The 57,671-nt window shown below is 59.1% G+C and carries 48 protein-coding genes and 1 tRNA gene (2 of these 49 cut by a window edge); 23 read left to right on the forward strand and 26 right to left on the reverse strand.

Annotation, left to right across the window (positions count from 1 at the left end; all coding sequences use genetic code 11):
* Positions 1–380 carry the 3' portion of a choline dehydrogenase gene (gene betA / locus AR540_RS09585; protein ID WP_059228349.1) on the forward strand. Its footprint begins 1,363 nt before the window's first position, so only the last 380 of its 1,743 coding nucleotides appear in the window; the start codon falls outside the window, past its left edge; the stop codon is at positions 378–380.
* Between the two features lie 147 nt (positions 381–527).
* Here betA and AR540_RS09590 read toward each other — a convergent pair whose 3' ends face one another.
* The gene (locus AR540_RS09590; protein WP_059228350.1) at positions 528–872 is read right to left on the reverse strand and encodes a hypothetical protein; all 345 of its coding nucleotides are present in this window, start codon (positions 870–872) and stop codon (positions 528–530) included.
* Between the two features lie 115 nt (positions 873–987).
* Between AR540_RS09590 and AR540_RS09595 the strand changes: the two genes are divergently transcribed.
* Positions 988–1,063, forward strand: a tRNA-Thr gene (locus AR540_RS09595).
* Between the two features lie 149 nt (positions 1,064–1,212).
* Complete coding sequence (locus AR540_RS09600) at positions 1,213–3,204, forward strand: DUF4214 domain-containing protein (RefSeq protein ID WP_065242526.1); 1,992 nt, start codon at positions 1,213–1,215, stop codon at positions 3,202–3,204.
* 70 nt (positions 3,205–3,274) lie between these two features.
* Here the strand turns inward: AR540_RS09600 and AR540_RS09605 are convergent, their stop codons facing one another.
* The 4 genes from AR540_RS09605 to AR540_RS24775 form a co-directional block, all read right to left on the reverse strand.
* Positions 3,275–4,657 carry a TolC family outer membrane protein gene (locus tag AR540_RS09605; protein ID WP_082706966.1) on the reverse strand — a complete coding sequence of 461 codons (1,383 nt, stop codon included), beginning with the start codon at positions 4,655–4,657 and terminating at the stop codon, positions 3,275–3,277.
* Positions 4,658–4,660: 3 nt separating this feature from the next.
* Positions 4,661–5,980 (reverse strand): HlyD family type I secretion periplasmic adaptor subunit, encoded by a 1,320-nt coding sequence (locus tag AR540_RS09610; RefSeq protein ID WP_059228353.1) that lies wholly within the window; start codon positions 5,978–5,980, stop codon positions 4,661–4,663.
* Positions 5,977–7,737: a type I secretion system permease/ATPase gene (locus AR540_RS09615; protein ID WP_059228355.1), complete on the reverse strand. Its 1,761-nt coding sequence runs from the start codon at positions 7,735–7,737 to the stop codon at positions 5,977–5,979. The genes AR540_RS09610 and AR540_RS09615 overlap by 4 nt, the downstream gene beginning before the upstream one ends.
* A 427-nt stretch (positions 7,738–8,164) precedes the next feature.
* The gene (locus AR540_RS24775; RefSeq protein WP_082707001.1) at positions 8,165–9,271 is read right to left on the reverse strand and encodes a glycosyltransferase; all 1,107 of its coding nucleotides are present in this window, start codon (positions 9,269–9,271) and stop codon (positions 8,165–8,167) included.
* Between the two features lie 497 nt (positions 9,272–9,768).
* On the opposite strand from AR540_RS24775, the gene AR540_RS09620 reads away from it, so the two are divergent.
* The 6 genes from AR540_RS09620 to AR540_RS09645 all read left to right on the forward strand — a co-directional run bounded on the left by AR540_RS09620 (position 9,769) and on the right by AR540_RS09645 (position 16,682).
* Positions 9,769–10,938 (forward strand): nucleotide sugar dehydrogenase, encoded by a 1,170-nt coding sequence (locus tag AR540_RS09620; protein WP_059228357.1) that lies wholly within the window; start codon positions 9,769–9,771, stop codon positions 10,936–10,938.
* A gap of 60 nt (positions 10,939–10,998) precedes the next feature.
* On the forward strand, positions 10,999–11,817 hold the full coding sequence (locus AR540_RS09625) for an ABC transporter permease (protein ID WP_059228359.1): 819 nt from the start codon (positions 10,999–11,001) through the stop codon (positions 11,815–11,817).
* A gap of 14 nt (positions 11,818–11,831) precedes the next feature.
* A complete protein-coding gene (locus AR540_RS09630) occupies positions 11,832–12,563 on the forward strand; it encodes an ABC transporter ATP-binding protein (protein ID WP_059229714.1) in 732 nt (243 codons plus the stop codon).
* A 243-nt stretch (positions 12,564–12,806) separates the two neighbouring features.
* Positions 12,807–14,372, forward strand: coding sequence for a polysaccharide deacetylase family protein (locus AR540_RS09635; protein WP_059228366.1), 1,566 nt, complete (start codon positions 12,807–12,809; stop codon positions 14,370–14,372).
* Positions 14,369–15,490 carry a non-hydrolyzing UDP-N-acetylglucosamine 2-epimerase gene (wecB, locus tag AR540_RS09640; RefSeq protein WP_059228368.1) on the forward strand — a complete coding sequence of 374 codons (1,122 nt, stop codon included), beginning with the start codon at positions 14,369–14,371 and terminating at the stop codon, positions 15,488–15,490. The genes AR540_RS09635 and wecB overlap by 4 nt, the downstream gene beginning before the upstream one ends.
* A gap of 4 nt (positions 15,491–15,494) precedes the next feature.
* Positions 15,495–16,682 carry a glycosyltransferase gene (locus tag AR540_RS09645; RefSeq protein WP_059228369.1) on the forward strand — a complete coding sequence of 396 codons (1,188 nt, stop codon included), beginning with the start codon at positions 15,495–15,497 and terminating at the stop codon, positions 16,680–16,682.
* A gap of 108 nt (positions 16,683–16,790) precedes the next feature.
* Here AR540_RS09645 and AR540_RS09650 read toward each other — a convergent pair whose 3' ends face one another.
* The 8 genes from AR540_RS09650 to AR540_RS24785 form a co-directional block, all read right to left on the reverse strand.
* The gene (locus AR540_RS09650) at positions 16,791–17,684 is read right to left on the reverse strand and encodes a GDP-mannose 4,6-dehydratase (protein WP_059228370.1); all 894 of its coding nucleotides are present in this window, start codon (positions 17,682–17,684) and stop codon (positions 16,791–16,793) included.
* A gap of 1 nt (position 17,685) precedes the next feature.
* The gene (gene gmd, locus AR540_RS09655; RefSeq protein WP_059228371.1) at positions 17,686–18,723 is read right to left on the reverse strand and encodes a GDP-mannose 4,6-dehydratase; all 1,038 of its coding nucleotides are present in this window, start codon (positions 18,721–18,723) and stop codon (positions 17,686–17,688) included.
* A gap of 22 nt (positions 18,724–18,745) precedes the next feature.
* Entirely contained in the window at positions 18,746–19,984 is a 1,239-nt protein-coding gene (locus AR540_RS09660) for a class I SAM-dependent methyltransferase (protein WP_059228372.1), read from the reverse strand.
* A gap of 16 nt (positions 19,985–20,000) precedes the next feature.
* A complete protein-coding gene (locus AR540_RS25345) occupies positions 20,001–20,657 on the reverse strand; it encodes a hypothetical protein (RefSeq protein WP_153014213.1) in 657 nt (218 codons plus the stop codon).
* Positions 20,658–21,815, reverse strand: coding sequence for a right-handed parallel beta-helix repeat-containing protein (locus AR540_RS24780; RefSeq protein WP_082706967.1), 1,158 nt, complete (start codon positions 21,813–21,815; stop codon positions 20,658–20,660).
* An 82-nt stretch (positions 21,816–21,897) separates the two neighbouring features.
* Positions 21,898–23,700, reverse strand: coding sequence for a phenylacetate--CoA ligase family protein (locus tag AR540_RS09670; RefSeq protein WP_153014214.1), 1,803 nt, complete (start codon positions 23,698–23,700; stop codon positions 21,898–21,900).
* Positions 23,697–27,149: a glycosyltransferase gene (locus tag AR540_RS09675; protein ID WP_059228375.1), complete on the reverse strand. Its 3,453-nt coding sequence runs from the start codon at positions 27,147–27,149 to the stop codon at positions 23,697–23,699. The genes AR540_RS09670 and AR540_RS09675 overlap by 4 nt, the downstream gene beginning before the upstream one ends.
* A gap of 16 nt (positions 27,150–27,165) precedes the next feature.
* Positions 27,166–28,230, reverse strand: coding sequence for a glycosyltransferase (locus tag AR540_RS24785; RefSeq protein WP_330219592.1), 1,065 nt, complete (start codon positions 28,228–28,230; stop codon positions 27,166–27,168).
* A gap of 571 nt (positions 28,231–28,801) precedes the next feature.
* Here AR540_RS24785 and AR540_RS24790 point away from each other — a divergent pair.
* On the forward strand, positions 28,802–30,508 hold the full coding sequence (locus tag AR540_RS24790) for a DUF4214 domain-containing protein (RefSeq protein ID WP_236712038.1): 1,707 nt from the start codon (positions 28,802–28,804) through the stop codon (positions 30,506–30,508).
* A gap of 3 nt (positions 30,509–30,511) precedes the next feature.
* Here AR540_RS24790 and AR540_RS09695 read toward each other — a convergent pair whose 3' ends face one another.
* From AR540_RS09695 to AR540_RS09710, 4 genes are all read right to left on the reverse strand, one after another.
* Positions 30,512–30,973 (reverse strand): Lrp/AsnC family transcriptional regulator, encoded by a 462-nt coding sequence (locus tag AR540_RS09695; RefSeq protein ID WP_201786109.1) that lies wholly within the window; start codon positions 30,971–30,973, stop codon positions 30,512–30,514.
* A gap of 57 nt (positions 30,974–31,030) precedes the next feature.
* Entirely contained in the window at positions 31,031–32,362 is a 1,332-nt protein-coding gene (hglS, locus tag AR540_RS09700; protein ID WP_059228381.1) for a 2-oxoadipate dioxygenase/decarboxylase HglS, read from the reverse strand.
* 118 nt (positions 32,363–32,480) lie between these two features.
* Complete coding sequence (locus AR540_RS09705; RefSeq protein ID WP_059228383.1) at positions 32,481–32,729, reverse strand: hypothetical protein; 249 nt, start codon at positions 32,727–32,729, stop codon at positions 32,481–32,483.
* Between the two features lie 70 nt (positions 32,730–32,799).
* Positions 32,800–33,000, reverse strand: coding sequence for a hypothetical protein (locus AR540_RS09710; RefSeq protein WP_059228385.1), 201 nt, complete (start codon positions 32,998–33,000; stop codon positions 32,800–32,802).
* A gap of 196 nt (positions 33,001–33,196) precedes the next feature.
* Between AR540_RS09710 and AR540_RS09715 the strand changes: the two genes are divergently transcribed.
* The 10 genes from AR540_RS09715 to AR540_RS09760 all read left to right on the forward strand — a co-directional run bounded on the left by AR540_RS09715 (position 33,197) and on the right by AR540_RS09760 (position 41,865).
* On the forward strand, positions 33,197–35,011 hold the full coding sequence (locus AR540_RS09715) for a sensor histidine kinase (RefSeq protein ID WP_059228386.1): 1,815 nt from the start codon (positions 33,197–33,199) through the stop codon (positions 35,009–35,011).
* 30 nt (positions 35,012–35,041) lie between these two features.
* Positions 35,042–36,475, forward strand: a complete 1,434-nt coding sequence (locus AR540_RS09720) for a sigma-54-dependent transcriptional regulator (protein WP_059228389.1) — start codon at positions 35,042–35,044, stop codon at positions 36,473–36,475.
* 80 nt (positions 36,476–36,555) lie between these two features.
* Positions 36,556–37,566, forward strand: a complete 1,011-nt coding sequence (locus AR540_RS09725) for an SIS domain-containing protein (protein ID WP_236712066.1) — start codon at positions 36,556–36,558, stop codon at positions 37,564–37,566.
* A gap of 214 nt (positions 37,567–37,780) precedes the next feature.
* Positions 37,781–38,401, forward strand: coding sequence for a helix-turn-helix transcriptional regulator (locus tag AR540_RS09730; protein ID WP_236712039.1), 621 nt, complete (start codon positions 37,781–37,783; stop codon positions 38,399–38,401).
* Positions 38,398–38,781, forward strand: coding sequence for a curli production assembly/transport protein CsgE (gene csgE / locus AR540_RS09735; protein WP_059228394.1), 384 nt, complete (start codon positions 38,398–38,400; stop codon positions 38,779–38,781). The genes AR540_RS09730 and csgE overlap by 4 nt, the downstream gene beginning before the upstream one ends.
* Positions 38,778–39,182, forward strand: a complete 405-nt coding sequence (locus AR540_RS09740) for a curli assembly protein CsgF (RefSeq protein ID WP_059228396.1) — start codon at positions 38,778–38,780, stop codon at positions 39,180–39,182. The genes csgE and AR540_RS09740 overlap by 4 nt, the downstream gene beginning before the upstream one ends.
* Before the next feature lie 15 nt (positions 39,183–39,197).
* Entirely contained in the window at positions 39,198–40,037 is an 840-nt protein-coding gene (locus AR540_RS09745; protein WP_059228399.1) for a CsgG/HfaB family protein, read from the forward strand.
* A 69-nt stretch (positions 40,038–40,106) separates the two neighbouring features.
* Positions 40,107–40,592, forward strand: coding sequence for a curli fiber surface-exposed nucleator CsgB (locus AR540_RS09750; protein ID WP_442963778.1), 486 nt, complete (start codon positions 40,107–40,109; stop codon positions 40,590–40,592).
* A gap of 23 nt (positions 40,593–40,615) precedes the next feature.
* The gene (locus AR540_RS09755; RefSeq protein ID WP_236712040.1) at positions 40,616–41,536 is read left to right on the forward strand and encodes a hypothetical protein; all 921 of its coding nucleotides are present in this window, start codon (positions 40,616–40,618) and stop codon (positions 41,534–41,536) included.
* On the forward strand, positions 41,533–41,865 hold the full coding sequence (locus tag AR540_RS09760; protein ID WP_059228403.1) for a hypothetical protein: 333 nt from the start codon (positions 41,533–41,535) through the stop codon (positions 41,863–41,865). The genes AR540_RS09755 and AR540_RS09760 overlap by 4 nt, the downstream gene beginning before the upstream one ends.
* A 204-nt stretch (positions 41,866–42,069) precedes the next feature.
* Here the strand turns inward: AR540_RS09760 and AR540_RS09765 are convergent, their stop codons facing one another.
* Both AR540_RS09765 and AR540_RS09770 read right to left on the reverse strand, forming a co-directional pair.
* On the reverse strand, positions 42,070–43,023 hold the full coding sequence (locus AR540_RS09765) for a homoserine kinase (RefSeq protein ID WP_059228405.1): 954 nt from the start codon (positions 43,021–43,023) through the stop codon (positions 42,070–42,072).
* Positions 43,024–43,085: 62 nt separating this feature from the next.
* Positions 43,086–43,376, reverse strand: coding sequence for a DUF2782 domain-containing protein (locus tag AR540_RS09770; protein WP_017641593.1), 291 nt, complete (start codon positions 43,374–43,376; stop codon positions 43,086–43,088).
* A gap of 254 nt (positions 43,377–43,630) precedes the next feature.
* Between AR540_RS09770 and polA the strand changes: the two genes are divergently transcribed.
* Entirely contained in the window at positions 43,631–46,378 is a 2,748-nt protein-coding gene (gene polA, locus AR540_RS09775; protein WP_059228407.1) for a DNA polymerase I, read from the forward strand.
* Positions 46,379–46,581: 203 nt separating this feature from the next.
* Here polA and etfB read toward each other — a convergent pair whose 3' ends face one another.
* The 7 genes from etfB to AR540_RS09810 form a co-directional block, all read right to left on the reverse strand.
* Positions 46,582–47,382, reverse strand: coding sequence for an electron transfer flavoprotein subunit beta (etfB, locus tag AR540_RS09780; RefSeq protein ID WP_059228409.1), 801 nt, complete (start codon positions 47,380–47,382; stop codon positions 46,582–46,584).
* The gene (gene etfA / locus AR540_RS09785) at positions 47,372–48,607 is read right to left on the reverse strand and encodes an electron transfer flavoprotein subunit alpha (protein WP_059228411.1); all 1,236 of its coding nucleotides are present in this window, start codon (positions 48,605–48,607) and stop codon (positions 47,372–47,374) included. Before etfA ends, etfB begins: the two co-directional genes overlap by 11 nt.
* A gap of 169 nt (positions 48,608–48,776) precedes the next feature.
* Positions 48,777–50,768 (reverse strand): dimethylglycine demethylation protein DgcB, encoded by a 1,992-nt coding sequence (gene dgcB / locus AR540_RS09790; protein ID WP_059228413.1) that lies wholly within the window; start codon positions 50,766–50,768, stop codon positions 48,777–48,779.
* Between the two features lie 140 nt (positions 50,769–50,908).
* Entirely contained in the window at positions 50,909–52,969 is a 2,061-nt protein-coding gene (gene dgcA, locus AR540_RS09795; RefSeq protein ID WP_059228415.1) for a dimethylglycine demethylation protein DgcA, read from the reverse strand.
* 91 nt (positions 52,970–53,060) lie between these two features.
* On the reverse strand, positions 53,061–53,591 hold the full coding sequence (locus tag AR540_RS09800; protein ID WP_059228418.1) for a DUF5943 domain-containing protein: 531 nt from the start codon (positions 53,589–53,591) through the stop codon (positions 53,061–53,063).
* 175 nt (positions 53,592–53,766) lie between these two features.
* On the reverse strand, positions 53,767–54,744 hold the full coding sequence (locus tag AR540_RS09805) for a dipeptidase (protein WP_059228419.1): 978 nt from the start codon (positions 54,742–54,744) through the stop codon (positions 53,767–53,769).
* A 131-nt stretch (positions 54,745–54,875) separates the two neighbouring features.
* Positions 54,876–55,862, reverse strand: a complete 987-nt coding sequence (locus AR540_RS09810; protein ID WP_059228421.1) for a GlxA family transcriptional regulator — start codon at positions 55,860–55,862, stop codon at positions 54,876–54,878.
* 155 nt (positions 55,863–56,017) lie between these two features.
* Between AR540_RS09810 and choX the strand changes: the two genes are divergently transcribed.
* Both choX and AR540_RS09820 read left to right on the forward strand, forming a co-directional pair.
* Positions 56,018–56,953 carry a choline ABC transporter substrate-binding protein gene (choX, locus tag AR540_RS09815; RefSeq protein WP_059228423.1) on the forward strand — a complete coding sequence of 312 codons (936 nt, stop codon included), beginning with the start codon at positions 56,018–56,020 and terminating at the stop codon, positions 56,951–56,953.
* A gap of 17 nt (positions 56,954–56,970) precedes the next feature.
* Positions 56,971–57,671, forward strand: partial view of a 3-keto-5-aminohexanoate cleavage protein gene (locus AR540_RS09820; RefSeq protein WP_059228425.1) — the 5' portion only. 187 nt of this gene lie beyond the right edge of the window; the window shows 701 of its 888 coding nt (coding positions 1–701); the start codon lies at positions 56,971–56,973; the stop codon falls past the right edge of the window.

Consider the following 57,671-nt stretch of genomic DNA (forward strand, 5'->3'; position numbering starts at 1 on the left):
ACTGCGTGACCGATGCCCAGCTGGATGCCTTCGTGCGCTCCCACGCCGAGACCGCCTATCACCCGTCCTGCTCCAACAAGATGGGTACCGACGACATGGCGGTGGTCGACGGTGCCGGTCGTGTCCACGGCCTGGAAGGCCTGCGCGTGGTGGACGCCTCCATCATGCCGATCATCGCCACGGGCAATCTCAACGCCCCGACCATCATGATCGCCGAGAAGATCGCCGACAAAATCCGCGGCCGCGCCCCGCTGCCGCGCAGCAATGCTGCCTACTACGTCGCCAACGGCGCCCCGGTGCGCGGTACCCCGCTGCGTGACGTCAACGGTCAGCGTGCCGCCGAGCCGGTCCCGCAGCGCCGCGAACAGCCGGCTGCCTGACTTCAGGCGTGAACGCAGGAAGGGCGCTCATGGGCGCCCTTCTTGTAGCTGGTTTTTCGGTTTTCAGACTACCTTAGCTCATTCCTCACGCTCTTCCCCCTCTCCCTCCGGGAGAGGGCCGGGGTAAGGGTAGTCCGAACGCTCACCTCACAGACAATCCTTCACCGCCGTCAAAATAGTCCGCGGCCGCAGCGGATTGTTCGCCATCTGCTCACGCAGCTGGATCCGCGTCCCGCGCGATGCCGACCCGATATCGATGATTGCCGCGGTCGCCCCAGGCACCTTGCTGTCCACCAGCACCCGCTGGCTGTTGCCCTGCGGCTGGACCTCCACGTGGCGCCCATCCTTCTCCAGCCCGACAACCAGACAGCTCCGGTAATCCTCGGCACTCTTGCCCGTGCGCAGCTCCATCGGCGGATTGCGCTCCAGATTCGCCTGGCTGGTGCAACCCGCCAGTGCAGCGGCCAGTACGGCCAGGGTCTTGGCTCTCATCAAAGGCTCCTTGCAGCTTCAGCTTCCATTTTACCGCCCCGCACTTATGCCTGGCTTAACCAGCGCACATCCTTGGTTTACAAGGGCTTTTCCATGGCTATAATGGCCTCCCCTTGCCGGTATAGCTCAGCTGGTAGAGCAACTGACTTGTAATCAGTAGGTCCCGGGTTCGACTCCTGGTGCCGGCACCATCACTCGAAAGCCATCTAGCGTCGGCTTTTCCGCTTCACCTCTAGCGGCAAACGGTCGAAAAGCTGCGATAGGCAGCTCCCGATTTGTGCGCTCTGTCACATCTGCTTATGTATCATTCCTGACACAAAGGGCTCTTTGGTATTTCAGGATGATCGAGATAAACGTTCGTAACGTATCCCCTTACAAGCAGGTTTGCTACATCCAGACCTACTTTCCCGATGGCACCGTGTTGCGCGGCTCCGGCACCGTTGTCGGTGCCAATGACGTCCTAACCGCACTACATGTGGTGTATGACGCCAAATATGGCGGCTGGGCGAAAAAAATCGTCGTCACGCCAGCCGCTGATGTTGATGATCATACGGGAGCCTTCTCTGCTGAACTAGGCACCTATGGGGCTAGCAGGGTCATTGGCTATTCGGGCAACTGGGATACCGACGGTAATGGTTCACCAAGCCCGGAGGAATCGGGTCATGACCTCGCGCTGATAGGTCTGGAGGTGAACCTCGGCAACGTCACGGGTTCGCTAGGTTACTCATCGTCAACCGCCTCGGGCTTCTCGGGTACGATGCTCGGTTATCCCGCGAGTGGTACCGGGCTCATGATGGACGTAGGAAACTCAACCTACTTTTCGCGCTACCCGCTCTACGAGGTGAATGGAGGCCTGGGTTCCGGGGCATCCGGAGGCCCGCTGCTGGATGCAAATGGACAAATCCGCGGCGTGCTGTCTGCCGGTGACGCAAACGATACGTTCTCGTGGTATGCCGCGCTGACGGGCGATAACGCCACCTGGCTGAATCAGCAGTTGACCGCCAACGATGACCTGCTTGCGGATAGCATCTATCGTCCGACGGGCGCCGGCGTTTCCAGCGGTACCACGCTCGGAGACGTATTCTTTGAATACCAGCTGGGCTTCAATAGGAAAGTCACTCAGTTATACGGCTATCAAGACGCAGACTCCTTGATAATGAGTGGAAATTACGGGAGCTATACGCTCACCACTCAAGCCACTGATGGCTCTCTCAAAGTGTTTAACAAAGTGACAGGAAACACCTCCTACCTGCACGATATCAACGCGCTATTCTTTAATGACAAAACCCTTTTTGTCCTGACCGAAGATCAAGCTCAGATAGCGCGGCTGTACACCGTTTTCAATAGGACACCCGACTATCAAGGACTGGCAAACTGGATAAATGCCCATGATCACGGCATGACCTTCAAGCAGATCGCCAATTCCTTCTCGCAGTCCCAAGAGTTTGCGATAAAGTATAACGCGGTAGACAACACCGGCTTTATCAACCAACTTTATAATATTATCCTGGGTAGAACCGCTGATTCCAGCGGGGTCGCGAACTGGAAAAACGCGCTTGATCACGGGATGAGTCGTGGCGAGGCGATGATCGAGTTTACCAACTCGGCAGAAAACAAGATTCGCACCGAGGGTAGCTCGGGCTTCGTCCAAATAGCTAATCACAGTGCTTGGACTGACGCCGACATCTCGATCATCAAGGGCGTAGTGTTTGGTAGCGGTTATGCTGACGGCATCGCCGAGAATCAACTGGTGCTGGATGGCAATCAAAGCACTGTGCTAGGTGGTGGCGGAGTCGATACTCTTTACTTCACTGGAACGTCTCAAAGCTACCAACGCTCTACCGATTCCGCAAGTGACAATAAAGTCTACGTCAATACCGTTAGCGGAAGCGAAAGGCTGGAACTGCATGACATGAACGTCTTGAGCTTCCAAGATAAAAATGTTTTCATCTTGGACGCTGATCAAGCCCAAATTGCCAGGCTATATACCGTATTTGGTAGAAACCCCGATGTGCAAGGGCTACAAAATTGGTTTCAAGCAGAAAAAAATGGGATGGCATTCCACGATATTGCAGATAGCTTTTCGAGATCACAGGAATTTGCCAATCGTTATAATGCTGTCGACAACCTGGGTTTTGCCAAACAGCTGTATAGCACTATTCTTGGAAGAGAAGGAGAAGCGGCAGGCCTGGCCAATTGGAAAGCGCAGCTCGATAATGGCCTGAGCCGAGGAGACGCCATGATTGCCTTTACCGATTCGCAGGAAAACCATAACCGTACCGAAGGTCAAGACGGCTTCATTCAACTAGTCGGTAATAGCGACTGGGTATGATACGCCACTGAAGCAAAAGACCCGCGCCTGCGGGTCTTTTTTGTACCAAGAGCTCAGACTCTCCTCGCTTCTACCCTTTCCCAGTTGCCTTCTGACCAGACTTATCGTCTGGATGCGAGACACTCAACCAGCCATTGATCCTCTGAACATCAATGTCTTCGAAACCGCCACTCCAACGCAGCAACACCAGTTGATTTGTTATGAAATCATACCGTGCCTGTAGGTAGTCTCTTTTGGCGGAATACTCCTGTTGAACGGCATTGAGCACATCTACCGCTGTCGCAACGCCTAGGCTGAGTGCACGCTCACTGGCCTCGCGTGATTTGACCGCAGACTCCAGAGCGTAGCGCGAAGATGCGATTTTCGCCAAATCCGCTCTACTCCTCAGGTATGCCATGCGTGTTTCCTTTATCACTTGGCGTCGAATCGCTTCGTAGTCTTGTTCAGCGCTGTCACGCGAACCATAGGAGCTAGCAACTCGAGCCGCCGTAGAGCCTCCACTGTAAAGTGGTATTTGCAGACTAATGGTAGCGGAATAAGTATTAATCGCCGACGACGCCAACACGTTATCGTAAACAAAGTCACTGCGCTGCGCACCCAGGTTGAAACTCAAGGTTGGCAAATGCCCGGCCTTGGCTTCCGCAATACCTGAATTGGCCGCCTCTACCGCATGTTGTTTCGATTGCAGCGCCGGATTGCGTGAAACAGCCAACCCGACCCACTGCTCTTCGGTTCCCTGAGGCATGGCTAAAGGGGCTTTCTCATCGAGACGCTTTAACGACTGGTATACAGACCGGCCTACCAGTTCAGCAAGAGATTCACGAGCGACAACGGTTTGGTTGCGCGCTTCGATCTCCTGTGTTTTCAAACTGTCAACCTTGGCCGACAACTGAAGAACATCTGTGATAGTCGACATATGTCTGTCGAAAAGAGCCTGCATACGGTCCAGGCTGCGCTGCGTTGCAATACGCTGAGCAATGATAAGATCCAGTCCGTCGTCCGCCGCCAAAGCCGCAAAATATCGCTGTACCAAGTCTGCGGCTGACTGGGTTTTGGCATCGTCATACTGTGCACGGTACTGCTGAGTTAGCTGGCTGTAGCGTTTGAAACCTCTCCATGCAGCAGGATTGTAAAGAGCCTGACTAAGGGAAAGACTATAGTTCTCACCATTGTACCTTTGATTTTGAAAAGCCTCTTCGCGCCTGACGCGGCTGCTGGAGGCTCCGGCGCTTAGCTGTGGTAAAAGCTGCCCGAAAGAAGCACGCTCCTGGCCCTCGCCGGTTCGAACCTGAGCCTCAGCGCCTTGTAGACGCGGATCAGAGTGCACGCTTTCTTGATACAGGTGCCACAGGTCGATGCTATCTGCCTGATTATCAATTTCGGCAGCCTGCACCCAGGCTGGGAACGGGCCGAAGACCAATAGGCACAGGACCGCCCGCTGAACGTTCCTCATCCACTACTCCTCGATCATGGAGCGCGCCATGGCATTGCGAGCGGGCTTGAGCAGATACTGCAACATCGTGCGCGACCCTGTATTGATCAACACTTCTGCCGGCATTCCAGGAACCAGCTCCCGCACGCCTAGATCCTTCATTCCCTGCTCCGTGAGCCTCACTCTCCCCAGATAATATGCCGTGCCGTCGCGATCATTGATGAGGCGATCAGCCGATACGTAGATCAACTCGCCTTCGAGAATCGGAGTAGTCGCGTTGCTGAAGGCAGTGAAACGTATCTCCGCTTTGGTACCGAGAGCGATCCGATCGATATCCTTGGGATCGATATGTACCTCCACTACCAAATTGGCGTCTTCGGGAACAATATCGAGCAAATTCGTTCCGGGTTGTACTACGCCACCCAACGTATGCACAGCTAGCCCCATCACCATGCCGTCTACCGGGGCTCTTACCAAGGTGCGATCAAGCCGATCCTGCAACGCGCTCAGTCGCTCCCTCGCTTCATATACATGAGTACGGACGTCCGCCAGCTTGTTGGCAACTTCGGATTTGAAGCGTTGAGTGTTTTGTAGGATCTGCAGGCGGATGTCGCTGATCTGCACGTTGGCGCGGGCCACGGATGAGCGTTGATCAACAATCTCAGCCTGCAGCCGTGCCAGATTCCGTTCCTGATCACGCAAACGCTCGTTACTGACGAAACCGTCCTTCAATAGAGAGCGAAGATCCGTGATCTCGTTGGAATATGACTTCACAAGGCTCTCCTTGCTGACGATGACTTCGCGGTAACCCTTGATCTGTTGCTCCAGCTCGGCCGCCTTGTTCCGCAACACCTCTATCTCGCCACGCCGCGCAGCACGTCCTGCTAGAAAAATCTGGCGCTCACTCCCCCTCGCCTCTTGGACCCGGCGATCCTGGGCGGAAAAATCACTATCGATGAACGCCACATCATCGGCATCGTCCCGCTCGGCGATCAACCTCGCCTCCTGAGCTTGTGCCGCGATGAGCTGGCTGCGAGCAGCCTCCCGCTCGGCACTGACCTGAGTATTGTCCAACACGAGGAGAACCTCGCCCGCCTTGACACGGTCCCCATCGCGAACCCGAATTTCCCGAACAATGCCGCCCTCCAGATGCTGGACGGTCTTGCGATGGCTATCGACCGAAACTGTTCCAGAGGTGAAGGCGGCACTATTCAAAGGCGCAATCGCGGCCCAACCTCCACCAAGACCAAATACGACAAACAAGATGATGAAGCCCAAGCGGCAGATAGGCCTATCGTCGACCTTGATTCCCGCTGCCTCCGCCTCGCTATCAAGACTGCTCATGCCCTAGTCTCTCCAGCTTCTCCAGATTTGGACGGTAAGCTGCCCGATCCTGCCAAGGAGGGTGAAGGTACGCCATGTTTTGCCTGGAGCTGCGCCAGGACCTGATCTCGTGGGCCGGACATAGATATCTGCCCCTCGCTAAGGACCAACAGGTTATCCACGTAGGCCAGCACGTTCGCCCTGTGAGTCACGACAAACAAGGTTGTCCCGTTACGCTTCAATTGCAAAAGCGCCTGGCCCAGCGCCTGTTCACCAACGTCATCGAGGTTGGAGTTGGGCTCGTCAAGGATCACTAATTTAGGATCGCCATATACGGCCCTGGCCAGCCCGATACGCTGTCGCTGCCCGCCCGACAAGACACCTGCCTGTGCCCCTAAAACGGTGTCATACCCCTGCGGTAGTCGTAATATCATCTCATGCACACCGGCCAACTTTGCTGCAGCGACTACCTTCTGCGAGTCCACTTCGCTGAAACGAGCGATATTCGCCGCGACGGACCCCTCAAAAAGTTCGATATCTTGGGGAAGATATCCAATCGAACAGCCGATCGCCGCACGATCCAATTGAGTGATATCGGCACCGTCCAATCTCACCTTACCGGCTTGGGCCGGCCAGACACCCAGCAAGGCACGCGCCAACGTTGATTTGCCCGAGGCGCTTGGACCAAGCACCCCTACGGAGGCGCCAGGAGGAGCTCTGAAACTGATTCCTCTAATCACTGGTAACTGTCCAGCTGGCGGCGTCACCACCAGTTGCTCGACGAGCAAGTCTCCTTTGGGCTCGGGCAGCGGCATACGAGGAGGGTCGATGGGAATCTGCTGAAGTACGTTGTTGAGTCGGGCGTACTGACCGCGTGCCGTGATAAATCCCTTCCAGTTAGCGATCATTTGATCGATGGGCGCCAAAGCGCGACTGGTTAACAATGAGGCAGCCGTCATGACACCCGGCGTCACTTCGTTGTTGATCACCAGATAAGCCCCAAGACCCAGCATGAACGACTGTAGCAGGAGCCTCCACGTACGCGAGATATTGCTAATCGCTCCGCCTAGCTCACTCGCACGGCCTTGTAGTGCCAGAACGCGATAGCCGAAGGTCTTCCAACCCTTCAATAGATTGGGAAGCATGCCCATCGACTCAACGACCTCGGAATTACGCAGGCTTTTCTCTGCAAAGCTGAGTGCAGAGGCATGCTCACGGTTAGCTTCCGCCAATCGACTTCCGGTCATTTTTTCATTAGCAAAAGCCAGCATCAGAGCGACAGCGGCGCCAAACACGGTCAGCACTCCAAACCACGGATGGAAGAAAAACATGATACCGATATAGATTGGCATCCAAGGTGCATCGAAGAATGCAAATAAGCCATTTCCGGTCAAAAACTGCCGCAGCCCTGAAAGATCGCTCATAGGCTGGGTGGATGAGGCATTACCATTGGAGTACAGGGCACGCTTGAAGCTGGCATTGAAAACTCGTTCACTCAGAAGCAACTCCAAGCGCGTAGAAATCCGAATTAATATACGAGACCTGATCCACTCCAGAGCGCCGTAGGTGACCATCAAAATCACCATGATCAATGTCAGCATGGTTAGCGTCACGACGCTTCTACTGCTAACCACACGATCATAGACTTCCAACATATAAAATGATGGAACCAGCAGTAGCACATTCGTGAACAAACTAAAGAAGCCAACGGCCATGAAACTACGTCGACACTGCTTCAGGGCACGACCTATTTCTGAACCTTCATCGAAAAGAAACATAAGTTTTCAGCCACATCTATAAACACCTCGCCTATAAATGAAATCGAGCAAACAGCGAGACCGGTTCGCACGTGGGTAGCATAAAACAGCGCTTAACGCCTTTACATACCAACGAGCCTCTAAACAAGTCCATTGAGCAGAAATATCCGGGCCCGAGGATCGCGATTGGACCTGCTGACGCCAAGCAGACGAGCGAAGAGGAGGCTCTCGATGATCCCAGCAGTGAAATATCGACCAGGCGGCGACTGCGGACGCCCATGCAGATCGGACGTCAGGGTGAACAGTACTCCTGTGTCACGTGATTGAAATTATATGCAACCTGTAAAGATCTAAAAGCCCTGCGTCACCTGTGTCTCTTCGCAACATAAGGGTGATCTACTCGACAAAACGCCACCTCGAAGCCATGTAAGCGCTCGCTCACAATAATTCAAATGATCCGCCGGTATAAATTTGCATATTTTTCCAGCATCGTACTGCTCTGAAAATTCGCCTCATAATGTCGTAACGCTTGCTCACCCATCTTCTGGGCCCTTATTGGGTCCCGCCATAAGCGGAGTAGTGCTTCCCGTAGCGCAAGCGGATCAGCAGGGCTAATAGCATAACCGGTCACTCCATCGATATTGATATCGCTCATTCCAGAGCCGATCTCGCACGAGATCATTGGCTTACCAAACATAGCTGCCTCTAGAAGAGATACGCCAAAGGCCTCGGATCGCAGGTGAGAAGGGAAAACGAATCCATAACACAATTTCAACAAGACTACTTTTTCAGTATCGGGTAGACGCCCGAGAAAATGCACATTCGAAAGGCCTAGTTGATCCGCTTCACTCTTGAGCTCTGCTGCCAATAGACCATCCCCAAGTACGACCAGCGGAATTCCGGTACCCTGCAAGGCACGCAGCAAATAGGTAAGGCCTTTGTAATATCTCAGAGCGCCTACAAACAGGAAAAAACGGCCACCCAAGCGGGCACGCCAATAGTCTTCCCGTTGCGAATCCACAACAGGATAGGAAGCCCGATCAAGACCGAATGGAATGACAGAGACCTTATCAGAAAACTCCCGGAGCACCGGACTGCTATCAGCATAGGCATTCGACGACGCCACAATTGCATCTACCTTACTGAGAAAGCGATTCATCAGGGGCTCGTAGAGCTTCATTAAGTTCTTTTGCTTAACGATGTCCGAATGATAAGTGACAACTGACGGCCTTTTCACCCGCGCCATAAAATGCGCCAGGTCCATATAGGGCCATGGAAAATGATAGTGCACAATATCTACTGATTCAGATAGCTCACGGAAATCTTTAAAACCCCGAATGGAAAAGGGGGTGGACGCAAATTGAAAAGATTGGCTAGATCGGTGTGCTAGGTGCTTACCTACCTTCTCATTACGCTCGCCGCCCCTGGGGCTCAAATACAAAACCTCTGATTCTATACCGTGATCAAATCCACCCTCACACAGCTGAAAAATGACTTGCTCTATACCTCCGAGATTGTCGGGTATGTATGTTTTGAAGAAATGAAGAACCCTGATCACGCTGAACCCTCGGTTACGACCACAACAGACTTTACACCTGTATAGAAAAAATTGACAGGATCAGGCCTGCATGGCAGTAGGGATGTCCCGTGGCGATCAGCGGTACCCCAAAGGCATTCGGACTAGTGGCATGGCGGTGGTGGATGTCCTTGATTGCCAGTACGTATCTAGCGGAAGCTACATTGATGCGCCCCGATGCATCCCGGACATCCTCTCCCATATACGACAGCTTGAATATGTCTAATTAACCAAAAAATAGCCCTGCATCAAGCTCCCAGGACTAAATCCAACGATAGGTAAAAAGTGTTCGCCCCATGAAGCCTGGCAAGACAAATGTAACTATTGCGCCGCGGGCAACGTGCAAATTCGCGCCCCAGCCAATAAAAGGGCAGACTTGTTGCCTTCAGTATAAAAATGTATAATGCCGGAGATCGCAACTTTGTCCGAAGCCTTTAACTTAATGCAAAAACCTTCATAAAAAGGACACTGATCGGATGAATATAGCCGTGTCTGGCATAGGATATGTTGGATTATCTAACGCCGTGCTGCTGGCTCAGCATAACAAAGTTGTAGCTTTCGACATCAACCCGCAACGGGTTGAATCAATAAACTCACGAAAGACGCCATTTGAAGATTCTTGTCTTCAGGAATTTTTAAGCGAAAAAGCGTTACAACTACGAGCTACCACGAACCCCCACGACGCTTATGCCGACGCAGACTTTGTCATCGTGGCAACCCCTACGGATTATAATTCAGAAACCAACGAGTTCGACACCACGTCCGTTGAATCCTGTATCAGGGACATCTTATCAATCAATAAAAAAGCGACGATCATAATAAAATCAACCGTACCACTGGGCTACACACGCTCTGCCATAGACTACTTCAAGAACGCCAATATTATATTTTCCCCCGAGTTCCTGAGGGAAGGCACGGCTCTGCATGACAACCTGTATCCTTCCAGAATAGTCATAGGTAGCAATTCTGATCGCGCACAGCTCTTCGCCTCGCTATTACAGCAAGGTGCTTTCAAAAAAAATATACCTGTGCTTTTCACAGAAAACACCGAAGCCGAGGCTATAAAGTTATTCTCCAATACTTATCTTGCCTTACGTATTGCTTATTTCAATGAACTGGACACTTACGCCAAAAGCCATAGCTTAAATACCCGGCAGATCATCGAAGGCGTTAGCCTGGACCCGAGAATTGGAAAGCATTACAACAACCCCTCGTTTGGCTATGGTGGATACTGCCTTCCGAAAGACACTCGCCAATTACTGGCCAACTATGGCGATGTACCCCAGCATCTTGTACGGGCTGTCATAGAGTCAAACGCGACGAGAAAGCTGTTTCTAGCCTCTGATATCATTAGCCGAGGACCGAAAGTTGTCGGTGTTTACCGACTGGCAATGAAAGCCAACTCGGATAATTTCCGGGAGACAAGCATTACGGAAATCATCGAGCAGCTCACAAGGAAAGGCATCACGGTAGTAATTTATGAGCCGCTACTCACAGACGAAACCTTCATGAACTTAAAAGTTATCAAATGCTTGGATAAACTCAAGCAAGTCGCTGATCTTATCATCGCAAACAGATTATCAGACGAACTCGATGATGTGAGGGAAAAGGTGTACTCAAGAGACCTATACAAAACTGACCACTAGGTATAATGAACGCGCTGCAATTTAGATTGATCACTACCAATACGAAGCGATCTTAAAATCATGGGCTCAGCTGAAAAAACCTCTAACACCTCATGGGCATCCCATACCGGGGCAACTGATATCTGGGTTGGACTCAGTGCTTATCATGTATGGCAAACACTGGGATGGCATGACATAAGACAACGCTACCGAAGGTCGGTGATAGGGCCTTTTTGGTTTACCCTTAGTACTCTGGTGATGGTTGGAGTTCTGGGAATACTTTATTCCAGCATCCTTAATCAAGACATACATGAATACTTGCCATATCTAGGCACAGGGCTGGTAGCCTGGCAATTCATCAGCACTTGCGCTATTGAGGGCGCCAGCACACTGATCAGTGCTGGATACCTCATAAAACAGATACGCATGCCGCTTACTATCCATATCGCAAGAATGGCATGGCGTAACTTCATTATCATGATGCATAGCCTGCCCGTCGTACTCTTGTTTCTACTGGCTTTTGGTCATCGCCCTGGCTTCGAAATACTTCTCGTGATACCAGGCCTTTTTATCTTGCTGCTGAATAGCGTCTGGATAGGGCTGGTTCTGGCGATCTTATGTGCTCGTTATAGAGATCTTTTGCCCATTGTAGGCAACTTAACTCAGGTCGCATTTTTCTTTACACCGGTCATGTGGGTAGTCGATCTTCTTAAAGACCGTCGTTGGATCGCGGAAATCAATCCGTTCTACCACCTGATTGAAATAGTGAGAGCTCCGCTTATTGGTAAACCAATGGAATTGGCATCGTGGATCTGGGCCATCGCCATGGTTATAGTCGGCTTCTGCATCGCACACTACTTGATGAAACGCACTCGAAACAGACTACCTTACTGGCTTTAATGGTGTTGAAGCTCATGAATGCACATATCCTATCCCGCAGCATGGCGATTGAGTTTCCTATTTATGAAAACTCCCATCGCTCCCTGAAGAAAAAAATGATCAACCTGACGACAGGTGGTCGTATCGGCAAGGACGCTTCCAAACACACGATTGTATGTGCGCTGGACGATTTGAACTTTGAATTCAAACATGGCGAACGAGTTGGCTTAATTGGTCACAACGGCTCGGGCAAAACCACCTTACTAAGAGCTCTTTCTGGCGTTTACTCGCCCGTTAGAGGTCACCTGTCGGTACAGGGTCGCGTTGCATCCTTATTAGATGTTTCGATGGGTTTAGATCCTGATGCTACAGGTTTCGAAAACATCTACCTCAGAGGCATCATGGACGGCCTCAAGCCGTCAGTAATAAAGTCGAAAGTGGAGGAGATTGCCGAGTTCACGGAGCTTGGCGACTACTTGAACCTGCCCGTTCGCACCTACTCGAGTGGAATGATGCTACGCCTGGCATTCGCCATTTCCACGAGCGTGGAAGCAGATATTCTGATAATGGACGAGTGGCTGAGCGTAGGTGATTCATCATTTAGTGCCAAGGCAGAGCAGCGTCTCGAAAAGCTCATCCATGGTGCTGGAATTTTAGTCATAGCCTCCCATAGCCAGGAGCTTATTGAGCGAATCTGTACTCGTGTAATACACCTTGAGCACGGAAAAATCATCAGGGACGAGCTGTTAGCAGATAGGGACGCCTAGAAGAATAAACCCTGCTAGGAAGCAACAGTTCAGACATCTACTGGCACGCCAAATGAGGCGCCATAGTAACTGACCGATAGTAATGCTTGCTGCAAAAGCTGTACTCGATGTCAAGGTTAAATGATCACAACGGGTAGAGACGTACGTACAAGCGAAGGAATACGTCCTGCAGCTTTGAAAAAGCTTATCCGGAGACACGGCATTTGGTACTGACGTTAGCTGCCTTTCACTAGAGATGAACACATGATCAGCATTCTAGCTTCAGATCCCTTCAGATCAGCCGTAGAGCGAGTACAGGCGGCGCTCCGGCGCTCGGTCAGCTATCCAATGGTTGAGAGCATCAGTCTGGCAAAACTGGATGACGTTGATTTTGTAGTGGCCATAAATCCAGATGCCCTACAAAGTCATGCGTTATGTCGCTGGATAAAGACCTCTCATAAAAAGCTGATTTTACTGGGACGTGTCTCCAAAGAGCTTCAAATAGCACTAAATTTATCCGTAGGTGAATGGCCCGCTTCATATGAAAGCCTGGCACATAGTCCACAGGCTGTTAAAGGGCACACCGCGGAAAGTGCTGCTAAAGTTCGCTATCTACCCACAGCCCAAGCGCTAGGCGCCCAGAACTGGAGCCGCCCACTGGAGCGCTACGACTTCGCAGCCGAATGGAACAACCTCGGCTACGGTGCTGTTCGAATGGATGATTCGGAATGGGCAGCGGCTTCGCCACTTCATGCTCCGACAGCAAATGAAATTGCTGTTATAGAAGCGAACAGTGAGACGTGGGCGACTTATAGCGCACTGTTCGACGAGCCTACGTATTCCACACTCTGGATAAATCGTCCCGTTGGAACAATCGATTCCTTTGAATGGCGACTGGTGGAAAATTTTATCAGTCAATGGCGACATGATGAAGGGATCCCTTGCCGCCCAGTCCTTGGGGACATTCCCGATGGACATGACGCAGCAATCACAATGCGTTTGGACTGTGATGAGGACATTTCTTCTGCCAGACCATTGTGGGAAGCATACAATGAAATGCAGGTTCCACTTTCGCTAGCCATTCATACCATGAATTTGCTAACAGACCAGCATGCGAGCTTCTTGAAAGAGTTTACATCTGCCAAACAGGCAATCCTTTCCCACACCGCGACTCACGCCCCTCGCTGGGGAGAAAACTACGAGAATGCGCTGGGTGAAGGTTCAGTTTCACGTGATGCCATACGAAAGGCATGTGGTGAAGATGTCCGCTATGCGGTGTCGCCATTTCACCAATCTCCACCTTACGCCTTAGCTGCACTGTGTGATCTTGGCTATAAGGGTTGCGTAGGGGGGATTATCTGCAATGACCCTGAGTTTATTTTAGCAAGGGGCGGAGAGCTAGCAGGATTGCCTCGCGGCTTCATCGGGCATAGCCAGCAGTGCATGCTGCACGGAGACTGTCTGCTTACCGATGGAGATCCCCTGAGAGTTTACAAAGAGGCAGTCGATCTCGCCGTATGTACACGCAGTTTTTTCGGTTTTCTCGACCACCCCTTCTCTCCGCGATATCAATATGGTTGGCAAGACGAGCACACGCGCATTCAACAGCACCGCAAACTGATCGAATACATTAGAAAAGCGGCAGTAAATCCAATATTTCTAGATGAGAATACTGCATTAGATTTTCAAGCCAGAAAATCGGCGCTGAGTATTATTAAAACCCAAAGAGGCTTCGAGCTGTCCGGAGACGACCAACTCGGCGCGCTACGTTTCACGATTGAGTATCGGGGTACGCTTTCTCGATTTGAGTCTGGAGCAATTCTAGTTTGAATATTTTCATCGTAGTCGGCACGCGCCCCGAAGTTATAAAAATGGCTCCAGTAATTGCAGCGTTGGTCTCTGTGGCCAAGGTTACCGTCTGCACCACAGGCCAGCATAGGGAAATGCTGGCGCAAGCTTTGAGCATATTCTCGCTAAAACCAGATGTCGTCTTGGATACCATGACACCGGGACAATCGTTGAACATCCTGGCCTCGCGGCAACTGGAGCTTTTGGATGCGGTGCTTGCCTCACACAAACCCGATTGGGTATTGGTTCAAGGGGACACGACCACTGCGCTTTGTGCCAGTATTGCGGCATTTCACAGAAGCATAAAAATCGGGCACGTCGAAGCAGGATTGAGAACGGGGGACCTCAAAAGTCCTTTTCCAGAAGAGGCGAACAGAAATCTTATCGCGAGAATCGCAAATTTACATTTCGCGCCAACCGAATCAGCAGCTGCAGCCCTGCGGACTGAAGGAATACCTTCCGAAAAGATTAAAGTTACAGGCAATACTGTAGTCGATGCCATTGAGCTGATGAAACCACGGCTGATGCATGACAGTAATGTTGAGGCCGGCAAGAAGCTATTTGATGAACACTTGCCGTTGGTGATTATCACCTGTCACAGGCGAGAGAACTTTGGAAGCGTCCTAGAAAATATTTGCGAGATGCTAGCGAGGCTTTGCAAGCGCTATCCAAATCATCAATGGCTGTTTCCAGTTCATTTGAATCCAAATGTACGCGAGCCGGTCATGCGTATATTGGGAAATATTCCGAATCTAAAGCTGATCGAGCCTGTCGACTACGTGACTAGTCTTTTCCTTATCAGTAAAGCGTCCCTGGTGCTCAGCGACTCGGGCGGGATTCAAGAAGAGGCGCCTAGCTTTGGTACACCCGTTGTAGTGATGCGCGAGCATACGGAGCGCCGGGAAGGCATTGGGGCTGGTTTTGCCACCCTAGCAGGCCAAGAGCCAAAAACGATAGAAGCTGCGGTTCATCAGTGGCTGAGCGATCCAGCGGCTCGGAAACGTCTACAGGCGCTCCCAAACCCTTATGGGGATGGGCATGCTGCTAAAAGGATAGCAGAGTCGCTAATTCACAACCTCACACCTTCCTTCGACGACTGAGGTCATGGTGCAATCTGACTATAGCTGCATTTTATTTTCGACAGCGGATTGGGATGAGCCGTATTGGACAAATAAACAACATACTGCCAAGGCCTTGGCCAATTTGGGTGTGCGCGTGTTGTATGTTGAAAGTGTCGGCCTAAGAGCACCAAAAGGTAATAGCAGAAGAGATTGGCAGCGTCTAAAAAGCCGGTTATTGAAAGGAATCAGTTCTCTTCTGAAGGGGGCAGTCCAGCGAGAAGCTAATGTATATGTTCTTTCACCTCTGCTAGTACCTGCTGGCTATCGACATCCCTTTTTAAGGAAGATAAATAAATTTCTTTTGCGTCTTGCTATCAGTCGATCACTATCCGCTCATTCGTTGATGTCCCCTTTAATATGGACGTATCATCCGTTCATGATGGACATCTTTAGTAGAGAGCAATATAAATATTTGCTGTATCACTGTGTAGACGATCTCAGTGCAGTGCCAGGAATTGATCCTGTTTCGTTCAGAAGCGCCGAGCTTGAGCTCCTAAAGAGCGCGAAAGTTATCTTCGCTACGGCACCTGCTCTTGTTGAGCGTTGCCAACCTTATAATGATAGCGTCTATTATCTCCCAAACGTCGTCGACTTCGAGCATTTTAATAGCACCACGAGCAAGAGCGCTCTTCCAGCCGACCTCGTCCACATTCCGTTACCACGCCTTATTTATCATGGCGTGTTGTCTGACTTTAAAATTAATTTCTCTCTGCTACACGAAAGCGCCCAGGCGAGGCCTGACTGGAGCTGGATTTTTATTGGAGAGCAGCGTGAAGGGCAGAGCAGTAAAGAAGTGGAGCGATTAAAAAAACTTCCAAACGTATACTTTTTAGGCTATCGATCCTATGCAGAGATTCCGCGCTACTTAAACCACTCGAGCGTGGGATTGTTACCAACTCTTGTCAACGACTATACCAAATCAATGTTCCCGATGAAATTTTTCGAGTACATTGCGGCAGGCCTGCCCGTCGTATCCACTTCACTGGATGCCCTTTTGCAACACCGTCCTTCAGCACTCGAGTTTGGCGATAGCGCTAAGTCTTTCTGCCAGGCTATTGAGACACAACTAAAAGCAGGAAAAATATCTCCGGAAAACGCATTGGAGATAATAGGGAAGAATACGTGGCGTGACAGGACCCGAAAGATGTTGGAGCACCTTGTCGAAGATTAAGCCCCAGATCCATCTGAATGGCATAGAGCCAGAGCCTTAACCTGTCTAGAGAAACATAGATTTATTTTGATTAGGGGCTTTAAATTCCAGCACGCTTATCTTTGCACTCTAACTTTCGAGCATCCATTGCAAAGTCTTTTCCAATGGCGGCGTATGCCAATCCCCAATGATACCTTTGAGCTTCTCTGAGCTTCCCGACAAAGATCTTACTTCGTTTTTTCGGACAAAGTCGGGATTTATTTTCACAGTTAGTCTATGACCGGTCAGGCCCTCAACCATGTCTAAAACTTCTCGGAGAGAAAAAGTCTTTCCAGAACAAATATTAACGGTCTCACCGATCGGCTTTTCCTCGATCAATCTACGATAGGCATGAACCACCGATCGAACATCAGAAAAATCTCGGTAGACATCTATATTGCCTAATTCGATAACTGATGCTTTTTGCCTGAAATGACCTACTATCTTCGGTAAAAGGAAGGTTTCCTTTTGACCTACACCTGTATAGTTAAATGGTCGTGCGATGATGATAGGTAGTTGATCTAGCCAAAGCCTAGCCATATGCTCCATAGCCAACTTGCTGACCGCATAGTCATTCGCTGGGCATGGAGCGGTAGACTCCTTAAGCACACCGCCTTCTAGATTTCCATAAACGTTGGAACTACTAGCTAACAGGATCGCATCGGGAATCCTTGGAGAAGCAGCCAGCGCCGCTAGCAGATTTCGACTACCAATAAGGTTAATCTTATAAATAGCATCTGCATTGCCATGCCCTACAAAAGCGATCCCAGCCAAATGTATGACAACATTGGGAGAAACCAAGTCAATCCAAGCCGATAACGCACTGGTATCGAGCAGATCGACTTTCCTGTAGGTCGGATCGCCGCGTTTATCTCGCGTTCCTATACCGAACACCTCCCAGCCAGCAGCTTCCATTTCTGAACGCAGGTACTGTCCTGTGAAGCCCTCGATACCGGTAATCAAGGCACGGCGCTGACGATTCATATTAAAACGAGTATCCTGAAGCTACACGACTCAGATCGGCTTCGACCATCATAGAGCAGAGTTGCTCCAGTGTCGTTTTCGGCGCCCAGTTTAGTTCTCGCTTGGCCTTTTCAGGATCGCCAACTAAAAGGTCGACCTCTGCAGGGCGATGGTATTTCGGGTTGATACGGACCAATGTCTTTCCAGACTTCGTATCGATTCCGAACTCCTGATCTCCCTGACCTTCAAAGGCAATTTCTATATCAGCTGCCTTGAATGCCATTTTTATGAAATCTCTGACCGTTTCGGTGCGTCCAGTGGCGAGTACGAAGGTGTCAGGAATGTCGACCTGCAGCATTTTCCACATACCCTCGACATAATCCTGTGCAAAACCCCAATCCCGCTTTGCATCTAGATTGCCGAGTTCTAGGTGCTCTTGCTTGCCTAGCTTGATGCAAGCTACGCCGTTGGTGATTTTCCGAGTGACGAACTCTAAACCCCGTAGTGGCGATTCATGATTGAACAAAATTCCGCTCGTAGCGAAAATATCGTAACTTTCTCTGTAGTTTATCGTCATCCAATGTGCAAATAGCTTTGCCACACCATAAGGACTACGCGGATAGAAGGGTGTCGTCTCGATCTGTGGAACAGCCTGTACCTTCCCGAACATCTCTGAAGTACTTGCTTGATAGAAACGAATCTTAGGGTTAACGATACGAATCGCTTCGAGAATATTGACCACACCCAGTCCAGTGATCTGGGACGTGGTGCTGGGCTGATCGAAGGATACCGCAACAAAGCTTTGTGCGGCCAGATTATAGACTTCATCTGGCTTCGTCCGATCAAGCAGCCGGATAGTCGAGCCCAGGTCCGTAAGATCGTACTCAACCAATTCCAACGACGGATGGTTATCAATTTTGAGTTCGGCGATACGCCAAAAGTTGGTAGATGCCGTGCGGCGATAGGTACCAACGACCTTGTACCCTTTGCTCAAAAGGAGTGAAGCAAGATAAGCACCATCTTGTCCTGTAATACCAGTAACGAGCGCTGTTCTTTTCATAAATTATTCCCCCCTTGGCTAATTAGACAATTTCTATTTCAGGAAATGGGAAGATGAACCTACCGCCAGACGCAAGATACTCTTTCTCACGACGCAGGATGCCATCTTTAAAGTGCCAAGGTAGAACAAGGAAATAATCCGGCTTCATTGCTCGTGCCTCTTCTTCCGATATGATCGGAATATGACTGCCCGGCGTGAAGCGGCCAAACTTTTCAGTATTGATTTCAGCAACATAAGGAATGTCGCTCGCGGTCAGGCCGCAAAATTGCAACACCACGTTGCCTTTGGTGGAAGCACCATAGCCAAAGACCTTTTTACCATCTGCTGTCAGGCTACGAATCAGTCGTGTCAAATCATCGCGGTGGCGGAACACACGCTCTTCAAACTCGCGATAGGGACGGGGGGTATTCAGGCCCATCCGCTCTTCTTGTTCCAGCAACCAGTCGATAACTGGCTGATTCGAGCGGAGCGTCTTGTTGGTTTTTCTCGCGGCGGTGACAGCGAAACTACCACCGTTCACTGCGTTCATTACGACATCCACGAGCCTCAGACCAGCTGCCTCCAGGATCGTTTTAACAACTTGCAGCGAATAATATTCTAGGTGCTCATGGCAGATTGTATCGTAAGAATTTAGACGTAGCATCGATGGCATATAGCTTTGCTCAAAATGCCAGATACCGTCCTCTGCAAGGATCGACTCGATTTGACGCGCAAACTCAATCGGCGCCTCAAGATCATAAAACATTGCGATTGAGGTAACGATCTTTGCAGACTTTTTCTCAACCGAGCGATACGCATCAGCGGAGAAAAAGTCGGGAACCAACGTCACATCGGACGGGTAGTACTCACTGAACTTCTTACCGGTTGGGTCGATACCAATACGGCGTATGCCTTGACTTTTGTAAGCCTTCAACGTCGTGCAGTCATTACTACCGATGTCCAGCACAACATCGCCACTCGATAGTGGGTTCAGACGCTCAAGATAGGCTATCTTGTCAGTCAGATGGTTTACCATCGACTGATTAAGGCCCGATCGATAGCCGTAATTGTCACCGTACATTTCGGACGGCTCATAGGAGTGCGCTAGCTGCAGCAAACCGCTCTTGGGGGACCATACCAGCTCCAGCGGGCCAACCGTGACCGGCTCATTCACAGATCGCGGAAATACGCCGGTGAGAGCTTGGTGCCCTAGGTTCAAGACGGAGACCAGATTTTCATCTTGCCCAACTCGACACTTCGAGATTCTCTTATAGGAACTCATTGCACACTCCGAGATGTTATTTCAAGGTAACTTTAAACGGAATCGCCTTGTCGGCGACGGATTTTACGGCATCCCACTCAGGCGCGACCAGGATAAACGAACGGCCTTTAGATTTCTCTAGCTTTATCTTTTCCAATACTTTTTCTATGAATTCTTTATCGCAGCCGAATAGGCGCTCGTCAATCAGAACTATCTTTTCGCTGGAAAATAGCACTTCAGCAATAGAAAGTCGGGTCTTTTCAACCCACGAAAGGTCATTAGGAGCAATATTCGCCTGTGCGAAAAGGTCAGAAAAAGACATCAGCGCTTCAAAGTCTGGCCGATGGCGATAAGCACGTTCGATTGTAGCGCCAGTTTTTTTCTCAAAGCACCGCTGTGTTGATATCAGTCCATCGCTTTTTATTATGATACCGGATGCGATCTTTGAACGGGCTTCTATGGCATTTAAAAGACCTAACCCCACAAAACTGTCACGCCCGCAGATGGCGTAACACTGGGCTTCCTGCAAAGAGAGATTTCTAAATTCACAGATCAATCCTTCACGCGCAGGAAGAAATCCATCTCGATTACCAAGCATCTTCAGCTTGCTTGCCATCCAATCCCAAAAGGCTGTGGAAGGTCTTGGAAATTTAAGGGTCAAGTCTTTGATACTGAGCAATGGTAAGCTTTTCATTCAAACCTCTAGGTTATTCACAATAAAGGCCTGTTGCGGACGAGACTTTATTGCACCTTGACGATTAGGTTCAAATGCATTTCCAACGATAATGGCCCGTTTTGAATTCTCTAACCCGGTCAAACCATACGACTGAGTATTTTGATATCCCGAAAATGCACCGATCGTGCTATTACGAACAGCCAACATGTCACAGGCGTCTTGGATCGAAATACCGGAAGACACTCCATCCCTGCCATTTCCAGCGATACTGCAGCTGTCAAAACTAATCATAGAAACTCTGCCAATGAACACACCGTCTCCACCATTCCCGTAGAGACGCGTACCAATGAATTTTATATCATCAACAGCGCTGCTTTCACCGCTGGCGTTGGCAAGAATTCCATGACCTTGGTTGCTACATGACCAGTCGCCGGAAGACTGGATGCGCCGTACAGTCCCACTAGACCCTGAATCTATTAGTATTCCATGCCCTACGCAATTATCGATCGCGTTATTGCATAGAAATCCATGTTCCAAAGTCATATTGTCGAGAGCCAACAAGTGCAGACCTGTCTTACAATGAAATATTCCGCACTGATCGATCCAGAAACCCTGTGAATTTGCAATACGAACGCCTACTTCGCAGGGTGCAATTTGCTTTCGGCTTTGTACGAATACGCGCTGCAGGTACTGATCGTTATGGATCCCATTACCGTGGATAAGAATACCGATACCGGTAACCGCTGCCGGATCCAGAATCTCGCAATCGGTGATGTATAGAAAACTCGAATCATAGGCATCGATACCGCAATGCATGTTCGCAATCAAGCAGTTCGATATTCTTACATCGTAGCCACGGCTTAGCCTTATCCCAGCACCGCCATGCAATGTTTTTCGAGTATTGATAGACAGGTTCGATATATCAATACGGGATACCTGGCCATTAGGGCTACCCACTTCAAATGCACACCCTTGTGGTGAATCGACTATTAATCGAGTCACCTCGCGCCCTGCGCCTCTTACACTAATAGGTCCATTTTCGATACGGATAGTATTGCGCAAAAAAATATCGCCTGGCGGCAATACAATTTCTCCGCCACCTTTCGGAAGGAGGCTGATCATACGATTTATGGCAGCGGAACAATCGGTGTAGCCGTCGGCAATAAGATGGATCATGTTAACTCTACGAATTTACGGACTATTGGAGCTTCCGCCTGTTCATTATCAAATCGATGCCATGCGTAGCGTCGTACGCCCCCTAACTAATGGCAATGTCATGGACTTTAAGCCCAAGCTCCCTTGTATCTCCTTCAACTTGATATGCTTCCGAAACTTCAAAAACAATCGTTCTTGGTACAGACTGAGCAGTGCTTGGCAAATTCAAAGAAATGCGCTGAGCACCGGACTTCAGTTTCTCACTATATAAAACCTGCCCTGACTCTCTTACCGACAACACAGGCAGCTTCTTGGTATCTGCAGGACAGTCGCACGTTACAGAAATAGACGTTATTGACTTTTCAGCATTAAGTAGTATCTCTGCCTGCCTACGCATCCAACGGAAGCTTCCAGTCGCATACTTTTCCTCTGAATACCAACCTTCCAGGTAGAGGAAATCCTTGCCATGGTTCTTGCCGGAAAAAATCGAAAGCGGACTCTTAGACGCAATCGCCGCCCCAGGCTCTTCGCCTAGTTCAACCAGGTAGCGGAACTTCTGTTGTTGGCCTACGCGAACAAATTGCGACCTTTCTACAAAGCTCACATCGAAGGCGATTTCCGAAAAGCTCTCGGCCAGCTTGTTTCTTACGACCATTTCAGCACGTGGATCAAGCAGGCAGATACGTAGTTCCAGCTGTTTTCCAGGCTTCCTGAGAAACTGAAAATCGTCGACGACTCCCAATCTGGTAAAGAAGTCTTGGAACCAGTGAGTAGGGTAAGAGCGCTGCGCAATTTCTATTTTGTCATGTACGCGGCCAGTCACTGTTTTGAGATACAGACCGTCAACTCCAGACTCAAGCGCCCCCTCATCTCCGGTAGCGTACCGGATCAAGGGCGAGGAGTAATTGGTGAGGTCCGTGACCACTAAAGATCCTGCACCTTCTGCACTCGCGCCAAGGCACTCCATCCAAACATAAGGATCTACAACCTGCATAAAATGATTCTTGCTGGCCTCATGGGCATCCAAGAGGTCAGGATCGTCGGCAGCTTCGTTCATTACAAACCGTTCGTGGGCCATGATACCGAACTCTGCATTCCCATAGCGGTTCGCCACGCGACAACCAAACGTTTCCTCGATACTTCTACGTTGTTGAACGGTTAAAGTTTCGCCGGTAGAAACGAAGACCGCAAAGTAGCCCCGTTGGGGCCCTAAGGCGTTCATCACATGCCGCGCTAATGCATATAGCGTAGACGGGTGTCCCTGAACGATATACGGTTTGGCTTTACAAATCTTCTTCCAAAGAGCGGCAAAACAGTCTTCCGTCCATGCCTCGCACTCTATACTGATCCGGTTTGTCGCCTGCTGACGCCACCACTCCTGTCGCTTCGCAACCTGGGGTGTTTGCCCCGGGAACGCGGAGGAAATGTGAAGCTGGCGTTGGTCGGCGGAAAATCCTACCCAGTGCTGGCTGAGGCGAGTAACCGCAGCCGAGTAATCTTTTGCGGCGGGCGTGTAATAAATGGGCAATGCACTTCCAGTCGAGCCGTTCGTTCTGCTGACATGAACCGGCAAATAGCGCTGGCAGTCCGGGTGCAATAAGCGAGCCCCTGCCTCGCGGATATCCTCCTTGGTCAGTACTGGAAGCCTCTGAAAATAACGTACATCTTTCAACAGGAGGAGAGGATCGAATTTGACCTGCCGAAAAAGATCCTTGTAGAAAGGGATTTCATACTTGGCGTTCTGCAGGACGTCGATTAGACGCAGTCTATTCAACCGCTTACGCTGCTCCCATTCGTCATTGAACGCGCTTTGCAACCAAGCAAGCCTGCTGTTGACGTTGCGTCCCGATAGCCTCTCGGCTAATGGAAACAACATCCGCGAGCGTAGTAATGGAATCCATTTCATACAGAGTGGTCGGCCAAATTCAGCAGATTGAAACGTTGGAAGAGTCGCCACGGGGGAATCTGATCGACCAATACTCTATGCTGAATAAATGCCAATTCATATACCTGTCGTAACGCGTCCAACTGCGCACGGAACTCAGGAATATGCTTACAGCGCTCGAGAAGTCGCTCCATCGAAAACAGGCGCGCCAACTCTTCATCCTCACCGAAGTAAACATTTCTTGCCCAATTCGCCACATCGGCACAATGATTGCGTCGATAAGGAGCAATAAGGTTTTTATCGACCCCCTGCTTTTCAGCCAGATCGAATAGATCCGGCATTCTTTCAAGATGCCAGATCAGCGCCCATTTTCGCCACGACACGTTCATATTGACAATAACGTAGGGATCGCCAATCCAATAACCGGGCCGATTGATCATATGCTTGAGCACATAGACTGACGTGGGAATGCAGGTCATCAAATCAGAAAACGGCGGACCTGATGTGTCCTGTGTATAAGCCCCTATCGCATGATCGCGTCTAAACACACAGGCATAGATAGCCGTGAAGAGATTCTCGTTGTAGCCAGCGAAACTCCTGATCTCTTCACAAAAGTGACTTCGAGAGGGAGTGGCTATCGGCGTGGCCTTGTGGATGATTTCGTCAATATCATCCAGCTCTTCCGGCTGATTGAAGTGCGTATAGGCATAATTGATATAGATTATTTCCGATCTTGGATGCTCATTTATAACATCCATAATACGTTGCACTACACCTTCCCGTATAAGATCATCGTCTCCCAATATCCATACGTATTCACCTGATGCGAGCTTACTGGTTACAGCCAGATTGCCCAGCATCCCGACATTGACTTCGTTGCGGTGGTATCTGAGATTCGGGACCGATAGGAAGGCCTGCATAACGTCGGGGGTATGATCGGTTGAGGCATTGTCGACCACCAGTATTTCAACATTCTCCGAACACAGCTGAACGCTTTCGACTATCCCGCGCAGCGAATGTCGCAGCCATTCGGCCCTGTTATAGGTCGACACGCAGACTGATAGTTTTGGACGTCCCTCGGACTTGGCAGCAGGTCGTTGCCAAACCGGGAAATATTTTTCCAGGGTATTTGGAAACGTCGGCTGCCCTCTACGCATGAGCCAAGTCAGGTCTCGTGCATAATCGTCCCAGGTACCCAGAGTACGACTGACGGCCTGCTCTGACAAGGCATGGAGAGCAGCGGCATCGCTCGCCAGTCTGGCAATATGGTCACCTAGCTCGTCACCGTTGTGGGCATCAAAGGTAAGGCAACCACCTCCTTCTGCCACTTCGGCTACCGCGCCTGCATTGCTGCAGATGCATGGACGGCCGTGCCAGAGGCTTTCCAGGACGGGTAGTCCAAAGCCCTCCAGTAGTGATGGGAACAGGGTGAAATCGCAATCTCGATATAGTTGCGCCAGTTGCTCGTCCGATGGCAGCTCTTTGACATGGATATCCGCGTCTTCCGCTATCTCGGCGATGATGTCCCGTGCGTACTGTGAGTGATCTTTCGTCGAGCCGGCAAAGGTCAGCTTGAGCTGGATGCTGCTCCCTTGTTCGCGCAGTTTACGTTGCGCGACACGGAAGCCATGGATCGCGGTGAGGTGGTTCTTCCGCGGTTCCATCGTACCGACCATCAGTATCGATACAGAGGAGGTATCGCGTGCCTGACTTTTGATTTCACTGTTGCGGGGGAAGGTACGCATCTCTCCTGGCAAAGGAAGAGCATGAATACGCGACTTTATGGTCGTCAGCCTATCCATCGTGCTGCAGTAGTAGTCCCACAGCTCTTCGCTCATGGTGCGCGAGATCGGGATCAACAGGTCCGACTGCGAAATCATTTTGAAGAAGAAGTGATAGCCTGCTTGAGCTTCCGGCGGATAGATGTCCGTCAGCGTTACAGGAATAAGATCGTAAAAAATGGTTGCAACACGCATACCGCGATTTTTCGCAGCGAGGATTACCTGTTCCGCGTTCGGATTCGGCAGTACCAGCTCCGGAATGATCAACCAGGCATCGGACAGATCTTGCGAGAGCGATATGGCGTGGTTATGGGTAGGGCCATGCCACAGTGACAGATGCTGCTCTTCGTCGTGGGTGATCAGCCGGAAATCCCCTCTTTCCACATCCCACGCAACGTACGACAGCGCGACGCCTATTTTCTCAAGCGACGCACTCATCTGGCGAACGACGCGCTGAACGCCGCTGTTGCCATGGTAGGCGACCGTCGAGTTCACCCATACGAGGGCACGCGCTACACCGGGTGCCTGCTGGAGGCGTCCCAGGACAGCGCTCGCGTAGTCTTTCCACGTGGAAAGCTCCCGTTTCGCTGCCTCGTCACGTAGCGTCAGGCGTAACTCGGTATCGAGAATCAGCCGCTCGAGCCCCGAATACAGTTCATCTGCATTTCGGGTGTCCACTCGCAGGGTTCCACCGCCCTCGGCGATTTCCGCCATAGAGCCAAAACTCGCGCATAGACAGGGAACGCCCAGCCACAGGCTTTCAGCGATTGGCAGGCCAAACCCCTCTTCTATCGACGGAAACACCGAAAAGTCTGCCTGACGATATAGGTCGACGACCTGCTCGTCCGGTAGGTAATTCAGGACTGATACACCCGGAGTCTGGCGTACCAGGACATTCAGCTCTTCGTGCACCATAGGGTGAACGTTACCCACGATGCTAAGTTCGCAGGAAATATCTGGATGATTCGTTTGAAAACGGGCGAAGGCTTCAATGAGCTGCAGCTGATTTTTCCGTGGCTCTACGGTGCCCACGCTCAAGATTCGCACCGTATCCTTGGCTGCAGGAGCACCGAAGCGCTGGCGGGGCAAACCAGGTAGTTCATGCGGCAATAGCACATGCCGAACCAACGGTTGCACAAACTCGGCAGCCTTCGCCGTATTCTTCAAGAAATGTCGGGTATCTTCTGCAGCGCTGAAGCTTATCGGCAGCAGTATGTCAGCCAGCGACAGATGCTGAATATAAGATGAGTGCGTTTCTCGTACGGAGGCATACTCATCGCGCTTAAGCGGAATAAGGTCATAGACAAGCGCAGCAGTCTTGATGTTAAAGCGACGCGCATAGAGCAGCAGTGACTCTGTAGGCGGCGAGGGCTGGAACGTGAGGTGAGTCACCTCAGGGATCAGCAGCCAGGTGTCTTCCAGGGTCGACTTGTCGCGCGGGTCGAGATGAATAGCCTGATCATTACCAGCCGCTTCAGGTATGAGCGCCGGTCCCTCCCACTGGCCAAGATGGACAAGTTGTGCCTCATCCAGGCGAACCAGTGCCAGTGAAGTGGGACACCAGCGAACGAATACCACTTCCGCGACCAGCTCTTGCAGCGCCCTGCTTAGCCCACGCACTACCCGCTGAACGCCCGAATTGGCAGGTGACTGCGACGTGTGTTCGACGTAGACGAAAACCTTCTTCATCTTTTAATTTATCCTTCTATGCGCAACTGCTTGCACTCAGTCCCGCGTAACAGCTCATCAGACTTGATGTCACCTGAGGCCACGAGAAATTTTCGAGAATCCGTTTTTGGAGCAGGTCGTTCGCTGGATTATTAATAGCTAAATTCACGGCATTGACTATGCCTTCCTGATCGTTTGGATGCACATAGTAAGCATGGCCTCCGAAGTATTCGTAGGCACTGCCTTCCGACGTAATCACTACAGGTGCACCAGCGGCAGCGGCTTCCAGTGCAGCGATGCCAGGGGTTTCCAGTGTGCTTGGCATTACGAAGGCCGAGCATTCCTGATAGGCAGACCGAAGGCGCTCGTCAGTTTGGGCCAGGGGCCCCAGGTGGACGAAGTGCCCCCCCCTGCCCGCCTCGACACAACGGGCATGGTATTCCGCATCCCGAACGCGACCGATCGAGACCAGAGGCAGCCCGACAGCAGCGGCTGCCTGAATTGCAGCGACCTGATTCTTCCGCGGCTCGACGTTGGCCACATTGAGCAAGAAGGGGCCTTGGATGCCTGACCACGCCCTGAAAGCCGTGGGATCTACCGGCTCGCTAAACCACGAATCGACACCATTGTGCACGACACACGCCTTGGCGCGTGGCAAGCCGGAGTATTGCTCCAAGTTATCGATTTCTGCCATTGAGTTGCAGATAATACGATCAGCCAACCCATAATAGGTTTGCAGTTCGGTGGTGTTGAGATTGGCTTGGTTTGTCTCGTTTATCCAAAGATTTGGACTGAGCAGAGTCTTGAGTCCCAGACGTCGCACGTAGTCGACGAAAGGAATACCGCCGGAGACCAGGTGGAAATGATGAAATAGTGCTGCGCTATGGAGTCTAGGTTCCCAGATATCGTGCAGGATTACGTCACAACCGTGACTGGGCAAGTACTCTTTGTACTTCAGCAGCTGAACCTCACCTCCGCCGGGAAGGTGCATGGCATAGGGATGGATGTTGTAGACAACACTTACACGTTCAGCTGGGGTCATGTCACTCGTGCCAGTACAGATGCGTAGGGTTTTTCTTGCATCTTCCAGCCAGCCTGGGATGGGGCCAGAAGGGCGATAGGTCTTTTTGCCTCGTACCTGCCAAGGGCAGGTCTCTAAACGTCATCCTTCAACAATACACTGCGCCTGCTTTTCGCGGCATGAGAACGCCGAGCCTGAGCTCCTTCAGGAGCCGCACTTATCATACACAACCCGATCGGCCGCAAGTGAACGCCATAGACATTCCGCGGACCGTATCGTGGCCCGGCAGACTCGCAGGATAGGCGCGTGGCGTCCAGGCTTGCCGAGAGACAAACCGCAAGGATAGGGGAAAGGCGCATTAGGACTCGAGCTGGAAAAAGGCGCCTTTGATAGGACTGCCTTGCAGTCCGCTCATCCCTCGGTGCGCGGCCCAGTCATGCCAAGCACGGGCTTCACGCCCCCGGCTCCTGGCATTGGTCGTTGACGATCGGGCCCCTCACCTTCCTGCTCAAGGACACACGACACGCCACTCATCGTGAGGCACTAAAGAATCCCTCGTCGATACAGATACCTAGACAAATCACGTGGCGTCGCCGCGTTCAGCTCAGCCTGGCCTTGCCGGCTGCTTGTCATCGGTCTTCGTATGGCGATTATGACCCTCTATCTTCGATCCCTGTGTTACAGCCTGGTCCTTGCCCTGTCGCTTGGCCTGCTGGGCGCGAAGGCCCAGGCAGCCCCCGTGCATCTTCTCGGCCTGAACCTGTCCGGCGCAGGCTTCGCTCCCCAGGTGCTGCCAGGCGTCAATGGAACACACTTCATCTTTCCGGTGGAAGCCTACTTCAAGCAGTGGAGTGAGCGTGGCGTCAAGCTGATCCGCTTCCCCATCTTGTGGGAAAGACTCCAGCCGACATTGGGTGGCGCCCTTGATCCCACCTATGCTGCCCTGATCGACCGTACCTTCGGCTACGCCGACCAATACGGCATGCAGGTGATCCTGGATCTGCATAACTATATGCGCTACCGCGGAGTGGTAATCGGTACTGGTAACGTGGCTTACGCTCACTATCAGGATGTCATGACGCGTATTGCGCAACGGTGGAGCTCACGCCCTTCGCTTTATGCCTACGATCTGATGAACGAACCCCACGATGCGGTCAGTCAGTGGCAGGTTGCGGCTCAGTACGGTATCAACGGCGTACGCACTTACGACTCCACCAGGCCGATCATGATCGAGGGCAATGGCTGGGCCGAGGCGACCCGCTGGCCCCAGTGGAACGACTCCTTGCTGTCGCTGAAGGACCCTGCCAACAATCTCGTCTATCAGGCCCATGTGTACTTCGATGGGGTTGGCGGCGGCGGTAACTATGCCAATACCAGCGCCAGCGGCTACGGCGACGACTATGGAATCGAGCGAGTCCGTCCCTTCGTCGAGTGGCTCAAGAAAAACGGCAAGCGGGGCATGATCGGTGAGTTCGGCGTGCCGGACAGTGATCCACGCTGGAATACCATCATGGATCGGATGCTTGCCTATCTTCGGCAAAACTGCATTCCCGCTACGTATTGGGCGGCAGGACCAGGATGGGGGAACTACAACCTGTCGGTGGAACCGGTGAACGGGGTGGACCGCCCGCAGTGGGCGACCTTGAAAGCCAACCTGAACGATACGAGCTGTTCGGCCGTAGGCCCTGCCACCACGGCCACTGAAAGTGCTGCCAGCACATCAAGCGTCGACGCGTCCAAGACCGTGGCCAGCGTCTACCAGGACTATCTTGGCCGCCCAGCCGATCCGGCAGGACTGACCTACTGGACGACCCAGCTTGCCAGCGGGAACATGACCTTGGCGGCCGTGATCAACGCGATCATGGGCAGCGTCGAGTACCAGAATCGTGCGGCTGTTGAGCGTCTCTACCAGAATTATCTGGGACGCAGTGCGGACGCCGCCGGCCTGAACTATTGGGCAAGTCAGCTGAACAGCGGCACGATGACGGTCAACGCCATTGCGGCAGCGCTTATCGGCAGCAGCGAATACCGAGGCAATATTTCCACGACGGTAAATCAGCTCTATATCTCCTACCTGGGGCGCGATGCCGATCAAACCGGCCTTTCGTATTGGACACAGCAGATCGCGGGCAACAGCATGACGATTGCTGAAGTTAAATTGGCAATCTCAGGGAGTGCCGAGTGTCTAGCCTATACCCGGGCGCAGATCAGACAGCTTTACCAGCGCTATCTGGGTCGCGACGCGGATTCTCCAGGACTCAGTAGCTGGGCTACTCAGGTGACCAATGGGGTTATGACGCTGGATGATGTCCTGACGGCAATCAAAAGCAGCGCCGAGTACCGCTCAAGGCAGGCCTGACCTTCAAAGGCCGCGCCCCCCGCCGCGCCGATCGATCTTCCGATTGAGGATGATCGACGTCTGCGTCTGCTTCACTCCCTCGAGGTTGCCGATGCGGTCCAGCAGGTCGTCGAGCTTTTCGTGGGTGGTGCAGCGCAGGAAGGCCAGGTAGTCGAACTGGCCGCTGACGGAGGAGACTTCCTCCACTTCGATCATCTTTTCCAGGGCGCGGATGACGCTGGCGGTGCTGCGGGGCAGGACGCTGATGGCGCAATAGGCGCGGACGGCGGCCTGTTCCAGTGCGGAGCCCAGGCGCAGGCCGTAGCCCTGGATGATGCCCTCGCGCTCCAGGCGCGCCAGGCGCGTGACCACGGTGGTACGGGCGAGGCCCAGCTGGCGGGCCAGGGTGGCGTTGGAGGCGCGGGCGTTCTGTTGCAGCAGGTGGATGAGCTGCCAGTCGGTTGGATCGAGTTTGCTGAACATCATGGCTCCCGGCCAGGGGCGGGCATCGACGGCACGGACCGCCGATGCGGGAGCCTCATTCTAGGCAGAGCGACCGAGGGCAGCCAGGGCGGCGTCCAGGGATTCACGCTGTTGCCGTTGGTAGAGCGTCATCTCGTCAAGCACCGGCGCGCCGAGGGCGGCTTCGAAAGCCGCACGATTGCCGCCGCTCCCGTATTCGCGCTGGCTACCGGCCCCCAGGTTGGACTGGAAGATGCCGGCGGCGCTGACCGGCAGGAAGTCTTCGTAGGTGATGGGATCGGCGATCAACTGGCCGGCGGTGATCAGGGCTTCGGGATCGGTGGTATCGATACCTGGGCGACTGCCCGTGCCGACGCGGTAGCGGAACCAGGCCAGGCCCTGGCGGCGCAGTTCGTCCCAGTCGTCCGGTAGAGCCTCGAACACCTGCGCCAGCACGCTGGCGTAGTCGCTACCGGCAACCTTGCTGCGCTGGCGAACCTCCTGCAGCAGTTCGTCGTAGCGCTGCCGGCCAGCCGGGGTGAGGGCCACGCCGCGCTGTTCGATCTCGCCAAAGCGCGCGGTATGCGAGCCCTGGACTTCGCCCTGGAACAGGATGGGCTCTTCCAGCGCCTTGAAGCTGGTCTGACGCAGCAGGATGGGGCACCGGCGACGCGGCGGGCCTTCGATGGTTTCCTTGGGCGCGATACCGCGGGCGGGCATCCTGGCCTGGACGGCGTCGATGTCGAGGGTGCGCGGGGTCAGGTGGTTGATGTGGGGGCCCTTGAAGCAGACCACGTCGGCAATCAGCCGATGGGCGTCGTGCAGCCGCTGGTAGAGGCCGGCGTCGACATTGGCCTCACGGTGCCAGCGGAAGGTCTCCAGGGCTTCCTGGACGAAGGCATCGGCCTCGGGGTCGGTCAGGCCACCCTGGGTCTCGGCGCGCTCGATCAATTCCAGCGCACCAGGGGTGAAGATACGGCGCCCGGCCAGCACCCGCTCGGCCAGCTGGCGCAGTTCGGCGTTTTCGATCAGTTCCAAACGCAGCAGCGAGGTGAAGACGCGGAAGGGATTGCGCTGCAGGGCGACCGGGTCCACCGGGCGGAAAGCCGTGGAGTGTACCGGCACGCCCGCCACGCTCAGGTCGTAGTAGCCGACCGGCTGCATGCCCATCACCGCGAACAGTCGCCGCAGGGTGGCCAGCTCGGCCGCGGTGCCGACCCGGATGGCACCATGGCGCTCCAGATCCAGGCGCTCCGCGGAGTCCTGGGCGAAACCCGGCTGTCCGGCGTTCACCTCGGCGACCAGTTCCAGCAGGGTGCCGTACTGCGGCACTTCCTGGCGATACATCGCGGACATGGCCTGGGAAAAACGGGTGCGGATGGCGTCCGGGGAAAGCAGCGGCGGGGCGGTCATGGGAGCGGCTCCTGGCTCAGGCTAGACGTCGATTTCGACACGCCGCCGCGCGCTGCTCAAGCGATCTTTGCTCATTGGATCATTCCCCCGGGGAATGGGCGCACCGGTAGCTGCTGCCCTAGTGATCCTTGTGCTGGGCCTTGGGCTTCTTCACGTGATCGGCACCGATATCGCTGCCCGAACCGCCGCTGGAGCCGTTGTCGGCCGCGCCGACGCCGGTGCTGGGCGCCTTTTCCATGCCATGGGTACTGGTGGGATCGGGTCGCGCGGGGGTGGCCGGGGGATTGGTCGGGCTGGTCTGGGCCAGGGCGGCGCCGGACAGACCCAGGCCCAGGATCAAGGTGGGAAGCAGCAGGGACTTGCGCATGGGAGGATTCCTCTGGACGGATTCACTCCCGTTTAGGCACCTCCCGCGCAGGGAGGTGCCACACCGTGGGTCAGCTGCCGCTGGTGCTGGCCTTGTGGACCTTCTTGTGGGCCACCTTCTTGTGATGGGTGGTGGCCTGCTTGCCGCTCTTGGCGGGACTGCTGGTGGTGGCGCTCGGCGTCGCCGCGGGATCGGCGGGCGCCGTCTGGGCGAAGGCGGCAGAGGTGGCCAGGAGGCCGGCGAGGGTCAGGCAGAGGGTGGTGCTTTTCATGGAAGTCACTCCTTCGGTGGCTGATTGCCGGTTCAGTTAGCCGGCTTTCGCCCGGCAAAAGCGTGTTCGCGTCCACAGTCGAGCCAATAGGTAACAAGATATTTCCGTCGACTGCCAAGGCGTTAACAGTCCGACGAGGCGTTCGCAGCGCCTTGGCCTTGGGCATAATGCCGGGAGTCCCCCATCGTGCCCGTCCATGTCCAAGAGCCCCGATCTTCCCAAGCGCCCGCGCTGGAGCAGCCTGCTGCTGCTGGCCCTGGGCCTGACGCTGCTGCTGATTCCACTGCGCTATGCGGCCCAGCACTACTACGAGGCGCAGCTGGCCGAGCAGAACGGTCAGACCCTGGATCTCTACGTGGCCAACCTGCTCGGCACCCTGAGGCGCTACGAGGTGCTGCCGGACCTGCTTGGCGATCTCCCGGTGCTGCGCAACGCCCTTGCGCACCAGGGTGACGAGGCGTCCCAGGACGCCGCCAGTCGCATGCTGGAAGACATCCGCCAGCGCACCGGTGCGGACGTCATCTACCTGATGCAGGACGACGGCACCTGCCTGGCCAGCTCCAACTATCGCCAACCGGACAGCTTCATCGGCCGCGATTTCTCCTTCCGCCCCTATTTCAAGGCGGCCATGCAGGGGCAGCCCGGGCGGTTCTTCGGCCTCGGCACCACCTCCAGCAAACGCGGCTACTATTTCGCCGCCGCGGTACGCGATGGCGCGGGTGCCATCGGCGTGGTGGTGGTCAAGGTCGATCTGGACAGTGCGGAACAGCTCTGGGGCAATGCGCCCGAGCAGTTGCTGGTGACCGATGACCTGGGCGTGGTCATCCTCACCTCCCACGACGCCTGGCGCTTCCGCGCCACCCATCCGCTGGACGAGCGCCAGCGCGAGCAGGTCAACGCCAACCGGCCCTACCCCACCACCAATCCTGCACCCCTGACCCTGGTACCCGGCGACTGGCTGACCCAAACCCGCAATCTCGACGAGGTGGGCTGGACCGCACAGATCCTGGCACCGCGGGAGATGGTCGAGCGCCAGGTACGCAGTGCGCTCTACATCGGCGCGGCGACGCTGCTGGCGCTGCTCCTGCTGCTGGTGGTGATGACCCTGAGACGCCGCCACTTCATCGAGCGCCTGGCGCTGGATGCCCGGGCCAAGCGCGACCTGGAGCTGAACGTGGAGGAACGTACCCGCGACCTGCAGACGCTCAACGCGCGCTTGCAGCAGGAGGTACACGACCGCGAACAGGCCCAGCGCGAATTGATGCGCGCCCAGGACGAAGCCGTCCAGGCCGGCAAGCTGTCGGCCCTGGGGACCATGTCGGCCAGCATCAGCCACGAACTCAACCAGCCCCTGGCGGCCATCCGCAGCTACACGGAAAACGCCGCCGTGCTGCTCGACCATGGCCGGCTGGACGACGCCCGCGGCAATCTCAAGCTGATCGGCGAACTGACCACGCGCATGGCCAATATCATCGCCCATCTCAAGGCCTATGCCCGCGGCGCCCGGCGGGCGCCGGAGAGCGTGGTGCTGCAGGGCGCCCTGGAAGACGCCCTGGCGCTGGTCGCCGCACGCCGCCGGGCCATGCAGGTGGAGCTGATCCGTGACCTGCCCGATGCACCGCTGTGGGTGCAGGCCGGGGAAACCCGCCTGCGGCAGATCATCAGCAACCTGCTGAGCAATGCCCTCGATGCCCTGGCGGAAAAGACCAGCACCCGCCGGCTGTGGCTGACGACGCGTATCGACGAGCGCGGCGTGACGCTGGTCCTGAGGGACAACGGCCCCGGCTTCTCCAGCGAGGCCCTGGCCCGCGCCCACGAACCCTTCTTCACCACCAAGGCCACCGCCCAAGGGCTCGGCCTGGGCCTGGCGATCTGCGATAACCTGTTGCGGACCCTGGGTGGCCACCTGCACCTGTCCAACCATGCCGATGGCGGTGCCGAGGTGCGCCTCTATCTGCTGCACGGCAAGCCCGGCGTCGCCGCGGTGCCCCAGGAAGAAGTCCGCGGTTGACCGCGTCGCCCCCACATTCAGGTCCTTGTCATGAACACCCTGCCCCCCTTCGATCCCGCCAGCCAGATCCTGCTGATCGACGACGACGCCCATCTGCGCCTGGCCCTGAGCCAGACCCTGGACCTGGCCGGCTTCAAGGTGACCACCCTGGCCGATGCCCGTGACCTGGACATGGTCGCCGTGCGCGACTGGCCCGGCGTGGTGGTCAGCGACATCCGCATGCCCGGCATCGATGGCCTGGAGCTGCTGGCCCAGCTGCACCAGCGCGACGCCGAATTGCCGGTGGTGCTCATCACCGGCCACGGCGACGTGCCCCTGGCGGTGCAGGCCATGCGCGCCGGTGCCTACGACTTCCTGGAGAAACCCTTCGCCAACGACGCTCTGATCGACAGCGTGCGCCGCGCCCTGGGCGCCCGCCATCTGGTGCTGGAGAACCGCAGCCTGCGCCTGGCCCTGGCCGAGCGCCAGGAATTGCAGACGCGCCTGATCGGCCAGACCCCGGGCATGGCGCGCCTGCGCGACCAGATCGGCGCCCTGGCGGCGACCCAGGCAGACGTACTGATCCATGGCGAGACCGGTGCCGGCAAGGAAGTGGTGGCTCGCGCCCTGCACGACCTGTCGAACCGTCGCGACGGCCCCTTCGTCGCCATCAACGCCGGTGCACTGGCCGAGTCCGTGGTGGAGAGCGAACTCTTCGGTCACGAACAGGGCGCCTTCACTGGTGCCCAGAAGCGCCGCATCGGCAAGTTCGAATACGCCAGCGGCGGCACCCTCTTCCTCGACGAGATCGAGAGCATGAGCCTGGACGTCCAGGTCAAGCTGCTCCGCCTGCTGCAGGAGCGCAAGGTCGAGCGGCTGGGCTCCAACCAGCAGATCCCGCTGGACATCCGGGTGGTCGCCGCGACCAAGGAAGACCTGCGCCAGGCCGCCGACCAGGGCCGCTTCCGCGCCGACCTCTACTACCGGCTGAACGTCGCCACCCTGCGCATTCCCGCCCTGCGTGAGCGCAGCGAAGACATCCTGCCGCTATTCCGCCACTTCGCCCTGGCCGCCGCCGAGCGCCATGGCACGCCGGTGCGCGAGCCCGATGCCGAGCAGCGCGCCGCCTTGATCGCCCACAGCTGGCCGGGCAACGTACGCGAATTGCAGAACGCCGCCGAACGCTTCGCCCTGGGGCTGGACCTGGCCCTGGACAACAGTGCCTATACGCCCCTGGCGCCCATGACGGCGGCGCCCGTAGCCGCTTCCACGGTGGCGGCAACGCCCGCCGTCGCCCTCGCAGCCGGGCTGGGCGAGCAGGTCGAGGCCTTCGAACGCGAGCTCATCCAGCGCGAACTGGCCCGCCCCCATGCCTCCCTGCGCAGCCTGGCCGAAGCCTTGGGCCTGCCGCGCAAGACGCTGTCCGACAAGCTGCGCAAGCACGATTTGCAATTCACCGGCGGCGCGGCGGACGAGGGCGACTAAGGGCGGCTGGCCGCGCCTGCCCAGGAATGGCAGAGTGCGACCCTAGGCGTTCGCCCAAGGAGACCCTCTTGACCTCGCTCATGCTCGCAGAAGCCGCCGCCAGCGGGGCGGCCGTCGCCCGCCAACTGGAGACCATCGACCAGGCTCTGGCGGACTTGGCTGCCGATCTCAGGGCCAATCCGCCCCAGCTGGCGCTCACCGTGGCCCGTGGCAGTTCGGATCATGCGGCGAGCTACTTCGCCTACCTGGCCATGGCCCACCTGGGTCTGCCGGTGCTGTCCTTGCCACCGTCCCTGGTGACCCTGCGCCAGGCGCCGCTGCGCGTCGAAGGCCAGCTCGCCCTGGGCTTTTCCCAGTCCGGCCGCAGCCCCGATCTGATCGAGACCCTCACCGCCCTGGATCGCTACGGCGCCCGCACCGCGGCGCTGGTCAACGAGATCGACTCGCCGTTGGCGCTGGCCTGCCGCCACGCCCTGGGCGTACAGGCGGGACCGGAACACAGCATCGCCGCCACCAAGAGCTTCATCGCCACCCTGGCCGCCGCGGCGCGGCTAATCGCCCACTGGCAGCAGGACGAGACCCTGCTCGCCGCCGGGACGGCCCTGCCGGAGGCCCTGGATCACGCTGCCGAGTTGAGCTGGGCGCCAGCACTGCCAGTGCTGCGCGACGCCGAGCGCTGCATGGTGGTCGGCCGGGGGCCGGGCTTCGCCATCGCCCAGGAAGCCGCACTCAAGCTCAAGGAGACCTCGGCGCTGCAAGGCGAGGCCTTCAGTGGCGCCGAGCTGCAACATGGTCCCCTGGCACTGGTGGAGCGCGGCTATCCGCTGCTGATCTTCGCCCTGCGCGGCCCGGAACAGGCCGGCCTGTTGCAACTGGCCCGCGACCTCCGCGGTCGCGGCGCCCGGGTGCTGCTGGCCGCCCCGGAAGACATCGCCGAACGTGATCTGCCCCTGGTCACCGCCGCTCATCCCGACCTGGACGGCCTGCTGGCGATCCAGAGTTTCTACCGCATGGCCGCACTGCTGGCCGAGGCCCGCGGCCAGGACCCGGACCAGCCGCGGCACCTGCGCAAGGTCACCCTCACCCGCTGAGGCCGAGAGGCACTGTCAGCTGCCGGTACCTCGTTCGCCGCTCCATCCTCCGGCCTAATCCTTTGGATCTAGCGGCCGGAAGCCAGCACGGCAACAATCTGCCAAACGGTCCACAGAGCCGTTAAGTCGCTGGAAATCAGTCAGTTTTCGCTTGTCGTGCGGGTCGATTTGTCTCAGCGTTCGCGCAACGGATGATGAGGCAGCACATATGGACATGCGCACGGACCCTGCGAGAAAGGTCCGCCTGACGACGGCGAACGTCCTGCTGGCGGAATTGCTCAAACCCTTCCTGCACGAACGCCACGGCATCGAGCTGATCCTGGCCCGCGAACTGGATGACGTCGGTGACGCCAGCCTGGTGCTGGTCGATCTCGGCAGCGTGCCGGTGGCGCAGCTCGAGCGCTGGCTGGAAGGCCAGCCGCCGGTCGCCACCGTGGCCTTCCTCAACGCCACGCCCGAGCAGGCCTTGCCCTGGGTCGAGCGCTTTCCCGCGATCCAGGGCGTGTTCGCCCCGCAAGCCAGCCCCGAACAACTGCTGCAGGGCCTGGGTGCCCTGCTGGCCGGCGAGGACTGGCTGCCGCGCGCCATCCTCGCCCACCTGCTGCGCCGTTCGCGCGAGCGGCCGAGCATCGCCGCCGACGGCCTGACCCGCCGCGAGCGGGAGATCCTGCGGCTGGTCGGCCGCGGCCTATCCAACGCCGCCATCGGCGAGGCGCTCTGCCTGAGCACCCATACGGTCAAGAGCCACATGCACAACCTGCTGCGCAAGACCGGCGCCGCCAACCGCGCCGAGGCGGCGCTGCGCTTCCATGCGGGCCAGGATCTGCCGGGATGAAGGCGGCCTGGCTGCTGTTCGGCCTGCTCATGACCGGCACGGTGCGCGCCGAGGGCGAGCTGATCCAGGGCCTGCTGATGGACAACACCATCTCGCGCTTCGGCCACGACTTCTATCGCCACTTCGCCGACCGGCTGACTGACACCACCGAACTGGACTTCAACCTGGTGGTGCGCGAGCGACCCTCGGCGCGCTGGGGCAGCCTGGTCTGGGTCGAGTACGAGCAGCGGCTGCTCTATCGCCAGTTCATTCCGCCGAACAACAGCGAACTCAAGGATGCCGCCTATGCCGCGGCGGACCAGGTCCACGAGGGCATCACCCGGCGGCGCCTGGAGAACCTGCTGCAGGACACTTTCGACATGGATAAGGACGAGTTATGAACGCGCACGCCTGGAAGGCCCTGTTCCTGCTCTGGACCCTGGGCGTCGCCTCGGCCATGGCGACCGAGCTGGTCTATTCGCCGGTGAATCCGTCCTTCGGCGGCAACCCGCTCAACGGTACCTACCTGCTGAACAACGCCACCGCCCAGGATCGCCACAAGGATCCCGATCTGCGCAGCAGCAACAGCCAGTCGCCCCTCGAGCGCTTCACCAGCCAGCTGGAATCGCGGCTGCTGTCCCAGGTGCTGACCAACATCCAGGACGGCAACTCCGGCACGCTTTCCACCGACCAGTTCATCGTCAACATCGTCGACGACTCCGGCAACCTGACCGTGCAGATCACCGACCGCAGTACCGGGGAGATTTCGGAAATCTCCGTCAACGGTTTCAACCAACCCTGAGCACGGATGCCTGCCATGAACGCCTTTTCCCTGGTGGCAGCCCTGATCGCCGCCCTCGTCCTGACCGGCTGCGTGCGCGACCCCATGCCTGCCGAACAGAACGCCGCCCCGACCCTGACGCCACGGGCTTCCACCTATTACGACCTGCTCGCCCTGCCGCCACCCAAGGGCCCGCTGGTGGCCGCCGTCTATGGCTTTCGCGACCAGACCGGCCAGTACAAGCCCAATCCGGCCAGCTCCTTCTCCACCGCCGTCACCCAGGGCGCCGGCAGCATGCTGGTGGACGCCCTGCAGGCCAGCGGCTGGTTCGTGGTGCTCGAACGCGAGGGCCTGCAGAACCTGCTGACCGAGCGCAAGATCATCCGCGCCACCCAGAGCAAACCCGACCAGCCGGAGAATCTGCAGCAGGCCCTGCCCTCGCTGCAGGCGGCCAACCTGCTGCTCGAAGGCGGCGTGGTGGCCTACGACACCAACGTGCGCAGCGGCGGCGAAGGCGCCCGCTACCTGGGCATCGGCCTGTCCGAGGAATACCGGGTCGACCAGGTGACGGTGAACCTGCGCGCCATCGACACCCGCAGCGGCCGGGTGCTGGCCAACGTCATGACCTCCAAGACCATCTACTCCATCGGGCGCCAGGCCGGGGTCTTCAAGTTCATCGAATTCAAGAAGCTGCTCGAAGCCGAGTCCGGCTACACCACCAACGAGCCGGCACAGCTATGCGTGCTCTCGGCCATCGAGGCGGCGGTCGCCCATCTTATCGCCCAGGGCGTCGAGCGCCGCCTGTGGCTGGTGGCCGATGGGCGCGATGCCCGCGATCCGGCGCTGACCAAGTACCTGGAGCCGACCCGCCGCTAGGCATTAAGCCGCCCACCCGGTTGGTTTCGCTCCCTGGAGCGATAGCGAGGGGCCAGGCGGCTCCGGACAATGCTCCGCGACAACATCCACGCCATGACGGTGATAGCCATGCGCAGCTCTGCCAGCAGCCTCGCCGCCCGCCTCGCCCTGATGATGGGCCTGGCCGCTCCCGCCTTCGCCGCCGACCTCATGGAGACCGGTGACCTGGGCGCCGCACCGGCGGCCCAGCGCGACGCTGCCATCCTGCAGGTCGGCGCCGGCAACCAGGCGCTCATCGAGCAGCGCGGCACCGCGCTGCGAGGCTACATCGCCCAGAGTGGCGCCGCCCAGGAAGCTCGCCTGCTGCAGGAAGGCAACGACCTTAGCGCCGTCATCCTGCAGGCTGGCTATGGCAACGTCGCCAGTATCGAGCAGGTCGGCAGTGACAACCGCGCGGACATCCGCCAGTTCGGCGTCCAGGGTGACGCCCGCATCGAACAGTACGGCTCGGGGCTCTCCAGCCGCATCGTCCAGTACGGAAACAACCAGCACACGGTGGTACGGCAGTACCGCTGATGGCATTCATGGAGATCAGACAGATGTTTCTACTCAGGCCCCTGGCGGCCCTGACCCTGGCCCTCGTCGCCGGCAGCGCCATCGCCCAGAACAACACCGCCGCCCTCCAGCAGGACGGCACCAACGGCACCATCACCCTGGACCAGAGCGGCGCCGGCAACAACGCGGCCCTCTATCAGCTGCAGGGCGAGAACAACGAGCTCAGCGTGGTCCAGACCGGCGCCAGCAGCGCCACCATCACCCAGGGCGGCGACGTCTACGGCTACGCCGTAGGCAACGTCGCGACCCTGCGCCAGGAAGCCGGCAGCAGCGTCCACAGCCTGATCCAGGATGGCTTCGGCAACCAGGCCACCATCAGCTCCGTGGGCAGCAACAGCGGTACCCTGACCCAGGTGGCCTCGAATGCCCAGCTGACCCTGGAGCAGAACGGCGACAACAACCAGGTGCGGGTCGACCAGAGCGGCGACAGCGCCATGGCCACCCTCACCCAGCTCGGTAGCGACAACCGCGTCCTTCTGACCCAGCAGGGCTATTCGGTCGACAGCGTGGAACTGACCCAGCGCGGCCAGGCCAATGTCGCTACGGTCACCTCATCCGGCAAGTTCAACGAACTGACCTTCACCCAGGACGGCAACCGCAACGAGCTGAACGTCGACCAGGCTGGCCGCGGCAACCGCTTCAGCGGTAGCTCCACCGGCGATGACAACCTGGCCAGCGCCACCGTCCGGGGCGACAGCAACCAGACCAGCATCGTCCAGACCGGCAACGGCAACGAGGCGCGCCTCGACACCACCAGCGCCATCAGCACCGCCAGCATCAGCCAGGTCGGCGACAGCAATCGCGCGAGCATCCTGCAGAGCTCGGCCAACTTCAACGGCTTCAACGACAGCGCCCGAATCTCGCAGAACGGCTTCGGCAACAGCGCCACCATCAACCAGCGGTGAACCGCGCTGCCTGGCTACTGACGGCTCTCCTGCCCCTGGCGGGCGGCGCCTTCGGCAGCGTCGAGCTGGAGCTGCAGCCCCAGGCCGGGGGCGCCCAGGTACGGCTGTGCTTCCCTGGCGAGGCCACATCGGTCAGTTATGAGTTGCTGCTGGAAATGCGGGGGCCGGCGGGCGTCGCCCGTACGCGGCAAGCCGGTGAAGCCAGGGGCGATGGGTGCCCGGTGCTCAGTCGATTCGGCGTGACGCCGGGCAGCCTGCTCCGGGCGACCCTGACCTGGCAGCGCCAGGGCCAGGTGCAGCCCGTCATCGAGCGTCTGTTGCAGTTGTAACGCGAAGGGTCAGCCGACGGGTTCCACGTGGAACCCGGGTCCCTAGAACCTGTTCAAGCTCTCGCGAGCTAGAGCCAAACAAGGCCTAGGCGGCCCCGCGAAAATGGCTGATGAGCATTGCGAGGGGGACGCCCAGATGGGGCTGGCCTTCCAGGGCATGTTCAACGCCGTTTGGCCGACGCGCAGCTGATCGTGAACAGGTGCTTACAGAGTCAATGGCAATTCCAGCACGGACTGCTGCCGCGCCGCCAGGCGCTGCTGGAATTCGGCTGGATCGTGGATCAGTACGTCCTGGCCGGCGAAGGCCTCGGCGGCGATCAGGCGCGACAGCCAGAAACGCACGCAGGCCACGCGCAGCAGCACCGGCCACAGCTCGGCCTCGCGCGGCGTGAAATGGCGATCGGCGGCATAGGCGGCCAGCAGGGCGCGCGCCCGGGGCAGGTCCAGCGCGCCACTATCGGTGGAGCACCAGTCGTTCACCGTGATGGCGAGGTCATAGAGCATCCAGCCGGAACTGGCGTTGTAGAAGTCGATGACACCCGACAGCCGGGGGCCGTCGAACATCACGTTGTCGCGGAACAGGTCGCCGTGCAGGTTGGCCTCGGGCAGCGGCGGGCGCTCGCTCAGCAGCTCACGGATCTCCGCCAGGGTGCGCTCCAGCAGCGGCCGGGCGTTTGCGTCCAGGGTCGGCACCAGGCGCTCGCCTTCGGCCAGCATCCAGGCCAGGCCCCGGTCGCTGGCGCGCTCGATGCGGCGCTCGCCAGCGGTGGCCTGGTGCAAATGACCCAGCAGGTGGCCGACTTCGCTGCAATGATGGGGATTGGGCGTGCGCTCATGGCGCCCGGCCAGGCGCGGTTGCAGCAGCGCCGGCTTGCCGGCCAGCTGGCGCAGGGCCTGGCCATCCTGGGTACGCACCGCATAGGGCACCGGCAGCTCGGCGTCGTGGAGGACATCGAGCAGCTCGATGAAGAACGGCATCTCCGCCACCGGTCCACGTTCCACCAGGGTCAGGACGAATTCGCCGCCTTCCAGGCTGATGAAGTAGTTGGTGTTTTCCGAACCCTCGGCGATGCCCCGGAAATCCCGCAGTCGCCCCAGGCCATAGGGCGCGAGAAAGGCTTCGAGGGTGGGACGATCGAGGGGCGTGAAGACGGACATGACAGGGCCTGGCGGGAGAGTGTGCGAGCGGCGCGCAGTTTACCGGTCCAGACGCCCTGCGCCTACCAGCTGAACAGCCGCCAGCTGGGCACGTGCAGGGTCGGCTTGTCGTTGGACGCGGTACTGCTGCCATCGGCGGGCACCAGCTCGTAGGGCGCGCCATGCTTGGGAATGACCCGGGTGGACTGCAGCACGCCGCGGATGCGCGTCTCCTCGATGGTCTGGTCGCCGGCCTGGTAGCGGATCACCTTGATCTCGTCAGGCAGGGGCTTTTCCCCCGGCGGCAGCGGTTCCGCGGCCTGGACCAGCGGGGCTAGCAGCAACGCGGCGAAGAGGAAGCGACGAGCACCCATGGTAACCTTTGACCTTTTGAACGGAGCGAGTGGTCGATTCTAGGCCCTGTACGAAAAGTCGTCGAGCGAAGGTCAGGCGAGGCGAAAAAGACTGAGGAAGCAGAGTTTACGAGTGGTAAATGAGCATTCCGAAGGCTTTTTCAACGAAGCATCACCGAGCGCAGACACTTTTCGTACAGCGCCTGGAACCCGGCCCAGTCGTCATTGAGACTGACCGGACAGACGCCGCACACGCCACGACAAAGGTCCAGACCATGAGCCACGCCCCTCTCGTCCTGGTGGACGGTTCCTCCTATCTCTATCGCGCCTTCCATGCCCTGCCGCCGCTGATGACCTCCACCGGCAAGCCGACCGGCGCGGTGAAGGGCGTGCTCAACATGCTGCTCTCGCTGCGCCGCCAGTATCCGGATAGCCTCTTCGCCGTGGTCTTCGACGCCAAGGGCCCGACCTTCCGCGACGCACTCTTCGCCGACTACAAGGCCCAGCGCCCGTCCATGCCCGACGACCTGCGCGGCCAGGTCGAGCCGCTGCACGCCTGCATCCGCGCCCTGGGCCTGCCACTGCTGGCCGTCGAAGGGGTGGAAGCCGACGACGTCATCGGCACCCTCGCCCGCCACTGCGCCAGCGCCGAACGCCCGGTGGTGATCTCCACCGGCGACAAGGACATGGCCCAGTTGGTCTGCCCCTACGTCACCCTGGTCAACACCATGAGCGGCAGCGTGCTGGACGTGGAGGGAGTCAAGACCAAGTTCGGCGTGGGTCCGGAGCTGATCATCGACTACCTGGCGCTGATGGGCGACAAGATCGACAACATCCCCGGGGTGCCCGGGGTGGGCGAGAAGACCGCCGCCGGCCTGCTCAACGGCATCGGCGGTGGCCTGGATACCCTCTACGCCAACCTCGACGCCGTGGCCGCCCTGCCCCTGCGCGGCGCCAAGTCGCTGGCCGCCAAGCTGGACCAGCATCGCGAGCAGGCCTATCTGTCCTACCAGTTGGCGACCATCAAGCTGGACGTGCCGCTGGAGCTGAGCTTCGACGAGCTCAAGGTCGGCGAGCCCCATGTGGAAGCCCTGATGGCGCTCTACCAGGAGCTGGAATTCAAGTCCTGGCTGGACGACCTGATCCGCGACACCAAGGCCAAGGGCGCACCGCTGCCGCTGGCCGAGGACAGCACCGCCACCCAGGTGGAGACCCAGTACGACACGGTGCTGGAACAGGCCGAGTTCGACGCCTGGCTGGCTCGCCTGCAGCAAGTCGACTGCTTCGCCTTCGACACCGAGACCACCAGCATCGACGCCCAGCGCGCCGACCTGGTGGGCCTGTCCTTCGCCGTGGCGCCGGGCCAGGCCGCCTATGTGCCCCTGGCCCACAGCTACATGGGCGCGCCGACCCAGCTCGATCTGCACGAGATACTGGCTGCGCTCAAGCCGCTGCTGGAAGACCCGGCCAAGCTCAAGGTCATGCAGCACGGCAAGTACGACCTCAATGTGCTGGATCGCTACGACATCCGGATCCAGGGCATCGCCTTCGACACCATGCTCGAATCCTATGTACTGGACGCTACCGCCACCCGTCACGACATGGACAGCCTGGCGCTCAAGTACCTGGGGCATAGCACCATCCGTTTCGAGGACATCGCCGGCAAAGGCGCCAAGCAGCTGACCTTCGACCAGATCGCCATCGAGCAGGCCGGCCCCTACGCCGCCGAGGATGCCGACGTCACCCTGCGTCTGCACCAGACCCTCTGGCCCAAGCTGGAAGCCGTGCCTGGCCTGGCGGCGGTGCTGCGCGACATCGAGATGCCGCTGGTCCCTGCCTTGGCGCGCATCGAGCGTAACGGCGCCCTGGTGGATTCGGCGCTGCTCGGGGTGCAGAGCCGCGAGCTGGGCGAAAAGATGATCGCCCTGGAAAAGGAAGCCTATGAACTGGCCGGCCAGGAATTCAACCTGGGTTCGCCCAAGCAGCTGGGCGAGATCCTCTTCGTCAAGCTGGGCCTGCCGGTGGTCAGCAAGACCGCCTCCGGCCAGCCCTCCACCGCCGAGGCGGTGCTGCAGGAACTGGCCGACCAGGACTTCCCGCTGCCCAAGGTACTGATGCAGTACCGGCAGCTGAGCAAGCTCAAGAGCACCTATACCGACAAGCTGCCGCAGCAGGTCAATCCGCGCACCGGGCGCATCCACACCAGCTATCACCAGGCGGTGACGGCGACTGGCCGGCTGTCTTCCAGCGACCCGAACCTGCAGAACATCCCGATCCGCACCGCCGAGGGCCGCCGCATCCGCCAGGCCTTCGTCGCGCCCCAGGGCTATCGCCTGCTGGCGGCGGACTACTCGCAGATCGAGCTGCGCATCATGGCCCACCTGGCCCAGGACGAAGGCCTGCTGCACGCCTTCCAGAACGACCTGGACGTGCACCGCGCCACCGCCGCCGAGGTGATGGGCGTGCCCCTGGAAGAGGTCAGCAACGAACACCGGCGGCGCGCCAAGGCCATCAACTTCGGCCTGATCTACGGCATGAGCGCCTTCGGCCTGGCCAAGCAGATCGGCGTCGGCCGCGCCGAGGCCCAGGCCTACATCGATCGTTATTTCCAACGCTACCCAGGCGTGCTGGCCTACATGGAGCGGACCCGCGCCCAGGTGGTGGACCAGGGCTACGTGGAGACCCTCTACGGTCGCCGGCTGTACCTGCCGGATATCCACTCCAAGAACCAGGGCCTGCGTCGGGCAGCCGAGCGCGCGGCGATCAACGCACCCATGCAGGGCACCGCGGCGGACATCATCAAGCGCGCCATGATCGCGGTGGACGGCTGGCTGCAGGCGACCCCGGAGCTGGACGCCCGGGTGATCCTGCAGGTGCATGACGAACTGGTACTGGAAGTGCGTGAAGACCAGGTGGGGCGTCTGCGCGAAGGCCTGCTACCTCTGATGAGCGGCGCCGGCCAGTTGGACGTGCCGCTGCTGGTGGAGTCGGGGGTGGGTGGGAATTGGGACGAGGCGCACTGAGGGAGTTCCTCACAGCCTCTTATCGCGGCCATGGGTCGCTCCTACGGGGTGTATCGGGAATCTGTAGGGGCGGCCCATGGCCGCGATAAAAGAACAATCAGCACCGTAGCGTGGAAAACGGCGCAGCCTTTTCCACCTGAGGCTTGGGTGCCAAGGGCTACCCTCACCCCGACCCTCTCCCAAGGGGAGAGGGGGTTTAAGCTTCAGCGCACCACGCCTTCCTCGCGCAATACCTTGAGAATCGCGGCGGCAGCAGCTTCCGGGGCCAGGTCCTTCAGCACCTGGCCACCATCGCCGGACGCCTTGGCCGTAGCGGCCTTGAAGCGGTCGGCGGCGGTCTTGGCCTTGATCACCTTGAGGCGCTTGGGGCGCGCCTTGGCCGGCTGCAATTCACCGCTGTCGAACAGGCTGTCCTGTACCACCTCGGTGGTCTCCACCTGCAGCTCGCCACGGCGGGCGGGGCCGAAGGCGCTTTGGCGGGGTGCCGGGGCGGCGCTGTCGACGCTGGCGACGAAGGGCAGCCGTACCCGTAGCCGACGGCGCTGGCCACGTGGCAGGGCCTGCAGTACGGTCGCCTGGCCGCCTTCCACGGCTTCCACCGCGGCAAGGCCAACCACCAGCGGCCAGCCGAGGGTCTCGGCCAGCAGATAGGGCAACAGGCCGGAGCCTTCGCCGGTTTCCGCCTGGCTGCCGGTCAGCACCAGACCGGCGCCGACATCACGTAGGGTATCGCCCAGCGCCGGCAGGGCATCGGCACCCGTCGGTTGTTCCAGTATATGCAGCGCCGGCACACCCATGCCGAGGTAGCCGCGCAGGGCCTCTTCGGCGGGATCACCGGCGTGCAGCACGCGCAGGCGCTCGCCGACCAGGCGCAGGCCCAGTTCCACGGCGCGGGCATCCTGTTCCGCGCGTCGTGCGCGACCGGACGTGGGATGGGCGCCGACGGACACCAGGGCGACGACATTGACGCCATTCAGCGATGGCAGCTTCTGCTCAGGCGACATCCTGCAATCCCTCCGCCCGCTGTTGTTCGACCAGGCGCGCCAGGGCGGCCAGGATGGCGTCGCCGTCGCCGATCACCGACAGGTCGGCGCGCTTGACCATGTCGCAGCCCGGATTGGTGTTGATGGCGATGACCTTGTCGCAACTGGCGATGCCCTGCAGGTGCTGCACGGCGCCGGAGATGCCCACGGCCAGATAGACCCGCGCGGTGACCCAGGTACCGGTGGCCCCGACCTGGCGGTTGCGCGGCATATGGCCGTCGTCCACCGCCACCCGCGAAGCGCCTTCGGTGGCGCCCAGCAGCGCGGCGGTGCTGTGGAACAGGTCCCAGTCGTTGATGCCGTTGCCACCGGAGAGAATGAATTCGGCTTCGCCCAGGGGAATCTGCATGGGGTCGACCGCGACCGGGCCCAGGTCCTCGATGCGCGGCAGATGGCGGGCGACATTGCCATCCAGCTGCACGGGCAGCACTTCATGGCGGCTCTCGCCGACCGGCTCCGCGCATTCCGGCAGGGCCAGGACCAGGCGCGGCAGCGGCTGCTGTAGATCCTGGCGACCGGCACCGGCGCGGCCGGTGGCCAGGCCGTCCTTGACCTGCCAGACGCGGGTGGCGGGACGCTCGTGCAGGGCCGCGCCCAGGCGCCGACCCAGTTCACCGCCACCGCTGCGGCTGTCGGGCAGCAGCCAGTGACGCGGTTGCAGCTCGTTGTTCACCGCACGCAACGCCAGCACCCGCTGTTCGGGGGCATAGCCCTGGAATTGCTCGCCTTCCAGATGCAGCAGACGATCCACCCCGGCGGTATCGAAGGCGGTTTCCTTGACCTCGCCAAAGACCACCGCCAGCACGGCGCCCTCGGCACCAGCCAGTTGCCGGGCCAGGCCCAGCAGGTCACGGTCATGGGCGGTCAGACGACCGCTGACCAGATCGGGGACCACGGCGATGTAGAAGGCCGGTTCGGCGATCCGGTGCAGCGGCAGCTGCTCTTCCACGACCTGGGCCGCGCCCCGGCGACCACCGCCCTGCTGGGCGCCGCTGCGGTCGATACGCTTGACGCCCTGGGGGCCAAGGAAGCCGGCAGCCGCGGCATGGGGATTCTTGCGGACCAGGCCATTGGGGCCCATCCAGCGGGCTTCGGCATCGGCACTGCTGGCGAGGCTCGCGTGCAGGGGATGCAGACGGTTGCGCGCGATCCACTCGCGGCGCGGATCGCGACGGATGATGCTCATGCTGGGCGCTCCGTATAGGAATGTTGGGCGATGGGCGTGGTGGCCCCCTCACCCCAGCCCTCTCCCCCGAGGGGAGAGGGGGTGAAAAGCGACTGGACTGCCCGGACGCAGATAGCCATCCCCTCTCCCCGCGGGGAGAGGGTTAGGGTGAGGGGGGCAAGACGCCCACTCACGACAACGCCTCCGCCACCGGCCGCCGCGCGGCTGCAGGCTTGCTGTCCACCGGCGCCTCGACGATGGCCTCGGCGACCAGTTCGGCGATGTCCTTGATCTCCGGGCGCGGGGCGACCACGCCTTCCAGCATCAGGGTGCACTGGGGGCAGCCCACGGCCACCAGCTCGGCGCCGGTTTCCTGGATGTCGGCCATGCGCATGTCGGGAATCCGCTGCTTGCCGGGGATGTCGGTGATGGGCGCCCCGCCGCCACCGCCGCAGCAGCGCGAACGGAAGCCGGAACGTTCCATCTCCTTGACCGCGATGCCCAGCGCCTTGAGCACCGCGCGCGGCGCCTCGTACTCGCCGTTGTAGCGACCCAGGTAGCAGGGATCGTGGTAGGTGATGGTGGCGCCCTGTTCGGCCAGCACGTGCTGGCCCAGGTGCAGGGTACCGCGGCTGAGCAGGGTCTCGATGAAGGTGCTGTGGTGCTGCACCTGGTAGTGGCCACCCAGGGCGCCGTACTCGTTCTTGAGCACGTGGAAGCTGTGCGGATCGCAGGAGACGATGGTCTGGAAGCGATACCGGCTCAGCGTCTCGATGTTGCGCCTGGCCAGTTGCTGGAAGGTCGCCTCGTCACCCAGGCGGCGGGCCACGTCACCGCTGTCGCGTTCTTCCAGGCCGAGCACGGCGAAGTCCACCTTGGCCGCCTTGAGCACCTTGACGAAGGCGCGCAGGGTGCGCTGGTTGCGCATGTCGAAGGCGCCGACGCCGACCCAGAACAGCACCTCGGCCTGGCCCTTGTCCTGCATCAGCGGCAGGTCCAGGTCGGCGGCCCAGTTCAGGCGGCCACCGGGAGCGAAGCCGCCGGGATTGTCGGTGGCGATGAGATTCTCCAGCACCTCGGCGCCCTTGTTCGGCGTCTCGCCGCGTTCCAGGGTCAGGTGCCGACGCATGTCGACGATGGCATCGACGTGCTCGATCATCATCGGGCATTCCTCGACGCAGGCACGGCAGGTGGTGCAGGACCAGAGGGTCTCGGCGTCCACCAGGGCCTTGCCCTGGCGGGCGACGATGGGCAGGTGCGGACCGCCGGCGTGCTCGCCGACCGGCTTGCCCGGATAGGGCGAGCCGAAGTAGCGGGCATCGCTGCCGCCCTTGAGGCCGACGACCATGTCCTGGATCAGCTTCTTGGGATTGAGCGGCTGGCCGGCGGCGAAAGCCGGGCACATGGCTTCGCAGCGACCGCACTGGACGCAGGCGTCGAAGCCGAGCAGCTGGTTCCAGGTGAAGTCGGCGGGCTTTTCCACGCCCAGCGGCGCCTTGGGATCGTGCAGGTCCAGGGCCTTGAGGCCGCTGGAGCGGGCGGCGCTGGCGTTGTGCGGGGTGCTGAAGCGCTCGGCGCGACGGTGCCAGGCCAGGTGCAGGGCGCCGGCGAAGGCGTGCTTGATGGGACCGCCCCAGGTCATGCCGAGGAACAGCTCGGACACGCCCCAGGCCACGCCCACCGCCAGCACCGCGGCCAGAATCCAGCCACCGAAGTCCGGCGGCAGGATGCCGGCGACCGGCAGGGTGGCGATGAAGAAGCTCGCGGCGAAGGCCAGCAGGCTCTTGGGCAGGCGCATCCAGGGGCCCTTGGACAGCCGCGCCGGCGGATCGCGACGACGCTTGGCGACGAACAGGGCACCGGTGAACATGCAGGCGGTGGCCGCCAGCAAGGCCCAGCCGAGGATGCGGCTGTGCAGGCCGAAGCCGTGTACCAGGATGGCCAGCAGCGCCGCCAGGACGAACCCGCCGGCCGTGGCCACGTGGGTCTTGGAGATGTACTTGTCGCGGTCGACCACGTGGTGCAGATCCACCAGGTAGCGCCGTGGCATCTTCAGTAGGCCGCCGATCCAGTCGACCTCGGCCGGGCGGCCCTGCCGCCAGAGACTGAAGCGCCGCACGGCACCGATCACGGTGAGGGCCAGGGCGGCGAAGAGCAGGATGGGGAGGATGGTGTTCAACATCGATCTATCCTCACAGGGCGGGCCCCGCAGGCGCGGCCGGGGTGGCCGCAAGAGGTGGGCTTATCGCGGCCATGGGCCGCTCCTACGGAAATATCGAGCAAGTGTAGGAGCGGCCCATGGCCGCGATCGGTCAAGCCGTCTTAGAAGTCCTTGCACAGGCGCAGGGCGTCGTAGATGGCGGCGTGGGTGTTGCGCTGGGCCACGCAGTCGCCGATCCGGTAGAGCAGGTAGCCGTTGCCCGTCTCGCCCAGCGCCGGCTGCGGCTCGATGGCGAACAGCGCCTCGATGTCCATCTGGCCCTTGTTGCGCGAGTCTTCCTTGAGGGCGTAGTAGAGGCCCTCGTCGGGACGCACACCGTTCTCGATGACGACCTGGTCGACCACGCGCTCTTCGCGGGCGCCGGTGTATTCGTTTTCCAGTACCGCGACCTTCTTGTCGCCCTCGGCGTAGACCTTTTCCAGCATCAGGTCGCCGGTCATGATCACTTCCTTGGGATACATGCTGCGGTAGTAGGTCGGGAAGGTGGTGCCGCCGATGGCGACGCCCGGCTTGATGTCGTCGGTGACGATCTCCACCTGGCAGCCCTTGTCGGCCAGGTAGTCGGCTACCGACATGCCGGTGAATTCGCAGATGGTGTCGTAGACCAGCACGTTCTTGCCCGGCTCGACCTTGCCCGAGAGGATGTCCCAGCTGCTGACGACCAGGCCGTCGGCGGCATGCCAGTGCTCCACCTGCTCGAGGAAGGGATGCCCGCCGTTGGCCAGGATGACGATGTCCGGCCGCAGGTCGAGGATGGTCGCCGGATCGGCGGCGGTGCCCAGGCGCAGGTCAATGCCCAGGCGCGCCAGCTCCAGCTGGTACCAGCGGGTGATACCGGCGATCTGGTCCCGTTGCGGGGCGCGGGCAGCCAGGGTGATCTGGCCGCCGAGTTGCTCCTGCTTCTCGAACAGGGTGACGTCATGGCCGCGCTCGGCCGAGACGCGCGCGGCCTCCATGCCGGCCGGGCCACCGCCGACGATGACCACCTTGCGCTTGGGCCCGGTGGACTTCTCGATGATGTGCGGCAGGCCCATGTATTCGCGGCTGGTAGCGGCGTTCTGGATGCACAGCACGTCCAGGCCCTGGTACTGGCGGTCGATGCAGTAGTTGGCACCGACGCACTGCCGGATCTGGTCGACCTGGCCCATCTTGATCTTGGTGATCAGGTGCGGGTCGGCGATGTGGGCGCGGGTCATGCCGACCATGTCGACGTAACCGCCCTCCAGGATGCGGGTGGCCTGGTTGGGATCCTTGATGTTCTGGGCGTGCAGCACCGGGACGTTGACCACTTCCTTGATGCCCGCGGCCAAGTGCAGGAAGGGCTCCGGCGGATAGGTCATGTTGGGGATGACGTTGGCCAGGGTGTTGTGGGTGTCGCAGCCCGAGCCGACCACGCCGATGAAGTCGAGCATACCGGTGTCGGCGTAGTACTTGGCGATCTGCTTCATGTCGTCGTGGGACAGGCCATCCGGGTGGAATTCGTCCCCGGTGATGCGCATGCCGACGCAGAAGTCGTCGCCGACCTCGGCGCGCACGGCCTTGAGCACTTCCATGCCGAATCTCATGCGGTTCTCGAAGCTGCCGCCCCATTCGTCGGTACGCTTGTTGACCCGCGGCGACCAGAACTGGTCGATCATGTGCTGGTGCACGGCGGACAACTCGACGCCGTCCAGGCCGCCGGCCTTGGCCCGGCGCGCGGCCTGGGCGAAGTTGCCGATCACCCGCCAGATCTCTTCCGGCTCGATGGTCTTGCAGGTGGCGCGGTGCACCGGCTCGCGGATGCCCGACGGCGACATCAGGGTCGGCCAATGGCCGCCATCCCAGCGCGAACGCCGGCCCATGTGGGTGATCTGGATCATGATCTTGGCGCCGTGCTTGTGCATGGCGTCGGCCAGATTCTGGAAGTGCGGAATGATGCGGTCGGTGGAGAGGTTGACCGAACTCCACCAGTGCTGGGGGCTGTCGATGGCGACCACCGAGGAACCCCCGCAGATAGCCAGGCCGATACCGCCCTTGGCCTTCTCTTCGTAATACTTGACGTAACGCTCGGTGGTCATGCCGCCGTCGGTGGCATAGACCTCGGCATGGGCCGTGGAGAGTACGCGGTTGCGGATGGTGAGCTTGCCGATCTGGATCGGCTGGAACATTGCTTCGAAGGCCATGACCTTCTCCTCGATCGGCTGGTGCGCGGTCTGGAGCCGCGCTCTTGCTCTAGGTGTCGCTAGGGTGGCGGCGCCACCTGACGAAATCGCGTTACAGCGGACGGGTCACGAACAGGCCGTCGTCGTGGCCTTCTTCGGAACCGCTGTATTCCTGCACGGTGACGGTGCGGATGGCACTGCCCTTGGCCGCCAGGATCTGGTCGATGGCACCGGAGAACCAGCCGGTGAACATGTAGTCCACCTTGCGATTGACCTTGCCGTAGACGTAGACGAAGGCCGAATGCTTGAGCTTGACCTCGGCATGGCCGGTGTCCAGGTCGAGCTTCTGGGTCTCGAACAGGCCCCAGCCACGTTGCGACAGGCGCTTCATGTAGTGCTCGAACACCGCGGCGCCCTGGATGCCATGGCACTCGGCCTCTTTCTCGCACCAGTGCCAGGCGGACTTGTAGCCGGCCTTGTAGAGGATCTCGGCGTACTTGTCGGCGCCCAGGACTTCTTCGATGCCCATGTGGTTGTTGACGAAGAAGTGCCGGGGTACGTACAGCATCGGCAGGGCGTCGGTGGTCCAGACGCCGGTTTCGTCGTCGACCTGGATGGGCATTTCGGGGGCGTGGCTGGCCATGTGTGGGGCTCCGATTCGCTAATACGTATATAAAAAGGGTGTGGGTGAAGGCCTGTGGAGCCCGGCTGACGAGGAGAACCGCAGCGCCAGTTGAGAGCAGTACCGAGGTACGGCGAACCTGGCGCGAGGACGCGACGCCGCTAGCGGGGTGCGCAGTAGGCTCCGGAGGTACTCACTATTCGCCCCAGACTTCGCCGAGGATGCGCATCCAGTTCTCGCCCATGACCTTGCGCACGGTGCGCTCGGGCATGCCGCGCTTGAGCAGGGTCTCGGTCAGGTTGGGGAATTCGCCCACGGTGCGGATGCCCAGCGGGTTGACGATCTTGCCGAAGCTGGTCAGGCGGCGAGCGTAGCCCTTGTCGTGGGTCAGCCACTCGAAGAAGTCATGGCCGTGGCCCTGGGTGAAGTCGGTACCGATGCCGATGGCGTCTTCGCCCACCAGGTTCATCACGTACTCGATGGCCTCGGCGTAGTCGTCGATGGTCGAATCGATGCCCTTGGCCAGGAAGGGCGCGAACATGGTCACGCCAACGAAGCCGCCGTGGTCGGCGATGAACTTGAGCTCCGCATCCGACTTGTTGCGCGGATGCTCTTTCAGGCCGGACGGCAGGCAGTGGGAGTAGCACACCGGCTTCTTCGACTCGAGGATGACTTCCTCGCTGGTCTTGGAGCCGACGTGGGACAGATCGCACATGATGCCGACGCGGTTCATCTCGGCGACGATCTCGCGCCCGAAGCCGGACAGGCCGCCGTCACGCTCGTAGCAGCCGGTGCCCACCAGGTTCTGGGTGTTGTAGCACAGCTGCACGATGCCGACGCCGAGCTGCTTGAAGATCTCGACGTAGCCGAGCTGGTCTTCGAAGGCATGGGCGTTCTGGAAGCCGAACAGGATACCGGTCTTGCCCTGGGCCTTGGCCTGGCGGATCTCGGCGGTGGTGCGTACCTGGACCACCAGGTCGCTGCACTCGCGGATCAGCTTCTGGCTCGCCGTGATGTTGTTGACCGTGGCCTGGAAGCCCTCCCATACCGAGACGGTGCAGTTGGCGGCGGTCAGGCCACCCTTGCGCATGTCTTCGAAGAGTTCGCGGTTCCACTTGGCGATGATCAGCCCGTCGATGACGATGCTGTCGGCGTGGAGTTCGGTGGCATTCATGACGGGCTCCGGCGAAAGTCTTGCGCCGGAACGAGTGCCGGCGATTCGAGGCCAGCATAGCCCCGGGGTTCCCGGCGACCGGATGCAAAAACGACAGGGGAATCCCCAGAAGCGTCAGCGGCTAGGTCGGCCTAGGGTGGCGGCAAGGCCGCGACCACCACGGCGGCCTCCGGCACCGATGACCGGTGCGGTCGATCCTCCCGCGGACTCAGGCCGAAGCGCTGCCGGTAGCAGCGGGAAAAGTAGGAGGCGGACTCGAAACCGCAGGCCAGGGCGACCTCCAGCACACTGGCGTCGCCCTGCTGCAGCAGCTGGCGGGCCCGATCCAGGCGCAGTTGCAGATAGAAGGTGGAGGGAGTCGTGTCCAGGTGGAGGCGGAACAGCCGTTCCAGCTGGCGGCGGGTCACCTGGATGCCAGCGGCCAGCTCCAAGGTGCCCAGGGGCGTCTCGGTGTGGCGCTCCATGCGCTCCACCACCCGGATCAGCTTGCGGTTGGCGATGCCATAGCGGTGCGCTACCTGCAGCCGCTGGTGCTCGCGCGGCGGGCGGATGCGCCCCAGCACGAACTGCTCGGAGACCTGCACCGCCAATTCGCTGCCATGGCTGCAGCCGATCAGCTCCAACAGCAGGTCGAGGCTGGCGGTGCCGCCAGCGCAGGTGATGCGCCCGCGGTCGATCTCGAACAACTCGCCGGTCACCGCCAGGTGCGGCCAGGCCTCGCGGAAGGCCGCCACCGCCTCCCAATGCAGGGTGACACGGTAGCCGTCCAACAGGCCGGCCCTGGCCAGGATCAGGGCGCCGGTATCGATGCCGCCCAGGGGATGCCCCTGGCGGGCGACCTGGCGCAGCCAGCTGGCGAGGCCGTCGTCGTAGTGGGCCAGGGGTTCGAAGCCGGCCACCACGAACAGGGTAGTGCCCGGCGCCAGGGATTCCAGGCCGCCGTCGACGTTGACCGACATGCCGTTGCTGGCGGTCACCGCCGCGCCATCGCGCCCGAGGATGCGCCAGGCGTAGCTGCCCGGCCGAAAGCGATTGGCCACCCGCAGGGGTTCCAGGGTGGCGATGAAGCCCAGGGCGGAAAAACCGGGCAGCAGGAGAAAGGCAAAGGACTGCGGCATGGGTGGGGCGTCCTCGGTAACGGTTTGCTCTGGCAAGCAAGAAGGTCGCCAGGGTGCAAATTCCGGTCGTCGGACTGCGCATGGATGATCAGCGAGACGCCTAGGGTAGAAGGCACCGGCAGTCATCCTCGGCCAGCCACCACCAGGAGTTCGCCATGCCCTTCAAGACGCTCAGTTCCACCCTCCTCGCCTGCGGCCTGCTGGCCGCCACCCTGGGCAGCAGCGCTCGCGCCGCCGATCCCGACAGTTGTCAGACCGTGCGCCTGGGTCTCGTCGGCTGGACCGATGTGGTCGCCACCAGTGCCCTGGCCGAGGTCATGCTCGAAAGCCTCGGCTATGGGGTCAAGCCGACCACCGCCTCCCAGCAGATCATCATGGCGGGCATGGGCAACAAGGACCTGGACGTCTTCCTCGGCTACTGGCAGCCGACCATGCAGCCGGTGGTGCAGCCCTTCGTCGACAAGGGCCAGGTCAAGGTGCTGGCCCCGCCGTTGCTGGCCGATGCCCAGTCCACCTATGCGGTGCCCGAGTACGTCTACGAAGGCGGCTTGAAGACCTTCGCCGACATCGCCCGCTTCAAGGACAAGCTCGGCGGCAAGATCTACGGCATCGAGCCGGGCAGCGGCGCCAACCGCGCCACCGCCGAGATGATCAAGACCAACCGCTTCGGCCTCAAGGACTTCCAGCTGGTGGAGTCCAGCGAGGCGGGCATGCTCAGCGCCGTGCGCCGAGCCGAGAAGCGCCAGGAGTGGATCGTCTTCTTCGGCTGGAAGCCGCACCCGATGAACCTGCAGATCAAGATGCGCTACCTCACCGGCAGCGAGGACATCTTCGGGCCCGACGAAGGCAAGGCCACGGTGTCGGTGGTGACCGCCGCGGACTACCCGCAGCGCTGCCCCAATGTCCAGCGCCTGCTCGGCAATCTGCACCTCGATAGCGCCGAGGTCAGCTCCGTGATGGCGCCCATCCTGGAGCGCACCGCGCCCAAGGACGCCGCCCGTGCCTGGCTCAAGGATAACCCGCAACGCCTCGATGCCTTCCTGCAGGGCGTCACCACCCGCGACGGCCAGCCCGCCGCCGTCAAGCTCTGATCGCCAAGGACAGACCCATGAATACCGATGTCATCATTACCTGCGCCCTTACCGGTGCCGGTGATACCGTAGGCCGCAATCCCCATGTCCCCGTTACCCCGGCGCAGATCGCCGAGGCCGCCCTGGAAGCCGCCCGCGCCGGCGCCACCGTGGTGCACGCCCACGTGCGTGACCCGGCCACCGGCAAGCCGAGTCGCGACGTGGCCCTCTACCGCGAAGTGGTCGAGCGCATCCGCGAGGCGGATGTGGACATCATCGTCAACCTGACCGCCGGCATGGGGGGTGACCTGGAGATAGGGCCGGGCGAGACGCCCACCGAATTCGGTGCTGGTTCGGACCTGGTCGGTCCCCTCACCCGCCTGCTGCATATCGAGGAACTGCGCCCGGACATCTGTACCCTGGACTGCGGCACCCTCAACTTCGGCGACGGCGACTTCATCTATGTCTCCACCCCCGCGCAGTTGCGTGCCGGGGCCAAGCGCATCACCGAGCTGGGCGTGAAGGCCGAGCTGGAGATCTTCGATACCGGCCACCTCTGGTTCGCCAAGCAGTTGCTCAAGGAAGGCCTGCTGGAGGACCCGCTGTTCCAGATCTGCCTGGGCATTCCCTGGGGTGCGCCCGCCGACACCACGACCATGAAGGCCATGGTCGACAACCTGCCGCCGGGCGCCTGCTGGGCCGGCTTCGGCATCGGCCGGATGCAGATGCCCATGGCCGC

This window comes from Pseudomonas sp. EpS/L25 (assembly GCF_001512295.1).
Lineage (GTDB): Bacteria > Pseudomonadota > Gammaproteobacteria > Pseudomonadales > Pseudomonadaceae > Chryseomonas.

What these genes read in the sequence shown, in the direction of transcription:
- AR540_RS09590 (WP_059228350.1), bottom strand. Translation starts at nt 872, where the DNA reads ATGAGAGCCAAGACCCTGGCCGTACTGGCCGCTGCACTGGCGGGTTGC.
- AR540_RS09600 (WP_065242526.1), top strand. Translation starts at nt 1,213, where the DNA reads ATGATCGAGATAAACGTTCGTAACGTATCCCCTTACAAGCAGGTTTGC.
- AR540_RS09605 (WP_082706966.1), bottom strand. Translation starts at nt 4,657, where the DNA reads ATGAGGAACGTTCAGCGGGCGGTCCTGTGCCTATTGGTCTTCGGCCCG.
- AR540_RS09610 (WP_059228353.1), bottom strand. Translation starts at nt 5,980, where the DNA reads ATGAGCAGTCTTGATAGCGAGGCGGAGGCAGCGGGAATCAAGGTCGAC.
- AR540_RS09615 (WP_059228355.1), bottom strand. Translation starts at nt 7,737, where the DNA reads ATGTTTCTTTTCGATGAAGGTTCAGAAATAGGTCGTGCCCTGAAGCAG.
- AR540_RS09620 (WP_059228357.1), top strand. Translation starts at nt 9,769, where the DNA reads ATGAATATAGCCGTGTCTGGCATAGGATATGTTGGATTATCTAACGCC.
- AR540_RS09625 (WP_059228359.1), top strand. Translation starts at nt 10,999, where the DNA reads ATGGGCTCAGCTGAAAAAACCTCTAACACCTCATGGGCATCCCATACC.
- AR540_RS09630 (WP_059229714.1), top strand. Translation starts at nt 11,832, where the DNA reads ATGAATGCACATATCCTATCCCGCAGCATGGCGATTGAGTTTCCTATT.
- AR540_RS09635 (WP_059228366.1), top strand. Translation starts at nt 12,807, where the DNA reads ATGATCAGCATTCTAGCTTCAGATCCCTTCAGATCAGCCGTAGAGCGA.
- AR540_RS09645 (WP_059228369.1), top strand. Translation starts at nt 15,495, where the DNA reads ATGGTGCAATCTGACTATAGCTGCATTTTATTTTCGACAGCGGATTGG.
- AR540_RS09650 (WP_059228370.1), bottom strand. Translation starts at nt 17,684, where the DNA reads ATGAATCGTCAGCGCCGTGCCTTGATTACCGGTATCGAGGGCTTCACA.
- gmd (WP_059228371.1), bottom strand. Translation starts at nt 18,723, where the DNA reads ATGAAAAGAACAGCGCTCGTTACTGGTATTACAGGACAAGATGGTGCT.
- AR540_RS09660 (WP_059228372.1), bottom strand. Translation starts at nt 19,984, where the DNA reads ATGAGTTCCTATAAGAGAATCTCGAAGTGTCGAGTTGGGCAAGATGAA.
- AR540_RS25345 (WP_153014213.1), bottom strand. Translation starts at nt 20,657, where the DNA reads ATGAAAAGCTTACCATTGCTCAGTATCAAAGACTTGACCCTTAAATTT.
- AR540_RS24780 (WP_082706967.1), bottom strand. Translation starts at nt 21,815, where the DNA reads ATGATCCATCTTATTGCCGACGGCTACACCGATTGTTCCGCTGCCATA.
- AR540_RS09670 (WP_153014214.1), bottom strand. Translation starts at nt 23,700, where the DNA reads ATGAAATGGATTCCATTACTACGCTCGCGGATGTTGTTTCCATTAGCC.
- AR540_RS09675 (WP_059228375.1), bottom strand. Translation starts at nt 27,149, where the DNA reads ATGAAGAAGGTTTTCGTCTACGTCGAACACACGTCGCAGTCACCTGCC.
- AR540_RS24790 (WP_236712038.1), top strand. Translation starts at nt 28,802, where the DNA reads ATGACCCTCTATCTTCGATCCCTGTGTTACAGCCTGGTCCTTGCCCTG.
- AR540_RS09695 (WP_201786109.1), bottom strand. Translation starts at nt 30,973, where the DNA reads ATGATGTTCAGCAAACTCGATCCAACCGACTGGCAGCTCATCCACCTG.
- hglS (WP_059228381.1), bottom strand. Translation starts at nt 32,362, where the DNA reads ATGACCGCCCCGCCGCTGCTTTCCCCGGACGCCATCCGCACCCGTTTT.
- AR540_RS09705 (WP_059228383.1), bottom strand. Translation starts at nt 32,729, where the DNA reads ATGCGCAAGTCCCTGCTGCTTCCCACCTTGATCCTGGGCCTGGGTCTG.
- AR540_RS09710 (WP_059228385.1), bottom strand. Translation starts at nt 33,000, where the DNA reads ATGAAAAGCACCACCCTCTGCCTGACCCTCGCCGGCCTCCTGGCCACC.
- AR540_RS09715 (WP_059228386.1), top strand. Translation starts at nt 33,197, where the DNA reads ATGTCCAAGAGCCCCGATCTTCCCAAGCGCCCGCGCTGGAGCAGCCTG.
- AR540_RS09720 (WP_059228389.1), top strand. Translation starts at nt 35,042, where the DNA reads ATGAACACCCTGCCCCCCTTCGATCCCGCCAGCCAGATCCTGCTGATC.
- AR540_RS09725 (WP_236712066.1), top strand. Translation starts at nt 36,556, where the DNA reads ATGCTCGCAGAAGCCGCCGCCAGCGGGGCGGCCGTCGCCCGCCAACTG.
- AR540_RS09730 (WP_236712039.1), top strand. Translation starts at nt 37,781, where the DNA reads ATGCGCACGGACCCTGCGAGAAAGGTCCGCCTGACGACGGCGAACGTC.
- csgE (WP_059228394.1), top strand. Translation starts at nt 38,398, where the DNA reads ATGAAGGCGGCCTGGCTGCTGTTCGGCCTGCTCATGACCGGCACGGTG.
- AR540_RS09740 (WP_059228396.1), top strand. Translation starts at nt 38,778, where the DNA reads ATGAACGCGCACGCCTGGAAGGCCCTGTTCCTGCTCTGGACCCTGGGC.
- AR540_RS09745 (WP_059228399.1), top strand. Translation starts at nt 39,198, where the DNA reads ATGAACGCCTTTTCCCTGGTGGCAGCCCTGATCGCCGCCCTCGTCCTG.
- AR540_RS09750 (WP_442963778.1), top strand. Translation starts at nt 40,107, where the DNA reads ATGCTCCGCGACAACATCCACGCCATGACGGTGATAGCCATGCGCAGC.
- AR540_RS09755 (WP_236712040.1), top strand. Translation starts at nt 40,616, where the DNA reads ATGTTTCTACTCAGGCCCCTGGCGGCCCTGACCCTGGCCCTCGTCGCC.
- AR540_RS09765 (WP_059228405.1), bottom strand. Translation starts at nt 43,023, where the DNA reads ATGTCCGTCTTCACGCCCCTCGATCGTCCCACCCTCGAAGCCTTTCTC.
- AR540_RS09770 (WP_017641593.1), bottom strand. Translation starts at nt 43,376, where the DNA reads ATGGGTGCTCGTCGCTTCCTCTTCGCCGCGTTGCTGCTAGCCCCGCTG.
- polA (WP_059228407.1), top strand. Translation starts at nt 43,631, where the DNA reads ATGAGCCACGCCCCTCTCGTCCTGGTGGACGGTTCCTCCTATCTCTAT.
- etfB (WP_059228409.1), bottom strand. Translation starts at nt 47,382, where the DNA reads ATGTCGCCTGAGCAGAAGCTGCCATCGCTGAATGGCGTCAATGTCGTC.
- etfA (WP_059228411.1), bottom strand. Translation starts at nt 48,607, where the DNA reads ATGAGCATCATCCGTCGCGATCCGCGCCGCGAGTGGATCGCGCGCAAC.
- dgcB (WP_059228413.1), bottom strand. Translation starts at nt 50,768, where the DNA reads ATGTTGAACACCATCCTCCCCATCCTGCTCTTCGCCGCCCTGGCCCTC.
- dgcA (WP_059228415.1), bottom strand. Translation starts at nt 52,969, where the DNA reads ATGGCCTTCGAAGCAATGTTCCAGCCGATCCAGATCGGCAAGCTCACC.
- AR540_RS09800 (WP_059228418.1), bottom strand. Translation starts at nt 53,591, where the DNA reads ATGGCCAGCCACGCCCCCGAAATGCCCATCCAGGTCGACGACGAAACC.
- AR540_RS09805 (WP_059228419.1), bottom strand. Translation starts at nt 54,744, where the DNA reads ATGAATGCCACCGAACTCCACGCCGACAGCATCGTCATCGACGGGCTG.
- AR540_RS09810 (WP_059228421.1), bottom strand. Translation starts at nt 55,862, where the DNA reads ATGCCGCAGTCCTTTGCCTTTCTCCTGCTGCCCGGTTTTTCCGCCCTG.
- choX (WP_059228423.1), top strand. Translation starts at nt 56,018, where the DNA reads ATGCCCTTCAAGACGCTCAGTTCCACCCTCCTCGCCTGCGGCCTGCTG.